This window comes from Sphingomonas sp. Leaf30 (assembly GCF_001422525.1).
GTDB lineage: Bacteria > Pseudomonadota > Alphaproteobacteria > Sphingomonadales > Sphingomonadaceae > Sphingomonas > Sphingomonas aerolata.
The window spans coordinates 237,271-293,553 of record NZ_LMKZ01000001.1 but is presented as its reverse complement, the minus strand read 5'-3'; the positions used below and the strand labels follow the sequence as shown (position 1 = coordinate 293,553).

The 56,283-nt window shown below is 68.1% G+C and carries 54 protein-coding genes (2 of these 54 cut by a window edge); 25 read left to right on the top strand and 29 right to left on the bottom strand.

The window, feature by feature from the left end; genetic code table 11:
- On the bottom strand, window positions 1–145 hold the start of the coding sequence (locus ASE89_RS01390) for a metalloregulator ArsR/SmtB family transcription factor (protein ID WP_056673357.1). It extends 167 nt beyond the left edge of the window; 145 of the gene's 312 nt are visible here — the first part of the coding sequence; the start codon lies at window positions 143–145; its stop codon lies beyond the left edge, outside the window.
- A gap of 243 nt (window positions 146–388) precedes the next feature.
- Between ASE89_RS01390 and recQ the strand changes: the two genes are divergently transcribed.
- From recQ to ASE89_RS01375, 3 genes are read left to right on the top strand one after another with little or no spacing between them, the layout of a single operon-like run.
- Window positions 389–2,158 carry a DNA helicase RecQ gene (gene recQ, locus ASE89_RS01385; RefSeq protein WP_056673354.1) on the top strand — a complete coding sequence of 590 codons (1,770 nt, stop codon included), beginning with the start codon at window positions 389–391 and terminating at the stop codon, window positions 2,156–2,158.
- Window positions 2,155–2,583, top strand: coding sequence for a TIGR01244 family sulfur transferase (locus tag ASE89_RS01380; protein ID WP_031394698.1), 429 nt, complete (start codon window positions 2,155–2,157; stop codon window positions 2,581–2,583). Before recQ ends, ASE89_RS01380 begins: the two co-directional genes overlap by 4 nt.
- Window positions 2,580–2,993 carry a hypothetical protein gene (locus ASE89_RS01375; RefSeq protein WP_056406723.1) on the top strand — a complete coding sequence of 138 codons (414 nt, stop codon included), beginning with the start codon at window positions 2,580–2,582 and terminating at the stop codon, window positions 2,991–2,993. The genes ASE89_RS01380 and ASE89_RS01375 overlap by 4 nt, the downstream gene beginning before the upstream one ends.
- Before the next feature lie 126 nt (window positions 2,994–3,119).
- Here ASE89_RS01375 and ASE89_RS01370 read toward each other — a convergent pair whose 3' ends face one another.
- From ASE89_RS01370 to ASE89_RS01355, 4 genes are all read right to left on the bottom strand, one after another.
- Window positions 3,120–4,472 carry an ammonium transporter gene (locus tag ASE89_RS01370; RefSeq protein WP_031394700.1) on the bottom strand — a complete coding sequence of 451 codons (1,353 nt, stop codon included), beginning with the start codon at window positions 4,470–4,472 and terminating at the stop codon, window positions 3,120–3,122.
- 27 nt (window positions 4,473–4,499) lie between these two features.
- Entirely contained in the window at window positions 4,500–4,838 is a 339-nt protein-coding gene (locus ASE89_RS01365; RefSeq protein ID WP_031439291.1) for a P-II family nitrogen regulator, read from the bottom strand.
- A 171-nt stretch (window positions 4,839–5,009) separates the two neighbouring features.
- Window positions 5,010–5,210: a putative signal transducing protein gene (locus ASE89_RS01360; RefSeq protein ID WP_031439290.1), complete on the bottom strand. Its 201-nt coding sequence runs from the start codon at window positions 5,208–5,210 to the stop codon at window positions 5,010–5,012.
- On the bottom strand, window positions 5,207–5,773 hold the full coding sequence (locus ASE89_RS01355; RefSeq protein ID WP_056673351.1) for a pyridoxamine 5'-phosphate oxidase family protein: 567 nt from the start codon (window positions 5,771–5,773) through the stop codon (window positions 5,207–5,209). Before ASE89_RS01355 ends, ASE89_RS01360 begins: the two co-directional genes overlap by 4 nt.
- A 141-nt stretch (window positions 5,774–5,914) precedes the next feature.
- Here ASE89_RS01355 and ASE89_RS01350 point away from each other — a divergent pair, with 141 nt between their 5' ends.
- From ASE89_RS01350 to ASE89_RS01340, 3 genes are all read left to right on the top strand, one after another.
- Window positions 5,915–8,140 (top strand): TonB-dependent siderophore receptor, encoded by a 2,226-nt coding sequence (locus tag ASE89_RS01350; RefSeq protein WP_056673348.1) that lies wholly within the window; start codon window positions 5,915–5,917, stop codon window positions 8,138–8,140.
- A gap of 119 nt (window positions 8,141–8,259) precedes the next feature.
- Entirely contained in the window at window positions 8,260–8,532 is a 273-nt protein-coding gene (locus ASE89_RS01345; RefSeq protein WP_031396253.1) for a CsbD family protein, read from the top strand.
- A gap of 73 nt (window positions 8,533–8,605) precedes the next feature.
- A complete protein-coding gene (locus ASE89_RS01340) occupies window positions 8,606–9,628 on the top strand; it encodes a lactonase family protein (RefSeq protein ID WP_056673345.1) in 1,023 nt (340 codons plus the stop codon).
- A 15-nt stretch (window positions 9,629–9,643) separates the two neighbouring features.
- Here ASE89_RS01340 and ASE89_RS01335 read toward each other — a convergent pair whose 3' ends face one another.
- Window positions 9,644–11,056, bottom strand: a complete 1,413-nt coding sequence (locus tag ASE89_RS01335; RefSeq protein WP_056673340.1) for a hypothetical protein — start codon at window positions 11,054–11,056, stop codon at window positions 9,644–9,646.
- A 211-nt stretch (window positions 11,057–11,267) separates the two neighbouring features.
- Between ASE89_RS01335 and ASE89_RS01330 the strand changes: the two genes are divergently transcribed.
- Window positions 11,268–12,194, top strand: a complete 927-nt coding sequence (locus tag ASE89_RS01330) for a crotonase/enoyl-CoA hydratase family protein (protein ID WP_056673337.1) — start codon at window positions 11,268–11,270, stop codon at window positions 12,192–12,194.
- A 19-nt stretch (window positions 12,195–12,213) separates the two neighbouring features.
- Here the strand turns inward: ASE89_RS01330 and ASE89_RS01325 are convergent, their stop codons facing one another.
- The gene (locus tag ASE89_RS01325; protein WP_056673334.1) at window positions 12,214–14,223 is read right to left on the bottom strand and encodes a putative bifunctional diguanylate cyclase/phosphodiesterase; all 2,010 of its coding nucleotides are present in this window, start codon (window positions 14,221–14,223) and stop codon (window positions 12,214–12,216) included.
- Window positions 14,224–14,343: 120 nt separating this feature from the next.
- On the opposite strand from ASE89_RS01325, the gene ASE89_RS01320 reads away from it, so the two are divergent.
- A complete protein-coding gene (locus tag ASE89_RS01320; RefSeq protein ID WP_082451178.1) occupies window positions 14,344–14,931 on the top strand; it encodes a septal ring lytic transglycosylase RlpA family protein in 588 nt (195 codons plus the stop codon).
- Here ASE89_RS01320 and ASE89_RS01315 read toward each other — a convergent pair.
- The gene (locus ASE89_RS01315) at window positions 14,910–15,524 is read right to left on the bottom strand and encodes a class I SAM-dependent methyltransferase (protein ID WP_031394390.1); all 615 of its coding nucleotides are present in this window, start codon (window positions 15,522–15,524) and stop codon (window positions 14,910–14,912) included. The genes ASE89_RS01320 and ASE89_RS01315 overlap by 22 nt on opposite strands.
- Window positions 15,525–15,705: 181 nt before the next feature.
- Between ASE89_RS01315 and ASE89_RS01310 the strand changes: the two genes are divergently transcribed.
- Both ASE89_RS01310 and ASE89_RS01305 read left to right on the top strand, forming a co-directional pair.
- On the top strand, window positions 15,706–16,029 hold the full coding sequence (locus ASE89_RS01310; RefSeq protein ID WP_056673331.1) for an antibiotic biosynthesis monooxygenase: 324 nt from the start codon (window positions 15,706–15,708) through the stop codon (window positions 16,027–16,029).
- Complete coding sequence (locus ASE89_RS01305) at window positions 16,026–17,348, top strand: MFS transporter (RefSeq protein ID WP_056673327.1); 1,323 nt, start codon at window positions 16,026–16,028, stop codon at window positions 17,346–17,348. Before ASE89_RS01310 ends, ASE89_RS01305 begins: the two co-directional genes overlap by 4 nt.
- 51 nt (window positions 17,349–17,399) lie before the next feature.
- Here the strand turns inward: ASE89_RS01305 and ASE89_RS01300 are convergent, their stop codons facing one another.
- Window positions 17,400–19,670, bottom strand: coding sequence for a CDC48 family AAA ATPase (locus ASE89_RS01300; RefSeq protein ID WP_056673324.1), 2,271 nt, complete (start codon window positions 19,668–19,670; stop codon window positions 17,400–17,402).
- A 277-nt stretch (window positions 19,671–19,947) separates the two neighbouring features.
- Between ASE89_RS01300 and ASE89_RS01295 the strand changes: the two genes are divergently transcribed.
- The gene (locus tag ASE89_RS01295) at window positions 19,948–20,832 is read left to right on the top strand and encodes a LysR substrate-binding domain-containing protein (RefSeq protein ID WP_037530034.1); all 885 of its coding nucleotides are present in this window, start codon (window positions 19,948–19,950) and stop codon (window positions 20,830–20,832) included.
- A gap of 182 nt (window positions 20,833–21,014) precedes the next feature.
- On the opposite strand, the gene ASE89_RS01290 is transcribed toward ASE89_RS01295, so the two are convergent.
- Window positions 21,015–21,470 carry a peptidylprolyl isomerase gene (locus ASE89_RS01290; RefSeq protein WP_031440995.1) on the bottom strand — a complete coding sequence of 152 codons (456 nt, stop codon included), beginning with the start codon at window positions 21,468–21,470 and terminating at the stop codon, window positions 21,015–21,017.
- A gap of 108 nt (window positions 21,471–21,578) precedes the next feature.
- On the opposite strand from ASE89_RS01290, the gene mgtE reads away from it, so the two are divergent.
- Complete coding sequence (gene mgtE / locus ASE89_RS01285) at window positions 21,579–22,988, top strand: magnesium transporter (RefSeq protein WP_031440994.1); 1,410 nt, start codon at window positions 21,579–21,581, stop codon at window positions 22,986–22,988.
- Window positions 22,989–23,031: 43 nt separating this feature from the next.
- A complete protein-coding gene (locus ASE89_RS01280; RefSeq protein ID WP_037530035.1) occupies window positions 23,032–23,448 on the top strand; it encodes a DUF1489 family protein in 417 nt (138 codons plus the stop codon).
- A 9-nt stretch (window positions 23,449–23,457) separates the two neighbouring features.
- Here ASE89_RS01280 and ASE89_RS01275 read toward each other — a convergent pair whose 3' ends face one another.
- From ASE89_RS01275 to ASE89_RS01250, 6 genes are all read right to left on the bottom strand, one after another.
- The gene (locus ASE89_RS01275) at window positions 23,458–24,150 is read right to left on the bottom strand and encodes a GIN domain-containing protein (RefSeq protein ID WP_056673320.1); all 693 of its coding nucleotides are present in this window, start codon (window positions 24,148–24,150) and stop codon (window positions 23,458–23,460) included.
- 52 nt (window positions 24,151–24,202) lie between these two features.
- On the bottom strand, window positions 24,203–24,934 hold the full coding sequence (locus tag ASE89_RS01270) for a head GIN domain-containing protein (RefSeq protein ID WP_056673317.1): 732 nt from the start codon (window positions 24,932–24,934) through the stop codon (window positions 24,203–24,205).
- Window positions 24,935–25,081: 147 nt separating this feature from the next.
- Window positions 25,082–25,615: a CarD family transcriptional regulator gene (locus tag ASE89_RS01265; protein WP_031393647.1), complete on the bottom strand. Its 534-nt coding sequence runs from the start codon at window positions 25,613–25,615 to the stop codon at window positions 25,082–25,084.
- Window positions 25,616–25,833: 218 nt separating this feature from the next.
- A complete protein-coding gene (gene fdxA, locus ASE89_RS01260) occupies window positions 25,834–26,175 on the bottom strand; it encodes a ferredoxin FdxA (RefSeq protein WP_031393648.1) in 342 nt (113 codons plus the stop codon).
- A 101-nt stretch (window positions 26,176–26,276) separates the two neighbouring features.
- A complete protein-coding gene (locus tag ASE89_RS01255; RefSeq protein WP_082451266.1) occupies window positions 26,277–26,597 on the bottom strand; it encodes an RNA-binding S4 domain-containing protein in 321 nt (106 codons plus the stop codon).
- 7 nt (window positions 26,598–26,604) lie between these two features.
- Complete coding sequence (locus ASE89_RS01250) at window positions 26,605–29,097, bottom strand: helicase-related protein (protein ID WP_056673310.1); 2,493 nt, start codon at window positions 29,095–29,097, stop codon at window positions 26,605–26,607.
- A gap of 242 nt (window positions 29,098–29,339) precedes the next feature.
- Between ASE89_RS01250 and ASE89_RS01245 the strand changes: the two genes are divergently transcribed.
- Both ASE89_RS01245 and ASE89_RS01240 read left to right on the top strand, forming a co-directional pair.
- A complete protein-coding gene (locus ASE89_RS01245) occupies window positions 29,340–30,869 on the top strand; it encodes a M23 family metallopeptidase (RefSeq protein WP_056675112.1) in 1,530 nt (509 codons plus the stop codon).
- 207 nt (window positions 30,870–31,076) lie between these two features.
- On the top strand, window positions 31,077–31,721 hold the full coding sequence (locus ASE89_RS01240; protein WP_056673307.1) for a BLUF domain-containing protein: 645 nt from the start codon (window positions 31,077–31,079) through the stop codon (window positions 31,719–31,721).
- 43 nt (window positions 31,722–31,764) lie between these two features.
- On the opposite strand, the gene ASE89_RS01235 is transcribed toward ASE89_RS01240, so the two are convergent.
- The 5 genes from ASE89_RS01235 to ASE89_RS01215 form a co-directional block, all read right to left on the bottom strand.
- A complete protein-coding gene (locus tag ASE89_RS01235) occupies window positions 31,765–33,456 on the bottom strand; it encodes an ATP-binding protein (protein WP_056673304.1) in 1,692 nt (563 codons plus the stop codon).
- Window positions 33,457–33,552: 96 nt separating this feature from the next.
- On the bottom strand, window positions 33,553–34,272 hold the full coding sequence (locus tag ASE89_RS01230; RefSeq protein ID WP_052149151.1) for a TIGR02186 family protein: 720 nt from the start codon (window positions 34,270–34,272) through the stop codon (window positions 33,553–33,555).
- Window positions 34,273–34,310: 38 nt separating this feature from the next.
- The gene (locus ASE89_RS01225) at window positions 34,311–35,225 is read right to left on the bottom strand and encodes a sulfite exporter TauE/SafE family protein (RefSeq protein ID WP_037529957.1); all 915 of its coding nucleotides are present in this window, start codon (window positions 35,223–35,225) and stop codon (window positions 34,311–34,313) included.
- A 43-nt stretch (window positions 35,226–35,268) separates the two neighbouring features.
- Window positions 35,269–36,489 carry a hypothetical protein gene (locus ASE89_RS21065; RefSeq protein WP_236701579.1) on the bottom strand — a complete coding sequence of 407 codons (1,221 nt, stop codon included), beginning with the start codon at window positions 36,487–36,489 and terminating at the stop codon, window positions 35,269–35,271.
- Window positions 36,455–37,834, bottom strand: coding sequence for a glycosyl transferase family protein (locus ASE89_RS01215; RefSeq protein WP_082451175.1), 1,380 nt, complete (start codon window positions 37,832–37,834; stop codon window positions 36,455–36,457). Before ASE89_RS01215 ends, ASE89_RS21065 begins: the two co-directional genes overlap by 35 nt.
- A gap of 306 nt (window positions 37,835–38,140) precedes the next feature.
- On the opposite strand from ASE89_RS01215, the gene ASE89_RS01210 reads away from it, so the two are divergent.
- The gene (locus ASE89_RS01210) at window positions 38,141–40,870 is read left to right on the top strand and encodes an ATP-dependent DNA helicase (RefSeq protein ID WP_056673302.1); all 2,730 of its coding nucleotides are present in this window, start codon (window positions 38,141–38,143) and stop codon (window positions 40,868–40,870) included.
- A gap of 10 nt (window positions 40,871–40,880) precedes the next feature.
- The gene (locus ASE89_RS01205) at window positions 40,881–41,420 is read left to right on the top strand and encodes a SixA phosphatase family protein (protein WP_031396398.1); all 540 of its coding nucleotides are present in this window, start codon (window positions 40,881–40,883) and stop codon (window positions 41,418–41,420) included.
- Between the two features lie 18 nt (window positions 41,421–41,438).
- Here ASE89_RS01205 and ASE89_RS01200 read toward each other — a convergent pair whose 3' ends face one another.
- Entirely contained in the window at window positions 41,439–41,963 is a 525-nt protein-coding gene (locus ASE89_RS01200; protein ID WP_056673299.1) for a YceD family protein, read from the bottom strand.
- On the bottom strand, window positions 41,960–42,466 hold the full coding sequence (locus tag ASE89_RS01195; protein WP_056673295.1) for a ubiquinol-cytochrome C chaperone family protein: 507 nt from the start codon (window positions 42,464–42,466) through the stop codon (window positions 41,960–41,962). Before ASE89_RS01195 ends, ASE89_RS01200 begins: the two co-directional genes overlap by 4 nt.
- A gap of 129 nt (window positions 42,467–42,595) precedes the next feature.
- Between ASE89_RS01195 and ASE89_RS01190 the strand changes: the two genes are divergently transcribed.
- The 4 genes from ASE89_RS01190 to ASE89_RS01175 all read left to right on the top strand — a co-directional run bounded on the left by ASE89_RS01190 (window position 42,596) and on the right by ASE89_RS01175 (window position 47,037).
- Window positions 42,596–43,105 carry an outer membrane protein assembly factor BamE gene (locus ASE89_RS01190; RefSeq protein ID WP_031396395.1) on the top strand — a complete coding sequence of 170 codons (510 nt, stop codon included), beginning with the start codon at window positions 42,596–42,598 and terminating at the stop codon, window positions 43,103–43,105.
- An 83-nt stretch (window positions 43,106–43,188) separates the two neighbouring features.
- Window positions 43,189–44,763, top strand: coding sequence for a lysine--tRNA ligase (locus tag ASE89_RS01185; protein WP_056673292.1), 1,575 nt, complete (start codon window positions 43,189–43,191; stop codon window positions 44,761–44,763).
- Between the two features lie 23 nt (window positions 44,764–44,786).
- A complete protein-coding gene (locus ASE89_RS01180; RefSeq protein WP_056673289.1) occupies window positions 44,787–45,791 on the top strand; it encodes a histone deacetylase family protein in 1,005 nt (334 codons plus the stop codon).
- Complete coding sequence (locus tag ASE89_RS01175; protein WP_056675102.1) at window positions 45,763–47,037, top strand: MFS transporter; 1,275 nt, start codon at window positions 45,763–45,765, stop codon at window positions 47,035–47,037. Before ASE89_RS01180 ends, ASE89_RS01175 begins: the two co-directional genes overlap by 29 nt.
- Window positions 47,038–47,040: 3 nt before the next feature.
- Here ASE89_RS01175 and ASE89_RS01170 read toward each other — a convergent pair whose 3' ends face one another.
- The 5 genes from ASE89_RS01170 to sucC form a co-directional block, all read right to left on the bottom strand.
- The gene (locus tag ASE89_RS01170; protein ID WP_056673285.1) at window positions 47,041–48,279 is read right to left on the bottom strand and encodes a dipeptidase; all 1,239 of its coding nucleotides are present in this window, start codon (window positions 48,277–48,279) and stop codon (window positions 47,041–47,043) included.
- 42 nt (window positions 48,280–48,321) lie between these two features.
- On the bottom strand, window positions 48,322–49,077 hold the full coding sequence (locus tag ASE89_RS01165) for an energy transducer TonB (RefSeq protein WP_056673283.1): 756 nt from the start codon (window positions 49,075–49,077) through the stop codon (window positions 48,322–48,324).
- Between the two features lie 165 nt (window positions 49,078–49,242).
- Window positions 49,243–50,172: an electron transfer flavoprotein subunit alpha/FixB family protein gene (locus tag ASE89_RS01160; protein WP_031440307.1), complete on the bottom strand. Its 930-nt coding sequence runs from the start codon at window positions 50,170–50,172 to the stop codon at window positions 49,243–49,245.
- Complete coding sequence (locus ASE89_RS01155) at window positions 50,169–50,915, bottom strand: electron transfer flavoprotein subunit beta/FixA family protein (RefSeq protein WP_031393439.1); 747 nt, start codon at window positions 50,913–50,915, stop codon at window positions 50,169–50,171. The genes ASE89_RS01160 and ASE89_RS01155 overlap by 4 nt, the downstream gene beginning before the upstream one ends.
- 231 nt (window positions 50,916–51,146) lie before the next feature.
- A complete protein-coding gene (sucC, locus tag ASE89_RS01150) occupies window positions 51,147–52,349 on the bottom strand; it encodes an ADP-forming succinate--CoA ligase subunit beta (RefSeq protein ID WP_031440309.1) in 1,203 nt (400 codons plus the stop codon).
- 230 nt (window positions 52,350–52,579) lie between these two features.
- On the opposite strand from sucC, the gene ASE89_RS01145 reads away from it, so the two are divergent.
- Complete coding sequence (locus ASE89_RS01145) at window positions 52,580–52,921, top strand: PilZ domain-containing protein (RefSeq protein ID WP_042466950.1); 342 nt, start codon at window positions 52,580–52,582, stop codon at window positions 52,919–52,921.
- Window positions 52,922–52,957: 36 nt separating this feature from the next.
- Here the strand turns inward: ASE89_RS01145 and ASE89_RS01140 are convergent, their stop codons facing one another.
- Window positions 52,958–53,896: a ribose-phosphate pyrophosphokinase gene (locus ASE89_RS01140; protein WP_056673279.1), complete on the bottom strand. Its 939-nt coding sequence runs from the start codon at window positions 53,894–53,896 to the stop codon at window positions 52,958–52,960.
- A 106-nt stretch (window positions 53,897–54,002) separates the two neighbouring features.
- Between ASE89_RS01140 and ASE89_RS01135 the strand changes: the two genes are divergently transcribed.
- The 3 genes from ASE89_RS01135 to ASE89_RS01125 form a co-directional block, all read left to right on the top strand.
- Window positions 54,003–55,346 carry a glutamate--tRNA ligase gene (locus ASE89_RS01135; RefSeq protein ID WP_056673277.1) on the top strand — a complete coding sequence of 448 codons (1,344 nt, stop codon included), beginning with the start codon at window positions 54,003–54,005 and terminating at the stop codon, window positions 55,344–55,346.
- A gap of 160 nt (window positions 55,347–55,506) precedes the next feature.
- Window positions 55,507–56,172, top strand: a complete 666-nt coding sequence (locus tag ASE89_RS01130) for an energy transducer TonB (protein ID WP_056673274.1) — start codon at window positions 55,507–55,509, stop codon at window positions 56,170–56,172.
- Between the two features lie 103 nt (window positions 56,173–56,275).
- On the top strand, window positions 56,276–56,283 hold the 5' end (the start) of the coding sequence (locus ASE89_RS01125; RefSeq protein WP_056673271.1) for a hypothetical protein. It continues 340 nt past the right edge of the window; the window shows 8 of its 348 coding nt (coding positions 1–8); it begins with the start codon at window positions 56,276–56,278; its stop codon lies beyond the right edge, outside the window.

Sequence of the window (56,283 nt, the reverse complement as noted above, 5' to 3'; positions counted from 1 at the left end):
TCAGCTTGGCGAAGTGATTGGACATGGTCGGTTTCGACACCGCGAACGCGTCGGCCAGCGCCCCTGCGGTCATCGCGCCGCCCTTCAGCAGCTCGAGGATGCGGCGGCGGGTCGGGTGTGCAAGGGCGTCGAAGACCGAGTCCATGCGCTTTGTTTATTCGTAAAGTCGCTAATTAGCAAGATGGCTAAACTTTAGCGATGGCTCGACGGGGTTTGCGCCTCCCCGGCGCAGGCCGGGGTCCAGTTGGGTAGCGTTGCTCATTGCGGGCATTCCGTCGTTGCGACCGGCTTTCCAACTGGACCCCGGCCTGCGCCGGGGTGGTGTACATCAAGCGATAAGACCCGCGCTATCCTCGACATCCCCCCGAGGATCGCTACCTAGACGGCGATGGCACTCGACCCCCTTCCCGATCTCCAGCGCATCTTCGGCTTTCCTGATTTTCGTGGCGTGCAGCGCGATGTCGTCGACCGCGTGCTTGCGGGGCAGCGGACGCTGGCGGTGATGCCGACCGGGGCTGGCAAGTCGCTGTGCTACCAGTTGCCGGCAACGATGCTCGAGGGGACGTGCGTGGTCGTGTCGCCGCTGATCGCGCTGATGCACGACCAGTTGCGCGCCGCGACCGCGGTCGGGATCAAGGCGGCGACGCTGACGAGCGTGGATACCAATCGCGAGGAGACGATCGCGCGGTTCCGCGCGGGCGATCTCGACCTGCTGTACGTGGCGCCCGAGCGGGCCTCGAACGAGAGCTTCCGCAACCTTTTGTCTCAGGCGAAGCTCTCGCTTTTCGCGATTGACGAGGCGCACTGCGTCAGCGAATGGGGGCACGATTTCCGCCCCGACTATCGCCTGTTGCGGCCGCTGCTCGACAGCTTTCCCGACGTGCCGCGGCTGGCGCTGACCGCGACCGCGGACGCGCATACGCGCGCGGACATCCTCGAGCAGCTGGGGATCTCGCGTGAGGGGCTGATCGTGTCGGGGTTCGACCGGCCGAACATCCGCTATGCGATTTCGGCGCGCGACAACGTCAACCGGCAGATCGCCGACATCCTCGAGAAGATCCCGGGGCCGGGGATCGTCTATGCGCAGACGCGCGCGGCAACCGAGAAGCTCGCCGAGGCGCTGGGGCGCAGCGGGCGGCCGACGCGCGCCTATCATGCCGGGCTCGATCCGCAGGTGCGCGCGAAGAACCAGGCGGATTTCGTCGCGAGCGAGGACATGGTGATCTGCGCCACCGTCGCGTTCGGGATGGGGATCGACAAGCCCGACGTGCGGTTCGTCGCGCATGCCGGGCTGCCGAAATCGATCGAGGCCTATTATCAGGAGACGGGGCGCGCGGGGCGCGACGGCGATCCGGCGATCGCGCATCTGTTCTGGGGCGCGGAGGATTTCGCGCGCGCCCGCCAGCGGATCGGTGAGGTCGAACCCGAGCGGCAGGCCGGCGAACGCCAGCGGCTGACCGCGATGGGCGGGCTGGTCGAGACCGCGGGGTGCCGGCGCCGCATCCTGCTCAAGCATTTCGGCGAGGACAGACAAGAGGATTGCGGCAATTGCGACAATTGCCTTGGCAATGTCGATGCGGTCGACGCGACCGAGACCGCGCGGAAATTCCTGTCAGCGGTGTTCCGGACCGGGCAGATGTTCGGCGTCGGCTATATCGAGGGGATCCTGACCGGGGTGTCGAGCGAGCGCAGCCTGATGAACGGGCATGAGGCGCTGTCGGTCTACGGGATCGTCGAGGGCGACGAGGTGGCGCTGTTGAAACCCGTATCGCGCGCGCTGATGCTGAAGGATGCGCTGCGGACGAACCCGCACGGCGGCCTCGAATTCGGGCCGGCGGCGAAGGCGATCCTGAAGGGCGAGGCGGCGCTGTCGGTGATCGTGCCGCCCAAGCGCGAGCGACGGCGCAAGGCTGCACCGGGCGCGGTGCCGAACCCGGTCGACGATCCGCTGTTCGAGGCGCTGCGCGTATGCCGCCGCGATCTGGCGAAGGACGCGGGCGTTCCACCCTATGTGATCTTCCACGATTCGGTCCTGCGTGACATGGCGGCGCAGCGACCCGCATCGCGCGCGGCGCTCGCGGTGCTATCGGGCATTGGCGCGCGCAAGCTCGACGCCTATGGGGATGCCTTTCTGGCAGTTATCCGCGAGTCCGCATGATCCGGCACATCAACGAAAGCATTTCGGTCGCGCCGCAGATCGCGGTCGAGCACGTCGCGGACATTGCCGCGGCGGGCTTCAAGACGATCGTCAACAACCGCCCCGACGACGAGGATGCGGGCCAGCCTTCGGGCGACGCGATCCGTGCGGCGGCGGAAGCGGCCGGCCTGAACTATGTCGCGATCCCGGTGACGCATGCGGGTTTTTCGCATCCACAGATCGACGCGATGACCCAGGCGCTGACCGAGGCCAAAGGCCCCGTCCTCGCCTATTGCCGGTCGGGCACACGGAGCTGCAATCTGTGGGCGCTGGCCGCGGCAAAGGCGGGGCGTAATCCCAACCTGTTGCTCGCGCAGGCCGAGGACGCGGGCTATGACCTGCGCGGGATCCGCCCGATGCTGGACGCGCTCGCAGGGCCGCGATGATCCCGATCGCGCTCGGCCCCGCGGTGATCGGGGCCGCGGTCGCGGCATTGGTGGCGTCGGTCGGCGGTATCGGCTGGGCAACGGCCCGGAAACGGCGCGTGATACGGATCGAGACCGCCGAGGAGGCCGCCGAGGCGGCGCAGGCGCAACTACCGGGCTTTGCCGTGTCGGGCGCGGTGGTCGGCGCCGATGGGCGCGGCGCGCTCGCGGTCGCGGATGATGGCCGTGTCGCCGCGGTCAAGCGTGTCGGCAAGCGGATCGCAGTGCGCGAGGTCACCTGGCGGACGGTGCGCGCGACGCAGGAAGGAATCCTCGTCGAGACCGGCGACCGGACGCTCGGCGCGGTGATGCTCTCGCGGGTCGACGTGCTCGATATCCGGCGGCTGGCTCCCAGGAACATCGGCGTCTAGCGGCCACCCTGCCGGCACTACGATCAACACGCAAAAAAAGACCCGGTGCGTTGTGCGCACCGGGCCAGGTTGTCCGCAGGAGGAACATCGTGGGTGCGGGCTCGGGCGGCCCGCTACCGAACTGGATCAGTTATAGGCACGCTCGCCATGCTCGCCGATGTCGAGACCCTCGACCTCGACTTCGGGCGAGACGCGCAGGCCGGTGACCGCCTTGGCGATCAGGATTGCGATCACGGTGCCGACCGAGGCCCAGATGATCGTGACGAGAACCGCCTGGATCTGCACCAGCAGCTTGGCACCGATCGCATAGTCGGCGGCACCCGGGCCACCGAGCGACGGCGCATAGACCACCGCAGTGCCGATCGCGCCGACCATGCCGCCGATGCCGTGGATGCCGAACGCGTCGAGCGAGTCGTCATAGCCGAGCAGCGGCTTGATCTTCGACACCGCCATGAAGCAGATCAGCGAGGCGATCGCGCCCAGCACGATCGCGCCGAACGGGCCCGAATTGCCCGCCGCCGGCGTCACCGCGACCAGCCCCGCGACGATGCCCGAGCAGAAGCCGAGCGCCGACCCCTTGTGACCCGACAGCCGCTCGGCGAGCATCCAGAACAGTGCTGCCGACGCGGTCGCGACGAAGGTGTTGATCATCGCCAGTGCAGCCGACCCGTTCGCCTCGAGCGCGGAGCCGGCGTTGAAGCCGAACCAGCCCACCCAGAGCAGCCCGGTGCCGATCCCGGTCATCACCAGCGAATGCGGCGCCATCGGCTCCTTGGGATAGCCGATCCGCTTGCCGAGCATCAGTGCGGCGACCAGCGCGGAAACGCCCGCGTTGATGTGGACGACGGTCCCGCCGGCAAAATCGAGCGCGCCAGCCTTGAAGAAATAGCCCGACGCGGCCCAGACCATGTGCGCGATCGGGAAATAGACGATCGTCAGCCAGACCAGGCCGAACACCATCACCGCGGAGAATTTCATCCGCTCGACGACCGAGCCCAGCACCAGTGCGATCGTGATCGCGGCGAAGGTCATCTGGAAACAGACGAAGACATATTCGGGAATTTCGACGCCCGCGGTGAAGGTCGCCGCCTGCGAGGCCGGGGTGATCCCCTTGAGGAATGCCTTGTCGAGGCTGCCGATGAAGTTGCTGAGCAGCGGATTGGTCACGTCGGGACCGAAGGCCAGCGTATAGCCCCACATCACCCAGATGAGCATCGCGAGTGCTGCGACCGCGCCGATCTGCGTCATCGTCGAGAGCATGTTCTTCGACCGGGTAAGACCGCCGTAGAACAGTGCGAGACCTGGCAGGATCATCATCAGGACGAGGATCGTCGAGGTCATCATCCAGGCGGTATCGCCCTTGTTGACGGTGGCGACGACGGGCGCGGCCGCGGGTGCGACGACCGTCTGCGCAAAGGCGGGCGCGGCGGCGACCAGCGCGGCACCGAACCCCAGAACCGCCGCGGCGGCTGTCTTCATGTCATGCTTCATCGTGTCCCCCTCCCCTCAGAGCGCCGAATCGTCGGTTTCGCCGGTGCGGATGCGCACCGCCTGGCTGACGTCGACCACAAAGATCTTGCCATCGCCGATCGCGCCGGTGTTGGCGGATGCCTGGATCGCCTCGACCACGCGGTCCACCAGGCTCGTCGCGCACACGACCTCGACCTTGATCTTGGGCACCATGTTGGTCGTGTATTCGGCCCCGCGATAAATCTCGGTCTGACCCTTTTGCCGGCCGAACCCCTTGACCTCGGTGACCGTCATGCCCGCCACGCCGAGCGTGGTGAGCGCTTCGCGCACCTCGTCGAGCTTGAACGGCTTGATGATGGCAATGACGAGTTTCATCGCGCCCCTTCCCCTTGTTACGGCGAACACCATGCAACGACCGTGCCAGTTTACCGGCAAGGTGCGGGACGGGGCGGGAACGGGGTGCCGGATGCGCCGGGCCGCTAGAAACTGTGCAACGCGGGACAATTGCCTGAAAAACGGGCAGCGCGCCGTCGGGCAGTTTTCCGGTCAGCGGTCGGGGATGATCGCGCGCGCCTCGGCGAAATCGTCGGCGTCGACCATCACGCGGACCGGGATCAGCAGATCGCTGCCGTCGCCGATCGCCATGTCGCCGTCGAACACGATCGCGGCAATGCCCTCGCTTTCGAGCCGACCGGCGATGATCAGCGCCTCGTTGCGGCTGTAGCGGCCAAGCTCGGCGAGACTCATCGGGCTGCACCGGGCGCGGCGGGTGCGATGGTCGGTACGCGCGTCGGTAGGCCGTCGATGCTGCGCGGGTGTTCGGCCCATTCGGCGAGCCGTTCGGCATCGCTCTGCCCGGCATGATATTTGGAAAGGGTCTGGCGTTCGCGATCGAGCGTCATGACGGGCACGCCCCAACCGCAGCTCGTCTGCACCTGATCGACCGCGATCTCGAAGATCTGCCGCGTACCCGGCAACGGCGTGAACTGCGCATAGAGCGCGTCCCAGCGATCGTCCTGCGGCAGCACCGCGGTGCCGTGCCCATAGATGCGGAAGATGAGCGCGGGGCGGTCGAACGCGCAGAACATGATCGTGATGCGTCCGTCGGCAGTGAGATGCGCATTGGTCTCGTTCCCCGAGCCACCGACGTCGAGATAGGCGACGGTGTTAGCGTCGAGCACGCGGAAGCTGTCCATGCCCTTCGGGCTGAGGTTGATCCGCGCACCCTCGGCCGCGGTCGCGACGAAGAACACGGGCTGGCGTTCGACGAACGCGCGGTGCGCGTCGGTAAGGGCGGGGAAGAAGTCCATGGCAACACCCTATCAGGACCACCGCTCAGACGCGAACGGTGAACCGCTTTTCCAAGCCACTGAAAACGCGATTTGCGAATCGGTCGCAACGCTATTGCAAATCAGTCGCGACAACAGTAGCGAGCCGGAAAGGGGTTTTTCATGTCCGAACGTCGCTTCGCCCGCCTGCTGCTAGCCGGCACCATTCTCACGGCCGCGCTGTCCGCAACACCGGCCTGGGCCGGGTCCGTGTCGGAGGACACGACCCCCAACGCGTCTGTGGCAGCCGCAACAAGCACCGACGAGTCTGACGCGTCCGACGCGTCCGAGCCGCAGGATCACGGCGTGATCGTCGTGACCGGCGAGAAGGCAACGACGATCGCGTCGTCGGGGACGAAGAGCGCAACGCCGATCGTCGAGACGCCGCAGTCGATCAGCGTGATCAGCGCCGCCGATATCGCCGGTCTGGGGCTGCAGAACCTCAATCAGGCGCTGCGCTTCGTCGCGGGCGTGACACCCGAGACGCGCGGTGCATCCGCCGAGGTATACGACCAGTTCAAGCTGCGCGGGTTCGACGCACCGGTCTATCTCGACGGGCTGCGCCAGTTCGGCAGCGCGACCGGCTATGCGGTGCCGCAGGTCGACGTGTCGCGGCTCGATCGGGTCGAGATCATCAAGGGCCCGGCGTCGGTGCTCTATGGCCAGTCGAGCCCGGGCGGTCTGGTCGCGGAGGTCAGCAAGCTGCCGCTTGATCGCGCAACCTATGGTGCGGTCAGCGGCACCTATGGCACCTACGACCTATACCGCGTCGACGCCGATATCGGCGGGCGCGCAGGGGACGGCGTGCTGTGGCGCATCTATGGCAGCGCGAATGGCGCCGACGATCAGCAAACGCAGGGTCAGGGCAAGCGCGAACGCCAGACGATCTCCGCCGCGGTGACCGCCGGCGCGGGCAGCAGCACCAGCTTCACGCTGCTCGGCGCCTATTCGCACGATCCGTTCAATGGCAATTACGGGGTGTTCCCGACGCTCGGGACGCTGATCGACAACCCGGCAGGCAAGATCTCGACCAAATTCTATGGTGGCGAGCCCGGGGACTTCTTCCGTCGCGAACAGGCCGCGCTGACCTATATCTTCAATCACGATTTCGGTAGCGGCTGGGCGCTGCGCTCGTCGGGGCGCTATCAATATGTGAAGAGCCGGATGGGGCTGGTATATACCAGCGGACCCGCGGTCGATCCGCTCGCGGTAGCGCCGACGCTGTATGCCCGGTCCTCCTATTCGACGCGGGAGCAACTCAACAACTGGACGTTCGACAATCAGCTGACGGGCAAGGTCGTCACTGGCCCCGTCACGCACAACCTGTTGTTCGGGGTCGACCGTCAGGTCGCGCATTCGGCGGGGCTCTCGGCCTTTGGCGGCGGGACGCCGATCGACGTTTTCAACCCGGTCTATGGGACGATGCCCACGCCGCAGACGCCAGCCGATGTCCAAGCGTCCTTCGGCATCGGTTCCGCCAATGTCCGTCAGCGTCAGCAGGGGATCTATGCGCAGGACCAGATTGCGGTCGGCGGGCTGCGCGTGACGCTAAGCGGGCGCCAGGACTGGGCCCGCCAGGCGCGCGACGGGCTGGCACAGGAGGACGACAAATTCACCTGGCGCGCGGGCGCGCTGTACCTGCTGCCGTTCGGGCTTGCGCCCTATGCGAGCTACTCGACCTCGTTCGAGCCGCAGAATGCGCGCCTGCGCGACGGCAGCCTCGCCCAGCCCTCGCTCGGCAAGCAGATCGAGGCGGGGGCGAAATTCCAGCCGACCGGTACCGCGATCCTGGTCACCGCGGCCTGGTTCCGGATCGAGCAGACCAATGTCGTCGTCAACTATCCCGACTTCACCGCGGACCAAGTCGGCAAGGTCCGGTCGCAGGGTGTCGAGGTCGAGGCGAGCGCGCCGCTGCCCTACGGGTTCAACGCCAAGCTCGCCTATAGCCGCCAGCGCGTGAAGAAGGTCGAGGACGTCGTTGCCGCCAATATCGGCCTGCCGCTCGCGACGGTCGGGCGCGGCGGGATTTCGGCGAACCTCGAATGGGCACCGACCGAGGGGCCGGCGTCGGGCTTCGCGATCGGCGGCGCGGTGCGGCACGTCGACAAGACCTATGCCGATTTCTATTCGGACGGCGTCGCGCGCTATTCACCCGCCTATACGGTATTCGACGCGCTGCTGCGCTACGATCTGGGCAAGCTCAGCCCGCGGCTCGCCAATGTCGATCTCGGCGTCAACGCGCCCAACCTGTTCGACAAGAAGTATCTGACGAGCTGCTTCGCCAACTATGCCTGGTGCTGGTACGGCAACCGCCGCACGGTGCAGGCAACGATCGGGTATCGCTGGTAACGGGCCGCTCGACCCTGCGCGGGCGGTTTATGCGCAGGTCGATGGCACATCTTGGCGTGTCGGCCGTTCAGCGGTCCGAGCGCATTCGTTCCGGATGCCGTCCAGCATAGGAGTTTAGCATGAACACGACGACCTTGAAGGGTGAAGGCCAGGATCTGCTCGGTTCGGTGAAGCAGGCAGCAGGCAATGCAACGGGCGACAGCTCGCTCCAGGCCGGCGGCGTCGCCGACCAGATCGCAGGCACCGCGAACAAGGCGATCGGCACCGCGACCGACACCGTCGCACCGCTCGCCGACAAGGCGCGTGCGTTTGCCAAGGATCGTCCGTTCGCCACCGCGGCGCTGGTCGGCGTCGTCGGCATCGCGCTGCTCAACACGCTGCGCGGCAAGTGATCAACCGGGGCCGCGTCCGCGCGGCCCCGCTGGTCGGAGGATCCCGGCGGTGTCGGCATGGGGTGACCGCCTCGTGAGTCGACCCGCCGGCCTCTGGATCGGTACCAATCGCGGCGGGCTGCACCCACTGCGACACGGCGATGGCTGGTCGACCGGCGCGCCCTATCCTGACGCGATAAACGTGTCCTTCGGCGTGCATTCGCCGCGCCATGACCTCCATTATCTCGTCGACGAGCGCGATGACGGCGCGATCGGCTTGTATCGCGCGACCGCCGACGGCTGGCGACAGATCGTCCGCGTGGCGGTCAATGGGGACGCGCCTTGTCATCTCGCGCTGAGCCACAACCACAACCTGCTCGCCGTCGCCAATTATGCGAGTGGGAGCGTGTCGGTCCTAGATCTCGACGCCGACGGCCTGCCGAACGCGCCAGCCCATGTCTTTGCCCATAAAGGATCGGGTCCGAACCGCGAGCGTCAGACGAGCCCGCATGCACACTGGGTCGGGTTCGACGCCGAGGATCGCTGGCTTTATGCAACCGATCTGGGGACGGACGAGATCCGCGCCTTCGCGGTGGCGCCGGCGCCGGGCGGCAACCGTGTCCGGGCGGCCGGAACAGCCTTTCACGCACCAGCGGGATCGGGGCCACGCCATCTGCTGCTGCATCCGCATGTCCAGCGCGTGGCGTATCTTGCCAGCGAACTGACGAACACGCTGACCGTTTTGGTCGGCGGCGAGGGTCGGTTCTCGGCGACCAGGACCGTGTCGACGCTGCCCGAAGAGTATGAGGGTCCGAGCATCGTCGCGCATCTGGCGATCAACACGGCGGGGGACCGCCTCTATGTCTCCAACCGTGGGCATGACAGCATCGCGGTCTTCGCGCTCGACGCGAAAGGCGACCCGCGGCTGATCCAGCATGCGCCAGCGGGGGCGGCCTATCCGCGACACTTCGTGCTGTTGGAGGACGAGGGCCTGATGGTCGTCGCGAACGAGAAGGACGAATGCGTGACGCTGCTGCCGATCGACGCGGACGGGCTACTCAGGCCGCATGTCGCCCGGGTCGCGGTTCCGGGGGCGGCGTTCGTCCTGCCCCTCTAGGCTGCGCGTCTGCGCTCAGCGATAGGCGAGCGTCCAGCCGGGCGGCAGATAGTCGGTCGACATGTAATAATAGAAGAGGCAGCTGCCATCGGCGCGGTAGGTGCCGCCCTTGACGAGGCCGAGCGCGACCTGGCCTATGAAGACCGGCGCGCCGCTGTCGCCTGACTTGCACGTCGGCCCTTCGACCGCGACCCAGGTCGGCAGGCATGCGCCGCCGCACAGATCACCGGCGGGGGCGAAATCGACCATCGCGACCGGCGCGCAGCTATAGCCGGTCCGCTCGCCGCGGTGACAGACGAAGTCGCCCGCGCGCGTGCTGGTCCGGTTGCGCCATGTCGCGACGGTCCTGAGCCGGGTCTTGGCGGTATCGGCAAAGAAGGCGGGCAGCCGTGGCGCAGTCGCCGGCAGCGCGGGCGCGCGGTTGATCTGGACGTCCTGATACCCCCAGCCCCATTGGCCGACATAGGGCAGCGCGATCGCCCGCCGCTCCGCGCCCGCCGGCGGCCGCCCGACATAATCGAGCGTGTCGGGACAATGCGCGGCGGTGGCGATCGCATCCGCGACGCCATCGGTGACGACGAATCCCGTCGTGCAGACATAGCGCCGCCCGTCGACCGTCCCGACCACCCGCCCCCCGCCCGCGACGTCCGGCATCACGGTCACGACGTCGGCAGGCGGGATCGTCGCCACAGGGATCCCGGGCGCTGTGGCGCCCGGCGTGGCTGTTATGCTCGTCTGAAGCGCCATCGGCAGCATCGGGCGATCGCTGGCTTCGATCCGCACGGGAACGCCGGTCATATCGGCGAACTTGGCGGTGAGCGCGCCGTCCCGGTCGAGTGCGAGGTCCGCGGTCGCGACCATCACGACAAGCATACCCGTCCGCTGATCCGCACCGATGCCGGGGGGGTGCGGAAGCGCGGCGCGGATCGCCGCCTGGAAGGTGCGGATCTGGCCGAGGATCCGGTCGAGTGTCGCCGCCGCGCCGGTCCGGAACACCAGCGGGACGCTCATCCCCCCTGCCTCGACGGCGCGGTCCGCGACCGGATCGGTGCCGGTCAGCAGCACCACGATCCGGTAGGCCGGGTCATGCTCGACCGCGATGCCGGCAAGGCGATCGGCGAATTCGAGGCGCAGCGCGTCGGTGACGGGAATCGTCGCCGCCTGCGCCCGCATCCGGTGGAGCGCGACATCGAGCGGCACGCCGAAACGCCGCGCATATTCCGCCGCGTCCTGCATCGCCGCATCGACGGGGAGCTGAAGTTGCAGGGCATCGACCGGCGCGATCGGTGACGGGGCGGGCGGTGACGGGACGATTGGCGACGGGGCGGACGGTGCGACACTGGTTTGCGCCGCGCCGGATGGTGCCGGGAGCCACAATCCCGCAACCAGCGCTCCGGCCAGCCCAGCCTCTATCCATTTCGCTGTCATGATCGGCAAACGTCCAGTTTCGGGGGCCAGCACCGGGTCGCGGACCGTGCGCCACGACCGCCCCTGACCCCGACCCCGCCTAGCGCACCGGCGCGGTGTCGCGCGAGACGGATTTTAACGCGCGTCGCGCGCACGCCCCCGCGGGATCGCCGCCATTGTGCCCTAGGTTCGGCGGTGCAGCACTGCGCTGCGATTACAAAGGAATGCCACAGTGACTCTTGCTTTACCCGCCCGACATTTCTCGCCGGCCCCGCGACCCGCAACCGCGACCACAGCCGGGATCGCGGCCCCCGCCCCCACCCCACCGCTATTCGCGCTCGACCAGCTCGAGGTGACGTTCGACCCGCAGGCCGACACGCTGTGGACCTATATGCGGCCAAGGACGCGGCCGAGTTTCAACCCTGCGCTGCTCGCGGACTTTGGTCAGTGGCAGGCTGATATCCACAGCGCCCACACCTCCGGGGCGATGCCGATTCGCTATCTCGTGCTCGGCTCGCGATTCCCCGGCGTCTTCTCGCTCGGCGGTGATCTCGACCTGTTCGCACAGCATATCCGTGCCGGTCACCGCGAGGCGCTGGTCCAATATGGCCGCGCCTGCGTACAGATCCTGCACCGCAACCTGCGCGGCCTCGACCTGCCGATCGTGACGATCGGTCTGGTCGAGGGCGATGCGCTGGGCGGCGGGTTCGAGGCGCTGCTGTCGTTCAACGTCGTCGTCGCCGAACGCGGCGCGAGCTTCGGGCTTCCCGAGACCGTGTTCGGGCTGTTCCCCGGCATGGGGGCGCACTGCTTCCTGTCGCGGCGTCTCGGCGCGGCGCGGGCCGAGCAGATGATCCTCAGCGGGCGCAACTACAGCGCGGAGGAGCTCTATGATCTGGGTATCGTCCACGCACTCGCCGACCCCGGCCAGGGCCGCCGGGTGGTCGAGGACTATATCCGCCAGAACCGGCGTCGCCACAGCGGGCATTGCGCGATCTACGAAGCGTCGCGCGCGGTCAATCCGCTGGCGCTCGACGAGCTCGAGGCGGTGGTCGACCTGTGGGCGGACGCCGCGTTGCGCCTCAGCGAGGGGGATCTCAAGCTGATGCGGCGGCTCGTCGCGGCGCAGACCCGTCTGCTCGACAAGCCGAAAGGCTGACGGACATCGCCCCCGGCCCTCAGGACAGCGCACGCATCCTGGGGGTTTCGTCGGCAAGCAGGTTCGCCACCTGGCTTGCCGACATCGGGCGCGCGAGCAGGAAACCCTGCACCGCGGTGCAGCGGGTGCGACGCAGCTGCGTGAGCTGGGTCTGCGTCTCGATACCCTCGGCGACGGTCTGCATGCCAAGCGTCGCGGCAAGATCGACCACCGTCTGGATGATCGCCATCGACGCGGGATTGTCGTCGAGCGCGGTGATGAACGACCGGTCGATCTTGAGCGTCTGGAACGGAAATTTGGTGAGATAGCCGAGCGACGAATAGCCGGTGCCGAAATCGTCGAGCGTGGTGCCGACCGCCATCCGGTTGATCGCCGACAGCGCCGCCAGCGATGCGTCGATATCGTCGAGCAACACCGATTCGGTCACTTCGAGATCGAGCCGCCCCGGCGCGAGCCCGCTGGCGTCGAGCGCGTCCTTCAGCACCTTGGCGAGCCCGGGCGACAGGAGCTGGATCGGCGACAGGTTGACCGCGACACGCACCGTGTCCGGCCAGTCCAGCGCGTGACGGCAGGCCTCGCGCAGCACCCAGGCACCGATCTCGACGATCAGCCCGCTCTGCTCGGCGATCGGGATGAATTCGGCAGGCGACACGCTGCCGTGGCACGGGCTGTCCCAGCGCAGCAGCGTCTCGCACGACAGGATGCGATGCGTCGCCAGATCGAAGATCGGCTGGAAGGCGAGCCACAGCTCGCCGCGCGCGATCGCGCCGTGCAGGTCGCTGGTCAGCGCGCGCGTCCGTTCGATCTTCTCGTCCATCACCGGTTCGTAGAAGCAGAAGGCCCCCCGGCCGCTTTCCTTGGCGCGGTAGAGTGCGAGGTCGGCATGTTTGAGCAGCGTGTCCGCGTCGCCCCCGTCGATCGGTGCGATCGCCACGCCGAGCGAGGCGCCGACCGTCAGCCGGCGTCCGGCATAGGCCACGGGCTGTGCGACGAGGTCAAGGATATGATCGGCGATCGTGCGGGCATCGTCGCGCGCGCCGATCGCGCAGACGACCGCGAACTCGTCGCCGCCCAGCCGCGCGACGATCGCGTCACCGGCCACCCCGATGGTGCCGCCATCGGTGACGAACGCGGTCTGGAGCCGCTGCGCAACCTCGGTCAGCAGCACGTTGCCCGCCAGGTGACCGAGCGAATCGTTGATCTCCTTGAACCGGTCGAGATCGATCCAGTGGATCGACAGGAGCTCGCCGGTCGATTCCAGCCGGTGCAGCCGCCGCTCGAACCATTCGCGAAACGCGGTGCGGTTGGCGACCCCGGTGAGGTCGTCGCGTCGCGCGAATGCGGCGTGATGTTCGGCGAGCGCGGTCTTTTCACTCGCCGCGATGGTTGCGCCGAGGATGGCCTCATAGGTCTGCAGCGTGATGTCGATCATCGCCAGCACGAACAGGATGATGACGATCGCAAGCACGGCGTTGAGCGGCTCACCCGACAGCAAAAGCCCCGCCGCGAGCGGCAGCGACGCGAGGCAAAGCTGCGCGAGCGCGATCGTCGGCCGACCCGCATTGCGTCCGGCAATCCCCGCCGCATAGCCGATCGCCGTCGTCACCGAGAGGAGATGAAGCACGCCGTCCGCGGTCCGGGTCAGCGTCAGCAGCCCGAACATGCCGAGCAGCGCGGAAAAGGCGAAGGCGCCGATGCGGTAGTAAAACTCCCACTGTCCTGCCCGGGGGCGCTCGGCGGCACCCCGATCGACAGCAAATACGTCAGCGGCCTGTTGATCGGGCACGCGCTGGACGATGCCGATGATCCGCAGTGCGGCAACCAGCCCGATCAGCACCGCGAAGCCGGCAAGCCAGCGATCGCCACTGGTGACAGCCACGACCGTGGCGATACCCGTGCTCGTCAACGCACCGATCACCAGCGACTTGGGTGAGGCATAGAGCGAGGTGACCAGAGTCGCCCGGACGTCCGCGGCAACCGCGTGATCCGAGTGGCGAAGCTGCCTCAACCGGGTAATGAAATGCGTCATGGCACCTTCGAACAGACTGTAACCGTAGGGTAAAGCGGTTAAGCAAACGCTACGATCCCGCGCGCGGGCGGTTCGCCGCAATGGGGTTCAGCTTCGACCGGGTGTCCGCTAGCAGGGATAATGATCCCAATCGCACCGCGTTCCGATACGCCCGGCCTGCTGGCCGCCCTTGCACTGTGCGCCATGCTCGCCGGCTGCGGCACGACGCGCTACCGCCCGGTCAGCGACTATCCGGTCAAGATCGGCCGCCCTTACAGCGTGCGCGGCACGACCTACCGGCCCGCCGATCTGCCGGGCTATGACGCGGTCGGCATGGCGAGTTGGTATGGCCGGGAATCGGGCAACCAGACTGCGAACGGCGAACGGTTTCGTGTGAAGGGCATTTCTGCCGCGCATACCGTCCTGCCGCTGCCAAGTTATGTCGAGGTCACTGCGCTCGACACCGGCCGGACGATCCTGCTGCGGATCAACGACCGCGGGCCGTTCACGCCCTCGCGGCTGATCGACCTGTCACGCGGCGCCGCCCGGCTGCTCGGGATCGAGCGCCTCGGCCGGGCCGCAGTCCGCGTCCGCCGCGTCGAGCCCGATGCAAAAGACCGGGCGCGGCTACGGGCCGGCAAGCCAGCATCAGCGAGACCCGATGCCCCGCCCGACGAACTCGCCGCGCTGCGCGCGCGGCTGACGGATCAGTCCTTCCAGGCCCAGTAGAGCTGCGCCGGGGGCACGTTCCACCATTCCATGTCGTGATCGATCGATTCGAAATGCGGGGTGAGGAAGTCCTTCACCTTCGGGCTGAACTGATAGACCAGGAACGCACCGCCGCTGCGCAGCACCGAATGCGTGCCGGCCGCGATCGCCGGACCGACGCCGGGGGGCAGCGTCGAAAAGGGCAGGCCCGAAAGGACATAGTCGGCCGATTCGAAGCCGTGATCGGCGACGATCTTTTCGACATCGGCGGCCGAGCCGAGCACCGCCGAAAACCGCGGATCGGTGATCGTGTGGCGCAGATAGCGGATGAAATCGGGGTTGGTGTCGATCACGATCAGCGTCGCGTCGGGCGCCATCCGGTCGAGAATCGGGCGGCAGAAGGTGCCGACGCCGGGTCCGTATTCGACGAACACCTTGGTGTTGTCCCAGTCGACCCGGCCGAGCATCTTGCGGATCAGCTTGTCCGAGGACGGCACGATCGAGCCGACCATGACAGGGTGTTTCAGGAATTCGGTGAAGAACATCTGCCACGGGGAGGGCACGCCGGCGGGGCGGGTGCGCGCGCGCCGGGCGGCTGTGGTCGGACTGGGCATCGTGTTCCTTACGATCAGGGATCCCGCGCGCACGCGAGGCTTTAAGCCCCCCGTCGCACGGATTCCAAACGTGTTTCAAGGCCTGCGGGTTGCATCACGCGACGAACCGCACCGAACGCGACCAGTGCCCGGTGCCGCAACCCGCGCTTGCCAACCCCCGGGCTTGGCTTAAGCATTGGGCATGCACGACGATCGGACGGGCCAGACGGCGGTCATTTTCATGTCGAACCGTAACGGCACCGACCCCGCCGGCTATGCCGCGGCCGCCGCCGCAATGGAGGCGCTCGCCGCGACGCAACCCGGCTATCGCGGGATCGACAGCGTGCGCGACCAGGCCGGGCTGGGGATCACGATCAGCTATTGGGCGGACGACGCCGCGGCGATCGCGTGGCGCGACGATCCCGACCATGCCGCGATTCGCGACCGCGGGCGCGCGCTCTGGTATGACCGCTACCGCGTCACCGTCGCACGGGTCGAGCGCGACTATGACTGGGCGCGGCCATGACCGGTACTGGTCGCGAGGATGCGCGGATCGATCGTCGCTTCGCGCTGATGTTCCTTGTCATGCTGACGATCGCCGCGGGCAATACCGCGCTGCAATCGGTGCTGCCCGCGCTCGGCCGGTCGCTGGGCGTCGCCGACAGCGCGGTGGCAGGCGCGTTTTCGGTGTCCGCGCTGCTCTGGGTGATCGCCGCGCCGTTCTGGGCGAACCGGTCCGACCGGCATGGGCGCCGCGCAATGATCCTGCTCGGCATCGGCGGGTTCAGCGTGTCGCTGACGCTGTGCGGGCTGTTCCTGATGGCCGGGATCAACCACTGGATCGGCGGGACCGCGGCGTTCGGCTGCTTCATCGCCGGGCGGCTGATCTATGGCGCATTCGGTGCCGCCGCCCCGCCCGCGGTGCAGGCGCTGGTCGCGGGCGAGACCACGCGCGCGGAGCGGACGCGTGCGCTGACCCTGCTCGCCTCCGCCTTCGGGCTCGGCACGATCCTGGGGCCGGCGATCGCGCCCTATCTGATTCTCGGGTCGGTCGGTGGACTCGAGGTAGGGCTGGCGGGCCCCGCCTTCCTGTTCGCGCTGTTCGGCGTGGCGGTGTGGATCACGGTGCGGCGGATGCTGCCCGACGACCGGATCGTCGCGCCACATGAAGATACGCACGGCGCAAGCGCGTCCTATCCCTCGATCGGCGGCGCGCCGAGCGGGGCTTCGGTCACCGCCGCGACCCAGTCGCATGTCGAACAGGTCGGCTATACCGATCCGCGCATCCGCGCCTGGATGATCGCCGGTCTGGTCATGGGGCATGCACAGGCGATGACCGGGCAGGCGATCGGGTTCCTGGTGATCGACAGGCTCAACCTTGCGCCCGCACTCGCGCTCGAGCCCACGGGGATCGTGCTGATGATGGGCGCAGGTGCAGCGCTGCTCGCGCAATGGGGAATCATTCCGCGGCTCAACCTGACCCCGCGCCAGCTCGTGCTGACCGGGCTGGTGCTGGCGGCGGTGGGCACCGCGCTGACGGGGATCGCGACCTCGCTCTACACGATCGCGACCGCCTATGCGCTGGCGAGTCTCGGTTTCGGCTTCACGCGGCCGGGCTTCACCGCGGGCGCCTCGCTCGCGGTCGGCGCGAATGCGCAAGGGTCGGTGGCGGGCAAGGTGACCAGCATCAACGGCGCGAGCTTCGTGCTCGGCCCGTCGATCGGGGTCGGACTGTACGAGGCGCAGCATTCGCTGCCCTATCTGGTCGCGGGCGCGGCTTGCGTGGTGTTGATCGGCTATGCCTGGGCGACGTTGCGCGAATCGCCGGGCGTCACGCCGGCCTGACCGGACCGGCGGCCGTCGCCACCCCGGACCGGGTCCGGGGTGGCGGGATGCTCAGTCCTTCTTGCCGGGGAAGGCGAAGCCGATCGGCTGGATGGCGGTCGCGTCCTGTTTCAGGCGGGCGGCCATCTGCTCATACTCACGCTCGGTCTCGGGCGTGACGCTTGCGCGCGATTCCTTAAGCGCATTGTCGAAATCGGCCATCGTCACGTCGGTCGAATCGATCGAGCGACGCAGCGCGACCAGGCCTGCGCGGCGGACGACGTCCTCCAGGTCCGCACCCGAGAACCGGTCGGTGCGGTCCGCGAGACGATCGAGATCGACGTCGGACGCGAGCGGCATCTTTTGCGTCTGGATGCCGAGGATCCGGCGGCGCCCCGCTTTGTCGGGCACGCCGACATAGACAAGCTCGTCGAACCGCCCCGGGCGAAGCAGCGCCGGGTCGATCAGATTGGGGCGGTTGGTCGCGCCGATCACGACGACCGACTGGAGCTCCTCCAGACCGTCCATCTCGGCGAGGATCGTGTTCACCACACGTTCGGTCACCTGCGGCTCGCCCGCCCCGCTGCCGCGGGCGGGCACCAGCGAATCGAGCTCGTCGATGAAGATCACGCAGGGTGCGACCTGACGCGCGCGCTGGAACAGCCGGGTGATCTGCTGCTCGCTCTCGCCATACCATTTGCTGAGCAGGTCTGACGATTTGGTGGCGATGAAATTGGCCTCCGCCTCGCGCGCGACCGCCTTGGCGAGCAGCGTCTTGCCGGTGCCGGGAGGGCCATAGAGCAGGAAGCCCTTGGCCGGGCGGATGCCAAGCCGCCGGAACGCGTCGGGATTCTTGAGCGGAAGCTCGACGCCCTCCTTCAGCCGCATCTGCGCGTCGTCGAGCCCGCCGACATCGGCCCAGCGCACGGTCGGCGCCTGGACCATGACTTCGCGCATCGCCGATGGCTGGACGCGCTTCAATGCGCCGAGGAAATCCTCGCGCGTGACCGACAGGTCGTCGAGCACCTCGGGCGGGATCGTGCGTTCCTCGAGGTTGAGCTTGGGCATGATCCGCCGCACTGCCTCGATCGCCGCCTCTCGCGCCAGCGCGGCGAGATCGGCACCGACAAAGCCGTAGGTCGTGCGCGCCAGCTCGTCGAGATCGACCCGGTCGCCCAAGGGCATGCCGCGCGCATGGATGCCGAGAATCTCGCGGCGGCCGCGCTCGTCGGGAACGCCGACGACGATCTCGCGGTCAAACCGGCCGGGACGCCGCAGCGCCTCGTCGATCGCCTCGGGACGATTGGTCGCGGCGATCACGACGAGATTGGCGCGTGCCTCCAGCCCGTCCATCAGCGTCAGCAACTGCGCGACGAGACGCTTTTCCGCCTCGCCCGACACCTGCCCGCGCTTGGGTGCGATCGAATCGATCTCGTCGATGAAGACGATCGACGGCGCGGCCTTGGCGGCTTCCTCGAACACCTGGCGCAGCTTGCCTTCCGACTCGCCATAGGCCGAACCCATGATCTCGGGACCGTTGATCAGGAAGAACTGCGCATCGGATTCGTTGGCGACCGCGCGTGCGAGCCGCGTCTTGCCGGTGCCGGGGGGGCCGTGCAGCAGCACGCCCTTGGGCGGATCGACGCCCAAGCGCTGGAACAACTCGGGATAGCGCAGCGGCAGCTCGACCATCTCGCGCAATTGGTCGATCGTCTGCGCCATGCCACCAATATCGTCATAGGTGACGTCGGCGCGGCGTGCGTCCTGCGGCTCCTCATATTCGGGGCGCAGCTCGATCTCGGTATTCTCGTCGATATGGACGACGCCCTTGGGGCTGGCGGCGATCACCGCGAGGCGGATCTCCTGCAGCGCATAGGCAGGCGCGTTCATGAACTGCTGGACGCCCGCGGGCATGTTGCCGACGCGCTGATGCCCCGCGGTCGCGACGATGTCGCCCTGGCAGATCGGCCGGCCGAGGAATGTGCGCTTCAACGCGTTGGTCGAGCCCTGGAGCCTGAGATTCTGCTGTGCGGGTGCGAAGACGACGCGCGTCGCGGGCTTCGATTCGGCCTTGCGCACCTCGACGAAATCGCCCGAGCCCACACCCGCATTCGCGCGCTGGAGCCCGTCGATGCGCAGGATGTCGAGCCCCTCGTCCTCCGGATACGGCCCGACGGCACGCGCGGGCGTGTTCTGCTTGCCGAGGATCTCGATCACGTCGCCCTCGCCGATGCCGAGCGTCGCCATCAGCGCGCGCGGCAGATGCGCCAGGCCGCGGCCGCTGTCCTCGGGACGCGCGTTCGCCACCTGGATTTTCCGCGTCGGGGTTTCGCTATCGGGCATCTCGACTCCTTCAAACTCGAAGCGTGTCAGATGGGGGGCCGCCGCCGGGCTTGCGAGGACTTGAAAAGACAAAAAAAAGGGCCGGCCAATAAAGGCCAGCCCATGAAAGTTTTTAGGAGAGGATGCCTGAAAGGCGAGGTCTTTTTGCGTCGAGGCGGTTCATGTTGCAAGTGCGAATGGATCCGCTACGATTGCGCTAACTGCAATCGTAGGCTTCAATGCGGCCAATGATGCGGATCACATGCATCGAGTCGGGTAAGGGAGTCGGGGAGGAATCATGCGGAGGCTGCCGCCACTCGGGGCTATCGAGGCGTTCGTCCAGGTCGCGCGGCTGGGCTCGATCAAGGCCGCCGCGGAGGATCTGGCGCTGTCCGCGCCCGCGCTCAGCCGGCGCGTGCAGAGCCTCGAACGGTTCATCGCCAAGCCGCTGTTCGCACGCCGGCATCAGGCGATGGTGCTGAACGCCGACGGCGAACGCCTGCTCGCGCAGATCGCGCCGGTGCTCGATTCGCTGTCGGATGCGGTCGAATCGATGACCAGCACGACCGAGGTGCTGCGGCTGCGGCTGGGCATCCTGCCGCTCTATGCGTCGCAGAAGCTGTTCCCGCGGCTCGGCGAACTCCGCGCGTCGCATCCCGAACTGCATCTCGACATCGATACCGCGGCGCATCTGGTATCGCGGCTGGGTGACGGGCTGGACGCGGTGATCGCGCTGTCGCGCGAGATCGATCCGGCCTTCTATGCGCGGCGGCTCGATCGCAATTCGGTCTATGTTATCGGTGCGCGCACCCTGCTCGACCGCGCCGATCCGATCACCCGACCCGAACAGCTCTCGACGCTGACCGCGCTGGTCCACCGCGACATGACGGATACGTTCACCGCGTGGCGGACGGCGGCTGGGCTCGACGATATCGAGCCGCTGGCGATCGATCATTTTGATTCGGGGGCGCTGATGCTCGAAGCGGCGGCGCAGGGGCTGGGCGTCGCGTTCATGCATGCCAGCCATTTCGAGGATGCGAACGATCCGCGGCTCGTGCGGCTGTTCGAAATCGAGGTGGAGAGCCCGTACAGCTATTGGTTCGTCTGCCGCCCGCGCGCGCTGCAGGCCAAGCCGGTCAAGCTGTTCCATGACTGGCTGATCAAGACGCTAGCGGAAGTTTAGCGAGGCACAGCCTCCGCTCGGATACCGGATGTACGGTTGAGAGAGGGTCAGGGCAGCAACCGCGACGCGCTTCTGACTTCAAGCGCGTCGCGGCTAAGCCGCGCCGTCGGACGGAGCTTTGCTCCGCCGGCCGGCTTCGACTGTCTCCGACGCAGCTTCGCTGCGCCGGTGCAGTCTTCAGCTCAGGCTGCGCGTGCCTTCACGATCTTGCCGGGCTGGCGCGGCGGCTCGCCCTTGGGGAGCGCGTCGATCAGCTCCATGCCGTTGGTGACTTCACCCCAGACGGTGTACTGCTTGTCGAGGAAGCGCGCGTCGTCGAACACGATGAAGAACTGCGAGTTCGCCGTGTCGGGCTGGTTGGTGCGCGCCATCGAGCACACGCCGCGGACATGCGGCTCGGCCGAGAATTCCGCCTTGAGGTTCGGCTTGTCCGACCCCGACATGCCGGTGCCGGTGGGATCGCCGCCCTGCGCCATGAAGCCGGGGATCACGCGGTGGAACACGACGCCGTCGTAGAAGCCGTCATTGGCCAGCTCGACGATGCGCTCGACATGCTTCGGGGCCAGATCGGGGCGCAGCTTGATCGTCACGTCACCGCCGTCGAGGGTCAGCGTCAGCGTTTCGGGGGTATCGGCCATTGGGTCTTCTCCTGAATTGATGCGCGGCAGATAGGGATCCACCCCGCGACTGGCAAATGCATGCGCAGCGCGTTAGGGCCCAAGCGCACGCTTTTAAGGGAGGCAGCCATGAGCGAACTCGAGCTTCCCGAGGTCGAAACCGAGACCCAGCCCGAAACCCAGCTCGATCGTGACGACCGGTTGCGGCCCGAGTTCGTCCGCGCCGTGCTCGACGCGGTCGAGGACGGTGACAATGCGGCAGCACGCGCGCTGGTCGAGCCGCTGCACCCCGCCGACATCGCCGATCTGTTCGAGCTGACGCCGCAGGAGGATCGCGCGGCGCTGGCGCGCGCGGTCACCGATCTGCTCGACGGCGACGTGTTCGCCGAGATGAACGATTATGTCCGCGAGGATCTGATCGACGCACTCGAGCCGCACCAGGTCGCCGACCTTGCCTCCGAACTCGATACCGATGACGCGGTCGCGATCATCGAGGACATGGACGAGGACGAGCAGCGCGCGGTGCTGCGCGCGCTCGATCCCGATGATCGCGCCGCGATCGAGGAGGCGCTGAGCTACCCCGAGGAATCCGCGGGCCGCCTGATGCAGCGCGAGCTGATCGCGGTGCCCGAGCACTGGACCGTCGGTGACGCGATCGATTATCTGCGCGGTCACGAGGAGCTGACGACCGATTTCTGGGAAATCTTCGTCGTCGACCCCGCGCACAAGCCGATCGGCACGTGCCAGCTGTCGTGGATGCTGCGCACGCCGCGCGGGATTGCGATGGCCGATGTGATGAAGCGCGAACAGACGCTGATCCCGGTCGACATGGACCAGGAAGAGGTTGCGCTGCGCTTCCAGAAATATGCGCTGATCTCCGCCGCGGTGGTCGATCATGGCGGCCGGCTGGTCGGCATGATCACCGTCGACGACATCGTCCACATTATTTCCGAAGAGGCGGGCGAGGATACGCTGCGTCTGGCAGGGGCTGGCGACGGCGACATCAACGAACCGATCCGGCTGACGGTGCGGACGCGCTTCACCTGGCTGGTGGTCAATCTGGGCACCGCGATGGTCGCGTCGTCGGTCGTCGGGCTGTTCCAGGGGACGATCGCGAGCTTCGCATTGCTCGCGGTGCTGATGCCGATCGTATCGGGGATGGGCGGCAATGCCGGGACGCAGACGCTCGCGGTCGTGGTCCGCGCGCTCGCGACCAACCAGCTGACGAGTTCGAACACCAAGCGGATGATCGTCCGCGAATTCCGGATCGCCACGGCCAATGGCGTGATGCTGGGCACGCTGATCGGGCTTGGCACCTATGTGATCTTCCGCAACACCGACCTGTCGATCGTGATCGCGGCGGCGATGCTCACCAACAACATCACCGCAGGGCTTTCCGGCGTGCTGGTCCCGATCACGCTCGACAAGTTCCGGATCGATCCCGCGGTCTCGTCGGCGGTGTTCGTGACGACGATGACCGACACGATGGGGTTCTTCTCGTTCCTCGGCCTTGCCAGCCTGTGGGGGCTGCACGGTTGACGCTCCGGTTGACTGGCGCGGATTAGCGCCCATTTTCAGACGGATGCCGCTTCACCTCACCAAAGTCGCGTTCGGCGCGGACAGCGTCGACCATCTGGCGGAGCGCCTGCGGCTGCGCGGTGAAGAGGGCCCCGTGTTCCTCACCACCCGCTACCTGCCCAAGCGGCACGAGGAGGTGGCGGGGCCGGTCGGCGAAGGCGGCTCGATGTACTGGATCCTGAAGCACCAGCTGATCGCGCGGTCGCCGATCCTGGGCTTTGGCGAGGCGGAGGGCGGACGAGTCGCGATCCATATCGATCCCAAACTGGTGCTCGTTCAGGCACGGCCGAAGCGCGCACATCAGGGGTGGCGGTATCTGGAGGGCGCCGATGCGCCGCTCGATCTCGGCGGCGACGCAACCGGGCTCGACATCATGCCGCCCGCGCTGATGACCAAGCTCGCCGAACTCGCGCTGATCTAGCCTGCGCGCTTAGCGGCCGCAGATCACGGGGCCGGTGGCGGCGGCGCGGACCGTGCAGGCGGCGGTGCCCGCGACCGTGACCGATCCGGCCCCGCTGTTCGTCACCTGCGCGGTGCGGCGCGCCGAGGCGCGGGTTTCGCCGACGCCGTCCTGCATGACGACGAGATCATCGACGGCGAAAGCGGTCGCGTCGATCAGCCCCGGACCACTGACGGTCAGACGCGCGCGCGCACTGCGCCCTGCCAGCGTCATCCGCCCGGTGCCGATGACGGTGGCATTCAGCTGGTCCGCCTGCGCATCGTTCACCGCAAGACTGCCCGCACCGCTGACCGCGAGGTCCAGCCGCATCCCCTTCATGCGATCGATCGTCAGCCGCCCCCCCGCCACGACGCTGGCAAAGGCGAGTCGCGGGGTGGACAGCGTCACGATGACCGGGCGCTGCGCCCCCGTCTCGGGTCGCTCGCCCCAGCGGCTCGTGCTCCGCCGGACCGACAGCGTCGCACCGTCGACGCGGATCTCGACCGCCTCGGTCGCGTGCGGATCCCCCGAAACCTTCGCGCCGGGCGATCCCGTGACGAGGCGCACGTCGAACGGACCGTCGATCCGGACCCGCTCGAAGCTGCCCACCGATACGCTACGATCGGCCGCGGCCGCGGCGACGGGACAGGCAAACAGGAGCGGCAGGACAAGAAAACGGATCATCGCCCGATCGTTGCCGCTTCGACGCACCGACGCAAGCCGCGCGCGCAGCGGATCACGGTGCGCAGCGGACCGAGCCGGAGCCCATCTTGGACACGGTGCACCGTGCCGCGCTGCCCAGGTCGACATCGCCCGACCCCATCATGTCGACGGTGGCGGGGCCACCGACCACCGCGCGGACGCTGCCCGAACCGGCAATCTCGACCCGCGCGGAGCGGGCCTTGAGCCCGGCTGCGTCGACATCACCCGAGCCGGCGATCTCGACCGCCAGCGCCCGCGCGGATCCCACCGCCGAGACGCTGCCCGACCCCGCGATCGAGACCGCGAGATCGTCGACCTTCACTGCCGCGACCCCCAGACTGCCGGAGCCCGCGATATCAGCCGCGAATCGCGTTCCCTCGACCCGGTCAACGGTCATGTCCCCCGATCCCGATATCGTCGCCCCCGCCAGCCGCGGCAGCGTGACGAAGACCTTGACCTTGCCCGATCGGCCCCAGCCAAGATCCACATTCTTGCGCCGCCCGATCTCGAGCGTGTCGCCTTCCCGCTCGATCTTCAGCCGGTCGAGCAGCTCGACCGGTCCCTGGGCGCGCACCGAAAAGCCCGTGCCCACGCGGACATCGACGTCACTCGCACCGCGCAGGTCGATCGTGCTGAAATCGCTGACCATATAGGTGCGGGTCGTGCCGGTGCCGCTCGGCGATGCCCCCGCCCCGTCATCGTCCCCCGACCAGCTGAACGAGCAGGCGGCAAGCGGCATCATCAGACCGAGCGCAAGATACTTCATGGCATCCTCCTGTGTATTGCCCAAACAATACACCCGATCGGCGAGAGGCGGAAGCGGAATCCTTGGTGGTCATCGGCCGGCGGGCCAGAAACGCAAAAGGGCGGCCCCGCGGGACCGCCCTTGCGTCATCGAACGGAGCGCCAGCGGTCAGGCGGGCAGCTTGTCCTTGTTGTAGATCGCGGCGGCGGCGCGGAGGATGTCGAGGATCTTCTCCTGCGCCTTGGGCTCGTCAATCTCTTCCATCGCGGCGAGTTCGCGGGCGAGACGGCTGGTCGCACCTTCGAAGATCTGACGCTCGGAATAGCTCTGCTCGGGCTGGTCGTCGGCGCGGAACAGGTCGCGGACCACTTCGGCGATCGACACGAGGTCGCCCGAATTGATCTTCGCCTCATATTCCTGCGCGCGGCGCGACCACATGGTGCGCTTGACCTTGGGCTTGCCCTTGAGCGTGTCCATCGCCTCGCGCATGGTCTTGTCCGAGGACAATTTGCGCATGCCGACGCTTTCGGCCTTGTTGGTCGGAACGCGGAGCGTCATGCGTTCCTTCTCGAAACGGAGGACGTAAAGTTCGAGCGTCATGCCGGCGATTTCCGAGCGTTGCAGCTCGATCACACGGCCGACTCCGTGCTTTGGGTAAACGACGAAATCACCGACGTCGAAGGACAGTGCCTTGGCAGCCATTGGGGGCCTTTCCGGATCAATGCCTCCACGCGGTGCCACAGCGACGCGTTCGCCGGATTGCACCGTGGAGGAATAGGGTTCGAACATACTCCAGGCGGACGACTTGACATATCGCGCCCGTCACGGACCCAATTACCATCTTTGCAACAAAATTACCAGCCGATCGTGACAGCCCTCGTGCCCCAATCCGCCATAAAGACACGAATTTCGCGCGATTTTCAGTCGCCGGCGCCGGGCTCGGGCGAGAAATACTTGTCGAACTTGCCCTCAACGCCCTTCATCGCGTCCGCGTCGGGCGGCGTCTGGTTGTCGTTGCGAGTGACGTTGGGCCACTGCGCGGAGAAGGTCGTGTTGAGTTCGAGCCACTGCTCCAGCCCGCTTTCGGTGTCGGGCAGGATCGCCTCGGCGGGGCATTCGGGTTCGCACACGCCGCAGTCGATGCACTCGCTGGGATTGATCACCAGCATGTTCTCGCCCTCGTAGAAGCAATCGACCGGGCACACTTCCACGCAATCCATGTACTTGCAGCGGATGCAGGCATCGGTGACGACGTAGGTCATTGCAGAACTCCTGGGCCGGATTCCTTCCCGGCGACGAACGGCCTGCGACTATGCGCGCAGGCCCGTCGCGTCAATCATAGCAAGCCTTCTGCGAGACGTTATCAGGCTTTGCCGCTGGCTAATCCTTCCCCGCCAGGGGGAGGATTCGGTTGGTCGAGGGCGGGGGTCTGGCCGGCGATCAGGTCTTGATAGCACGCCTGCGCTTCGGGGGCGGGACCGCGGCGTGTCGGCAGTGCCTCGATGCGGATCACGCGGACGCGGTCGTTGGCGGCGAAGGTGAGGACGTTGCCGATCCGGACGGGACAGTGTGCGCGATCGATCGCGCGGCCGTCGATTCGCAGATGCCCCTTCTCGGCGATCGCCTGGGCCGCGCTGCGCGTCTTGGCGAGCCGGACGAACCACAGGAACCGATCGATCCGCATCGCGCCTTCACCCATGGCGGACCAGTGCGGCAAGCCCGGCAAACGCGTTCTGCCGCGACGGGTCGATCGGCGTCGCAGGGACGGCGCGCGCGGGCGGGCGGCCGCGCCAGACCCAGCGCGGCGTGTCGCCTGCCAGCGGCTTGAAGCCGAGCTCGGCCATCAGCCGCTCGATCGAGGCCGGTTCGAGCCCAATCGAGGTCGCGAGCGTCGGGTCGGGCGCGAACGGTGCGCGGCCGGTGCGCGAATCATGCGCGGCGCGGGCGATACGCTCGATCAGGTCGACGCGCACCGCCTGGAGCCCCAGCGGGCGGAACCCGGCCTCGATCGTCGCGCCGTCGCTGCCGCGTGCGAGCACGGTCGCCCCGTCGCGCGGCGCGGTGATCACCGTCCCGCGGATGCCGGCGAGGATACGGCGCCAGCGCGCCGGCTCGGGCTTGAGCAGGCGGATGTCGAACAGGTCGAGCGCGCCGATCATGATGCCGATCTTGCGCAACCGCTTGCGCTCGTCGGGATCGACCGCCTCGAGCGCGAGCCGCATCGGCAGGCGGGGCAGGATCCCGCCCGCTTCCTCGATCGCGCTGGCGACTGCGCGCAGCGCCGGGGTCGCGTCCGCGTCGCGGCTGAGCACGGCAAGATCGACGAGCACCGCGAGCCGCCGCTTCAGCATCCCCGCGAGCCAGCGCGACAGGCGCGTCTCGATCCGCTCGCGCGCCGCCTTGTCGAGACAGTCGAGCGCGCGATCGAGGATCAGTTTCGGGCGGGCGAAGGACGGGCCGGCGCCGAGACGGGCGACCGGATGCCCCGCCCACACGATCTGCGCCGACTCGTCGAGCGCGATGTCCGCATCCGGCGCATCGACGAGCGACTGGCCGCGGCGCGTGCGTTCGCCCGCCAGCCGCTTTTCGGCGGCGGCGAGCAGCAGGCGCTTGTCGCTGGCGCGCGCGTCGGCGGCGACGGTGAAGCGGAAGCCGTCGAGCCGGCCGATCGGATGATCCTCGACCATCACCTCGCCCTCCGGACCGATCACGACGGGGAGCGACGCGGCGTCCGCACCGATCTGGCGCATCAGCGCGGTCGTGCGCTTGTCGACGAAGCGCTGCGTCAGGCTGGCATGGAGCGCGTCGGACAGGCGCTCCTCGAGCGCGGCGGTGCGCGCGGCCCAGTGCGCGGGCTCGGCGAGCCAGTCGGCCCGCTGCGCGATATAGGCCCAGATCCGCGTCGCCGCGATCCGGCCCGCGATCACCGGCACGTCGCCCGCGACGGTGTCGAGCCGCGCGATCTCGTCGGCGAACCATTGGTGCGGGATATGCCCCCGCCCCTCGCTGAAATGCCCGAACACGCGCGAGACGAAGCGCGCATGCGGGTCGAGCCCGACCTTGCGGAAATCGGGGATGCCGCATGCCGCCCAGAGCCGCGCGACCATCTTCGGGTGCCGCGTGCGTTCACGCACCCAGCCCTCCTCGGCGAGCCGCTTGAGCACGCCGAGGTCGAGCGCCTGGGGTGCGGCGCGCAGGACGCCGGCGGGCGGACGCGCCTCGAGGCTCGCGACCAGCGCGTCGATGCTGGCGAAATCGGGTTCGCCCTGCCGCCAGTAGAGGTTTTCGAGTCGGGGAAAGCGGTGTTCCTCGATCGCGAGCACCTCTTCGGGAAGGAAGGCGCCCGGCCCGTCATCGGACAGCGCGCCGAACGTGCCGTCGCGCTGGTGTCGCCCGGCGCGGCCCGCGATCTGCGCCATCTCGGCGACGGTCAGGCGACGCTGGCGCTTGCCGTCGAACTTGTTGAGGCTCGCGAACGCGACATGCGCGACGTCCATGTTGAGGCCCATACCGATCGCGTCGGTGGCGACGAGATAATCGACCTCGCCCGCCTGGAACATCGCGACCTGCGCGTTGCGGGTCCGGGGTGACAGCGCGCCCATCACCACCGCGGCGCCACCGCGCAGCCGGCGCAGCATCTCGGCGACCGCATAGACCTCCTCGGCCGAGAAGGCGACGATCGCGGACCGCTTGGGCAGGCGGCTGATCTTCTTGGCGCCCGCATAGGTGAGCGTCGAAAAGCGCGGGCGGTTGACGATCTCCGCGCCGGGAACCAGCGCCTTGATCATCGGTCGCAGCGCCTCGGAGCCTAGGATCATCGTCTCCTCGCGTCCGCGGGCACGCAGCAGCCGGTCGGTGAACACATGCCCGCGCTCGGGATCGGCGCCCAGCTGAGCCTCGTCCAGCCCGACGAACGCGACGTCGCGGTCCGGCATCGATTCGGCGGTGCAGAGCAGCCAGCGCGCATCGGGCGGCATGATCTTTTCCTCGCCGGTGACCAGCGCGACGCGGTTCGCACCCTTGATCGCGACCACCCGGTCATAGACCTCGCGCGCGAGCAGGCGCAGCGGGAAGCCGATCATGCCGCTCGAATGCGCGCACATCCGCTCGATCGCGAGGTGCGTCTTGCCTGTGTTGGTCGGCCCCAGGACCGCGGTCACGCCGCCGGACACATCGTCACTCATAGCCCAGAACATCGGGCGTAAGGTCGCGCGGCGCAATGACCGGCAGGACAAGTTCGCCGTATTCCGCGCACGGGCTTCCGTCCGCCCCCGCCGCACCACGCCTCGTCGTCGTGCGTGGCTGGCGTGCGGCGGGTTAATTTGACTTTAGGACCCTTGCTGCACAGGACTCCGACCCGCGCCGGGGGGAACGGCGAGCCTGGCCGGAAATGTGCGCCAGGAATTTGGGCCACGAGGTGCGCGACGTGTATCTAGGGACGGAGCAGGAACTGGGGCTGGCCGGCGGCATCGACGCCCGAGGTTTCGGGCGCGCCGCCACCACCGGTTCCGACGCAATTCCCCGGGGCGTCACGCGGTTGCACGACGCCGCGACGCGGATCGACTGGGTGCCCGATCTGGGCAGCGCGATCGGTAGTGCGACGTGGTGGCGCGGCCTCGCAACCTGCACCGCGCTGTGCGCTGCGACCGTCATGCTCGCCCCCGGCTTTCGCCCGCTGACCGGCCACGTCCCTGCGCCGCTGGCCGGTTCGGTCCGCGAACAGGCACGCGCACTGGCGATCGCGCCGCTCGGCCAGGGCGCGGATACGGGGCGGCGGATGGCGGCGAACGACCTTGTCGTGCCGCTCGCGCAGGCCCCCGAACGGCCCAGCGTCGATCTTGCCGCGACACTGGGTCAGGGCGATGCCTTCGACCGGGTCCTGATCCGCGCGGGCGTCAGCCGGCGTGACGCCAGTGCTGCATCGGCGCTGATCGCGCAGACGGTCGATCCCGGCGCGATCCCGGCGGGCACGCGGATCGCGCTGACGCTGGGCCGGCGCGCGGATCGCACGGTAGCCCGCCCACTCGAATCGCTCGCGGTGCGCGCACGGTTCGACCTCGACGTATCACTGCACCGCACCGCAGCGGGTCTGGCGATGACGCGCACGGCGATCGCGGTCGATCGCACTCCGCTACGGATCCAGGGGCTCGCCGGATCCAGCCTCTACCGGTCGATGCGCGCCGCCGGTGTGCCCGCCAAGGCGGTCGAGACCTATATCAAGGCGATCGCGACACGGCTGTCGATCGGGCGCGACGTCAGCGCGACGGACCGTTTCGACCTGATCGTTGCCCGCGAACGCGCCGCGACCGGCGAAACGCGGATCGGCGCGCTGCTGTTCGCCGGGATCAACCAGGGACGGCGCACGCTGCAACTCGTCCGCTTCGCACCGGCCGCTGCGACCAACAACCAGTCGGATCTCGACACTGCAGAGGGCGAAGACGCCGGCCGCGGCGGCTGGTTCGATGCCAATGGCCAGACCGAACGCCGCGCCGTGTCGGGCATGCCGGTGATCGGCCGCATCACGTCCGGTTTCGGCCTGCGCGTGCATCCGCTGCTCGGTTTCACGCGGATGCACAAGGGACTCGACATCGGGGCGCCGCAGGGCGCGCCGATCCATGCGATGACCGACGGGGTGGTGAGCTTCGCGGGCCGGACCGGCGGCTATGGCAATTTCGTCAAGCTCGTCCACGGCGGCGGTCTGGCGAGCGGTTATGGCCATATGAGCCGGATCGCGGTCGCATCGGGCACGCGCGTACGCCAGGGTCAGGTCATCGGCTATGTCGGCTCGACCGGTATGTCGACGGGGCCGCATCTCCACTGGGAAGTGTGGAGGAATGGCGGCGCGATCAATCCGCGATCGGTATCGCTGGCGAGCGCGGCACAGCTGTCCGGCCCGGCATTGCGCGCGTTCAAGGCGCGGGTCTCCCGCCTGCTCGCGGTCCGCACCGGCAACTAGCGACGCGCGCCGCGCCGTACGAATCTGCATCCGCCGCCGAGTCCCCGCAGATGCCCGTGTCGACCGCGTGCACTATTGATCGATCATCTTGCCGAATTCGCACAGACTAACGCGCTGTCGGTCCCAATCACGGACGCAGATCCCATACTAAAGTGCGGTTCGTAGTTATACGATATTACAGGACCGTCATGCACCATGCTAGGCGGGATGCACCATCGCTTTACCGGATATGTGACGATCATGCAGACAGGGCTCTCCTCGACCGCGACCGGACGGCTCATTTCGATCCAGGGCTATGTTCCGGGACGCGCGATGCGCCGCGAGCAGGACTGGGCCCTGCGCGGTGCCAGCCGGCCGCAACCGCGCCCAATACCGGTCACCGCGATCCGGCCCGCCCGTGCGCCCACCGCGTCGACCCTGCGGACGGTATTGTATCTGAGCAAGATCAAGCCCGATATCGCGATGGATCAGCGCGCGCTGATGGACATCGTCAACGACTCCCGCGCGCGCAACGCGCAGGCCGGCATCACCGGTGCGCTGATCATCACCGATCTGCACTTCGTCCAGCTGGTCGAGGGACCGGATCCGGCGATCTCCAATCTGCTCGCGCGGCTGAGCGCCGACCGGCGCCATAGCGACGTGACGATCATCACGGACATGATCGGCCTGGACCGGGGGTTCCGGCGCTTTTCGCTGGCCTATTCGGGTCCCGACACGTTCGTCGACCAGCAGCTCATCCCGATGCTCGCCACCCCGAACGGGCCCGGCAAGTCGGAGATCGCATGCCGCCTGATCAACCGGCTGCGGCTGATGGCGGACAACGAGATCACCGAAACCGACTACGCCGCCTAGGCGCCGCCGCGAGTAGCACCCGCCACGACGACCGGCAGCCGGCTCACTTGCCCTGCGCGCGCCATTTCAGAATCGTCCGGTCGATGATCTGCTCCTCGCCGCCGACATCGCGCCACAGCGTCGAGAAGAGCGGATCGCTCGAGGCGGGGCGGCGCGCGTCCTCGAGATCGTCGAACGCGACGCGGATCGGGATCGTCACGCCCTCCCCGCAAATAATGGCCTCGCGATTGCGCAGCGCAGGGATGGATTCGAGAAAGCCGCGTGCGCCCTCGGGCATCGCCGCGCGGACAAAGGCCTGATCGCGTTCGTTGTTGAGCCGCATCGCGACGATCGTCCCGCACTGCGACAGGACGCCTTCCGCCAGATCGGACGGGCGCTGCGTGATCAACCCGAGCGAAACGCCGTATTTGCGACCCTCCTTGGCGATCCGTCCGAGGATCCGCCCGACCGAGCTTTCCGCCTGACGGTCGTTCGGGATGTAGCGATGCGCCTCCTCGCAGACGAGCAGGATCGGTCGCTGCGGCTCGTTGCGCGACCAGATCGCGAAATCGAACGTCATCCGTGCGAGCATCGCGACGACGACGGCGGTGATGTCCGACGGCACGCCCGATACGTCGATGATCGAGATCGGCCGGCCGTCGCCGGGCAGGCGGAAGATGCGCTGGAGAAACGCCGCCATCGTATCCGCGACGAGCATCCCCGAGAACATGAAGCCATAGCGCGGATCCGCCTTGATCTCGTCGATCTTGCCCTTGAGCCGCAAATAGGGGCTGGTGTCGCCCGCGCGGTCCATCTTGCCCATTTCGAGGCTGATGATGCCGGTCAGGTCGCTGAGCAGATAGGGAATCGGCGCGTCGACCGTCAGCTTGGCGATCGCCTGGCCGAGCCGGCTCTTCGCACGGGCAGCAAGCAGGCATTTGGCGAGGATGTCCGCATCGAACTGGCGCTGTTCCCCGGTGCTGGTCAGGAAGACCTCGCAATGCTCTTCGAAATTCATCAGCCAATAGGGCATTTGCAGGTTCGACACGTCGTGGATTGCGCCGTTCGTGCCAAAGGCCGCGGCATATTCGCCATGCGGGTCGATCATCACGATATGCCCCTGCGGCGCGAGGTCGCAGATCCGGTGCAGGATCAGCGCGGCAGCGGTCGACTTGCCCGTGCCGGTCGAGCCGACGAGCGCGAAATGCTTGCCCAGCATCGCATCGACATACAGCGCGGCGGGAACGTCGGCGGTCGGATAGACGGTACCAATCGCGATATTCGCGCGGTCCTCGGCGGCATAGACCTCGCGCAGGTCGCGCGTCGTGACCGCGAACACCTCGCAGCCCGGCATGGGATAGCGCGTCACGCCGCGGCGGAATCCGTACAACGCGCCGGTCGCCCGGTCCTCGTCCCCCTCGCCAAGGAAATCGATCTCGCCCGCGATGACGCTGCCCATCGCCGCCTCGAGTGCGAGCGAGCGGACATTGGCGATGATCCATGACGTGCCGACCCGGATCTTGACCTGGCTGCCGACCTGGCCGGCGGCGGCGAGCACCGCATCGGGGTGCGCGAGCAGCGGCGCGATCGCGGCCCGGTCGAGCAGGACCCGGCTGCTGGCACCGGCAATCGCGGATATGACGCCGATCGGGGCGTCAGCCTGTCCCCCCGGTGATGCGTCCGGCCCCGCGCCGTCCACGATCGCCGCGGCGGCAATCGCCCGCTGGAACACATGGGCGGCGGGCATGTCGGTCATAGGCGGTCGGTCCTCGATCCTCCGGCTTTTGCCAGATGTCCGCATCCATGCCGCGCACGGGTAAAGAATGCGTGAGCGCCCGCGCGCGTGCTGGCCTCAGACCCGGCGTGCGATCCAGCCGGCCGCCCAGCCGAGAAAGATCGAGAGAAAGACCGCGACCAGGCCATAGGCGATCGCCGACCGGTCGGCCGCTCGCGCGACGAAGCGTTCGAACCCCGATTTGCGGATGTCGATGTCGCGCACCGCCGCGGCCAGCACGCGGCCGTCGCGGATCAGGAAGGTTTCCGCGGTGAAGCGCCCAACCGGTACGCGCGCGGGCACCGAAACCCGCGCGCGGTACAGCACGTCATCGGTGATCTCGACCGCCCCCGGCGCCTCGTAATACAGCCCGGCACGCCGTTTCAGGTCGACCAGGCCGCGCTGGAACCGGTCCTGCGTCGGAATCGGCGCGCTCGAGGCGGGCGACAATTGCAGGCTGTCGAGGCCGAGTTCGTAGATCGCCCGGGTGCGGTCGTCGACCAGCCGCCCGATCGGCTTGGATGAGGCGATCGCATAGAAACTGGGCGCGGACCGATAGCGCAGCCGCGACGTGTTGACCCAGATGCCGGCGACCTTCTCCTTCTCGCGCATCACGATCGACTGGGTCGGCCCCTTGACGACGACGACGATGTCGGTGGGACTCTCGCCGCTCGGCAGGCGCCCGCCGGGATAGAGGATCGCGCCGAACAGCAGCAGTTCGGCGCCGGTGAAGCTGTAGGCGATCTCGATATTGCGCTGCGACACGTCGGGGACGAGCACCGGCTTGGCCTGCGCCATCAGCAGCGGCGCGAGCAGGAGGAGCGGCGCGCCCGGCTTCACGACAGCGTGACCGAGAAGATCTCCTCGGGCCGCCAGACCAGCCCGAGCACGATCCGCGCGCCGACAAGCAGGACCATCACGGCGAGCCCGAGACGGAGATATTCGGGGCGGAATTTGGTCGCGAACCGCGCACCGATCTGCGCACCGACGACCGATCCGATCAGCAGCAGCCCGGCCAGCACGATGTCGACCGCCTTGGTCGTCGTCGCATGCACCATCGTCGCCACCGCGGTGACGAACAGCGTCTGGAACAGCGAGGTCCCGACCACCACCGACGTCGCCATGCCGAGCAGGTAGATCATCGCCGGTACCAGGATGAACCCGCCGCCGATCCCCAGCAACATGGTCAGGATCCCGGTCGAAAAGCCGAGCAGCAGCGGCGCCAGCGGCGAGATATACAGGCCCGAGGCGTAGAAGCGGGTCCGCAGCGGCAGCGCGGCGACCAGCGGGTGATGGCGTCGCTTGCGCGGCTTGGCGGGGCGGCCGGTCCGGGCGCGGCGGATCGTCCCGATCGATTCGCTCGCCATCATGCCGCCGATCGAGCCGAGCATCACGACATAGACGATCGCGATCACGGTATCGATCTGGCCGCTCTGCTGGAGCAGCCGGAACAGCCAGGCGCCGAAGAACGCGCCCAATATGCCGCCTGCGACGAGGACGCCGCCCATCTTCACATCGACGCCGTTGCGGCGGAAATGCGCGAACACGCCCGACACGCTCGCCCCCGTGACCTGGCTGGCAGACGAGGCGGCGGCGACGGTCGGCGGGATGCCATAGACGATCAGCAGCGGCGTCGTCAGAAAGCCGCCGCCGACCCCGAACATCCCCGACAGGAGCCCGACACCGCCGCCGAGCAGGATGATGACGAGCGCATTGACCGACAGGTTTGCGATGGGAAGATACAGGTCCACGCGCGTCGTTATACGCAAACCGGCCGCGGGGGCTAGCGGCCGGCTAGAAGTCGCTGCCGACCGAGAGTGCGGGACCCGAGCCGGGGCGGGCGGTGCCGGCGATACGCTGGCGCCAGTCGAGCGCGAGACGGACCGATCGTCGGCCGAGCGGCGCTGCTAGGCCGAGCGACGGACCGATATCTCCCCGTGTCGCCCCCCGCTGAGCGCTCACCCATGCGCCGACCCCCGCGTCGAGGCGGAGCCTGCCGCGTTCCGCGACGCCGTGCGTCAGGCGCGCAGCGGCGTCGACGAACCCTTCGACGCCGTCGCGCATGATCGCCCCTGCCTGACCATAGGTCTCGATGCGCGCACCAGGTGCGATCTCGGCGGGGCCGTAGCCCGCGATCACGCCGACCGTCGGGCCGCCGCGGCCCCCGTCGAGGACGAAGCGCTGTTCGGCGATCAGGCGGACGGGCCAGCGGGTCGGCCGCCATTCGATGCCGAGGGCCGCCTCGCGTCCGCGCCCCTCGAGCGGCGCCGCGAGCCGCGCGGTCAGCCCGAGCCGCCGCGATGGGTCGATTCCGTAGACGGCCCGCACCCCCGCCTGCGATGCGCCCAATTGCCCCCCCGATACCGTACCCGACGCGCCACCGCGCGCGAGCAGCCAGCCGCTGACGCTCAGCGGCGCGTGCGAAGTTGCACGGGTCGCGCCGATCGCGGCCGGACCGAGCGGCGGGAGCATCGCGATCCGGCCCTGCCGGTCGGGCGCAAGGTCGGGCTGGACGTCCATAGTGAATTCGACGTCACGATCTGCGGCGTGCCTCGCGCGAACGTCAGCGGGGCGAGCACGCGCGTTCAGGATGACCGCGGCGAGCACCGGCGCGGCGCGGGCATGGCTGCGCGACGCTTGGGCACCATGCCCGATGGTCCAGTAGGGCGGTCGCGACGGCGTGACACGCCGGTCGGGCCGGTCGGCCGCGGCAGCAGTGATGTTCGCATCGTCGGTGGCGCGACGATGGTCGGTAGTGGCGATACCCACGGCGCGGGCTGCGGGCGAAGCTTGCCGATCGTGCCGCCTCCCCGCCGCGACAGGGGGACGCTGCAGGCTGCCAGATTCGCCGGGCGTCAGCACGCCCGCCGCATAGGGCGACAGCACCACGATCCGCATCACGACCCATGCGCCGAGCGCGGCGGCGAGAAAACGGAGCGGCCGCCCGCCCTTCACCCGTGGCGCAGCGTGCGCGTCCCGCTCACCCTCCCGACGATCGGAGATCGGGAAATTCATGGCGGGTCTTGTCCCAGACCAGCGCCGCGCCGCGGAGCATCGCAATATAGCGGACCACGGCGCGCGGCGCGGCGATCAGGCTGATGACATTGCCGACGACGAAGCGGGGCAGCGACCAGAATGCCTCGGCCAAGCCGTAGATGCGCGCGGTGAAGGCCATCCGCATGCCGAGCCGCCACACGAGAAGCCCGATATTCGCCCCCGCCAGCCAGACGACCGGCATCGCCGGCCAGCCCTGCACGGCCGGGACCACCGCATGAACCAGGAACGTCAGGACCCAGGCGGTCAGCCCGACATAGGCGGCGGCCAGCACGACCATGCTGAGCGGCGCCCGCCGATCGCGCATCCGCATCCAGTGATCGGCCAGTGCCTGCGGACGAGCCCAGCCGGTCCGGTCCCAGCCCGCCAGCGCGATCCCGGTCATCCAGCGCGCCTTTTGCCGGACGGCGGCGTCGAAGGTCGCCGGGAAGAACGCCCGCACCGCGATCAGCGCGCCCGCATCGTCGACGATCCGCGCAAACCGTCCGGCCCCACCGAGCTGGGCGATCCGCAGCCCGAGCTCATAATCCTCGGTCAGGCTGGACGCGTCGAACGGATCGCCGTCGCGGGTCGCCGCCACGGTTTCGAGAATCGCGGTGGACATCGCACACCCCGTCCCCGCCAGCGGCATCCCCGCACCAAGCGCGGTACGGATGACCAGCTGCTTCATATGCGCTTCGGCGAACTCATCGGCATAATGCCCCGACACGAGCCGCGAGCCGCGCTTGACGAGCGGCAGGACGGGCAATTGCACGACGGCATAATGGTCGATCAGCGAATCGAACACGCGCAGTTCGAGCGGGTGCACGACGTCTTCCGCATCGTGCAACACGACCGCCTTGGTCCGTCGCCCGTCGCGATCGTCGGCGCGGCGCAGCGCATGCCAGAGCGTGTTGAGGCAGTCCGCCTTTGTCGTCGGCCCATCGCGCTGGCCGATGACCAGGCGGATCCGCGGATCGCGGGCCGCCACGCGCGCCGCGGCGTCGATCGTCGCGCGGTCGTTCGGATAGAGTCCGACGAAGATGCGGTAATCGTCATGGTCGAACCGCGCCACCGCCGCCGACAGCATCGCGCCGATCACCGCCACCTCGTCCCAGGCCGGCACGAACACCGCGAGCCGGCCGGGCTCCGACGGCGTGGGCAGCGCGTCCATGCCCGGCAAGGTCGACGGTCCGCGCCAGATTTTCCAGACAAAGAATGCGATGTCGACCAGGAGGTCATCGATGCCGCCGATCAGCAAGCCGACCGCAGCAAATGCCACCGCCTCGCGCACGATGATATCGATGATCCCCAGCGACTCGCTCATCGGCCCTCTCCCCGGCCAAGACTATCCGCTGTCCCCGCCGTAACGGACCAAACATGATCCGTTTCGGACAGGTGTCGGCTGACCGATCGTCAGAATATTGGAATGACTTGGCTCGTCCGCCGACCGATGCTGAAATTTGGATCGAATGAACATCGCCTGCCACGCTGCCCGGTGCGCGACTCAGCGTCTGTTAGGCAGGGCGGGGACGGCTCCTCATCCCCGACAAGACCCACGTACAAGCCGGTACTTGCGCTTTTCGGCACAGCGAGGTTGCCAATTCGTTCCGCATCGCGCACGGTCGGCAACGTGCTTGCCTACCCCGCCCTTCACGCCAGCCATGGCGGCATCTGGGTCGCACAGGGTGGCGAGACGCGCGGGATCGGGCGTGGCGAAGCGATCCGGATCGCTGCCGACACGCCCGTCATCCTGCTCAACGCCGCGCTGATCGGCCAGCGTCTGGGCTATGCCGATCTGTCGGGGCTCGACCTGCTCGAACTTTATGCGTTCCTGCGCCCGGCGCAGTTCGCGGTGCCGACGCCGAAGGGCATCGCCCGCGTCACCGGTCTCGACCTGCCGACCGACGATGCCGAGGTCGCGCCGTTCCTGTTGCGCGCGGCCGAAGCGATGCTGGCGCTGACCGACGCGGCCGACTGGCCCGAGCGCGAGGGGGCCTGGACCGCGGCGCAGTCGCTCTACCGGTTGCGCTGGCCCTGGGCGCCCGTGGTCGCCGAACGGCTGGCCAAGCCCGCGGTCAACGAACGCTGGCTGTTTTCGAAACTGCCCGAATGGGAGGAGCAGGCCCCGCGCCCCGCGCCGCGGACGATCGCGATCGAGCCGGGTGATGCCGAGGCGCGGCTCGACGACCTGACCGGGCATGGCGCGGAGGAACGGCCGGGGCAGCGCGCCTATGCCGCCGCGGCGACGGCCGCGTTCGCGCCGCGGGCGGTGCGCGATTCGCCCAATCTGGTGCTGGCGGAGGCGGGGACCGGGATCGGCAAGACGCTCGGCTATCTCGCCCCCGCCTCGATCTGGGCGGAAAAGGCGGGCGGCGCGGTCTGGATCTCGACCTACACCAAGGCGCTGCAGCGCCAGCTGGGACGCGAGACAGAACGGCTCTTTCCCGATCCCGCGGTCCGCCGGACCAAGGTCGTCACGCGCAAGGGCCGCGAGAATTATCTCTGCCTGCTGAACCTCGAAGACGCGTTGCAAGGCGGCTTTGCGGGGCGGGCGGCGGTGCTCGCGCAGCTCGTCGCGCGCTGGGCCGCGTATAGCGCGGACGGCGACATGGTCGGCGGCGACCTGCCCGGCTGGCTGCCGACACTGTTCCGGCGCAACGGATCGACCGCGCTGACCGACCGGCGCGGCGAGTGCGTCTATGCCGGCTGCCCGCATTACCGCAAATGCTTCATCGAACGTGCGGCACGCGCCTCGACCGATGCCGACATCGTCATCGCCAACCATGCGCTGGTCATGGTCAACGCAGCACGCGGACGCGAACTCGCGACGCGGCCGACGCGTTATGTCTTCGACGAGGGTCATCACATCTTCGACGCCGCCGATTCGATGTTCGCGACCGCGCTGACCGGCGGCGAGACGATCGAGCTGCGCCGCTGGATCATCGGTCCCGAGGGCAGCAGCCGGGGGCGGCGGCGCGGACTGGCCGCACGGCTGTCCGATCTCGCCAGCTATGACGAGGCAGGCAATCGCGCGATCGGCGAGGCGGTGGCCGCGGCCGGCGCGCTGGCGAGCGAGGGCTGGCTGCAGCGGATCGGCGAGGGTGCGCCGTTTGGACCGATCGAGGAGCTGCTCGCCGCGGTGCGCGGGCTGACCTATGCGCGCGCCGAACAGCCGGGCGATGCCGGCTATGGGCTGGAGACCGAACTCGCCGAACCCGATCCGACGCTGATCGAAGCCGCCGCACCCGCCGCCGCCGCACTCGACGCGCTGGTGCGCCCGTTGGTCACGCTCGGCCGGCGGCTCGAGGCGGTGCTGAGCGAGGCGCCCGACTGGCTCGACGGGCCGGCGCGCGCACGCGTCGAGGGCGCGATCGCGTCAATCGGTTGGCGCGCCGAGACGGTGGCGGCATGGCTTTCGCTGCTGACGCGCGTCGGCGGGCCCGCGGATGCCGATTTCGTCGACTGGCTCGCGGTCGACCGGGTCGAGGGACGCGAATTCGATATCGGGCTGCATCGCCGCTGGCTCGACCCGACCCGCCCGTTTGCGGAGGTCGTACTTAAACCTGCGCATGGCGCGCTGGTGACGTCGGCGACGCTGACCGGGGGCGGCAGCGCGGAGGAAGGCTGGCAGATCGCCGAGGCGCGCAGCGGCGCCCCGCATCTCACCCGCCCTGCCGCGCGATTCGCCGCGCTCAGCCCGTTCGACTATGCGACGCAGGCCGAGGTGCTGATCGTCACCGACGTCAAGCGCGGTGATGTGGGCGCGCTGGCCAACGCCTATGCCCGGCTGATCGTCGCCTCGCGCGGCGGGACGCTCGGACTGTTCACCGCGATCCGCCGGTTGCGCGGCGTGCATGGGCGGATCGCCGACCGGCTGGCGCGCGAAGGACTGCCGCTGCTCGCGCAGCATGTTGATCCGATCGATACGGGCACGCTGGTCGATATCTTCCGCGATGACCCGGGCGCGTCGCTGCTCGGCACCGATGCACTGCGCGACGGGGTCGACGTGCCGGGCGAATCGCTGCGGCTGGTGGTGATGGAGGGCGTGCCCTGGCCCAAGCCGACTGTGCTGCATGCCGCACGACGGCTTGCGGGTGGTGGCGCCGTGTATGACGACCGGCTGATCCGCGCGCGGCTGGCACAGGCGTTCGGCCGGCTGATCCGGCGTGCGGACGATTCGGGGGCATTCGTCATGCTGTCCGCGGCGATGCCGTCGCGGCTGCTCAGCGCGTTCCCGCCGGGTGTGCCGGTGACGCGCGTGACGCTCGACGAAGCGGTGACCCGAGTCGCGGCACGGCTTTCCTCGCGCGCCGCCTTGAGGCATGAGGCGGGCGAACCGGCCCGAGGACCCTTATCATGACGCCCGAGCCATGAAGACGCTGACGCTGCTGCGCCATGCCAAGTCGGGCTGGGACGACACGGTCTCGCGCGATTTCGACCGGCCGCTGAACGCCAAGGGCCGCCGCGCCGCGACGATCATCGGGCGGCAGATGCGCACGCTGTCGCTCGCGTTCGACCATGTCGTCGCCTCGCCCGCGGTCCGTGTCGTCGAGACGCTCGACGAGATCGTCGCGGGCTATGGACGCACGCTGGCACCCGACTGGGACCGGCGACTGTATCTGGCGTCGGCGGGGACGATTCTCGACCTCGTCCGCGATCTGCCGCGCGGCGTCGATCGCGCGTTGGTGATCGGGCATAATCCGGGGCTCGAGGATCTCGTCCTGCTGCTGACCCCCGACGTGACCCACCCGTTCCGCGACGCGGTCGAGGACAAATATCCGACCGCAAGTCTTGCCGAGCTGCAGTTCGACATCGACGACTGGGACGATCTGACGAGCGGATCGGCGCGGTTCACCCGCTTCGTGCGGCCGCGCGATCTCGATCCGACGCTGGGGCCCGACGCGGACTGACGCGTCGGGCCGGACTTGTCAGCCCTTGCCCTCGAGCTTGGCCTTCAGCCCCGAAAACGCGTTGACCGGCTGATATTCGTCCTCGCTGATCACCCCGGCAGCGCGCAGCGCGGCAGCGGCATTGGGACCGCGGGGAAAGGGATCGAGCGCAAGCGCGAGTGTCTCGGCCGCCGCTTCGCCCAGATCGACCGCACCGCCATCGATCGGCACGGTGTCGAGCGCATCGTCCGACAGTTCGATCTCGCCGTCGACCGCGCCGAAATTGTCAACGAAGCGCAGCGCGACGGGCTCGTCGATCGTCGCGGTGAGCGGTTCGTCCGTCACCGAACAGGCCTGCACCACCTTTGCCGTCACATGCCCGTTCGCGACGATCCCGGCGGTGTCGCGCCGGATCGTGAAGTGCGCCTCGAGCAGGTCGACGGACAGGATCGCAAACCGTGCGGCAAGCTTGCGGCGTTCCTCGGGCGTTGCGGCGAAGGTCACGCTGCGATCGCGCTCGCCGATCGTGTCGAGTCGCTCGGGGCGGCTGAATTCGGGGGTCATGGCAGCTCTCCGGCGAGTAGGGTTGATAGCGGAACGCCGGCGAGCGCGGCGTGGAAGTCGGTGAGCTCCGTGCGGACATGCGCGAGCGCGGCGGGCGCAGGCGGATCACCGCGATAGAGGTTGCGGACCAGCGGTGCGTCGAGATCACCCGCCGCGAGCCCGTCGCGATAGGCACCGAGTCGGCCGCCGAGCATGCTCATCATCCGGCCGATATGCTTGCCGACGATGATGTCACCGATCCCGAGTTCGCGCAGCTGCCCGTCCATGTCGTCGACGAAGCGTTCTGCGAGTCGCGCCGCGGGCTCACCACCCGATGGCTCCGATTCCATCCGCAGCATGACGAGCGCGAGGACTGCGGCGATCACGTCGAAGCGGCCGTCGACCGTATCGGGCACCTGCCCGTCGCGATACCAATGCTCCGCGCGCGCGCGCTGCACGACCGCGGTATAAAGTGGCAGCGCCTCGTCGTGCTTCTCGCCCAATAGCCTGCCGAACCAGCCCAAATCCTGTCGCCTTCCCGTCGCCAATGCGCGGCGGCTTGTTTGCCTGCGCAACCTCGCATATCGAGGCGATCCGCGGCCGATGCAATCGTGCTGCCGCCAGTATCGCGTGACCCCGCCCCGGGAGAGTATATGAGCGTCCTTTCATTCCGCCTGACACGCCGTACGGCCAGCGTCGCGGCGCTCGCGCTCGTCGGCCTGACGAGCGCAGGCTGCACGCAGCTTCGCTCGCATCAGGGCTATGTGGTCGATGTCGACCTCGTGAACTCGGTCCAGCCCGGCGTCGACAACCGTCAGTCGGTGCTCCAGACGCTCGGCAAGCCGACGCTCGCGGGGCAGTTCGACCAGGGTGACTGGTATTATCTGGCACGCGATAGCCGCAACCTGGCGTTCCGCAATCCACGTCCGAACGCGCAGATCACGCTGCAGATCAGCTTCGACCAGCAGGGCACCGTCACCGCGATCCGTCGCGGCGGGCTCGATCAGGTCGCCTCGATCAGCCCCGATGGCAAGACGACGCCGACGCTGGGTCGCCAGCGCGGCTTCTTCCAGGATCTGTTCGGCAATATCGGCTCGGTCGGTGCCCCCGGCACGGGCGGCGGCGGTGGCGCCAATACGGGTACGGGCCGCACGCGGCCGTAAACGCCTGGCGTAGAGTCGCGTCGTAGGATCACTAGGCCGGCGCGGACTTTGCAGACTCGTACCTTCGCGCTAGGGCGCGGGGCATGACCGACGAGCTCCGCACCGCCGCCCTGGAATCCAAAGCCTGGCCGTTTGAGGAGGCGCGCAAACTCCTCAAGCGCTATCCGCAGGGCAAGCAGGGCGCGCCGATCCTGTTCGAGACCGGCTATGGCCCGTCGGGCCTGCCGCATATCGGCACATTCAACGAAGTGCTGCGCACGACGATGGTGCGCAACGCCTTCCACGCACTGAGCGATACGCCGACGCGGCTGATCGCGTTTTCGGACGACATGGACGGCTTGCGCAAGGTGCCCGACAACGTCCCCAATGGCGACATGCTACGCGAGCATCTCGGCAAGCCGCTGACGCAGATCCCCGATCCGTTCGGCACGCATTCGAGCTTTGCCGCGCACAACAACGCGATTCTGCGCGAATTTCTCGACCGCTACGGCTTCGATTACGAGTTCGCGTCGTCGACCGAATATTATACCAGCGGTCGCTTCGACGAGGCGCTGAAGGGTGTGTTGCGGCATTTCCAGGGCATCCAGGACGTGATGCTGCCGACGCTGCGCGCCGAGCGCCGCGCGACCTATTCGCCGGTGCTGCCGATCTCGCCGACCAGCGGCATCGTGTTGCAGGTGCCGATCGAGGTGATCGATGCCGAGGCCGGGCTGATCGCGTTCGAGGATGAGGGGCAGCGGATCGAGCAGAGCGTGCTCGGTGGCAAGGCCAAGCTCCAGTGGAAGGTCGACTGGGCGATGCGCTGGGTCGCGCTCGGCGTCGATTACGAGATGGCGGGCAAGGACCTGATCGATTCGGTGACCCAGTCGTCGAAGATCGCGCGCGTGCTCGGCGGCCGCCCGCCCGAGGGCTTCAACTACGAGATGTTCCTCGACGAGAATGGCGAGAAGATCTCGAAGTCCAAGGGCAATGGCCTCAGCCTCGACCAGTGGCTGACCTATGGCCCGCAGGAGTCGCTGGCGTTCTACGCCTATCGCGAGCCCAAGAAGGCGAAGTCACTGCAAATGGGCGTGATCCCGCGCGCGGTGGACGAATATTGGCAGTTCCGCGGCAATTATGCAGGCCAGGACCTGAAGCAGAAGCTCGGCAACCCCGTGCATCACATCCATGACGGCAAGCTGCCCGAGGGCGAGTTGCCGGTGACGTTCGGGCTGCTGCTCAACCTCGTTGGCGTGATGGGCGATGCTAGCAAGGCGCAGGTCTGGGGCTATCTGGCGAACTATGTCCCCGATGCGTCGGCGGAGAGCTATCCCGAGCTCGACAAGCTGATCGACCATGCGCTGGCGTACGGCCGCGATTTCGTCGCGCCGACGCTCAAGCGGCGTGCACCCGAAGGCGTAGAGATCGCGGCGCTCGAGCGGCTCGATGCCGAACTTGCCGCGCTGCCCGCCGATGCGAGCGCGGAGGATGTGCAGAACATCGTCTACGAGATCGGCAAGACCGGCGGGTTCGAGACCCTGCGCGACTGGTTCAAGGCGCTGTACGAGACGCTGCTCGGCTCCGAACAGGGGCCGCGGATGGGGAGTTTCATCGCGCTGTACGGGATCGACAATTCGCGCAAACTGATCGCGGAGGCGCTCGCCCGCCCCGCTGCCTGACACTCCTTACGAGGGTATACCCGATGCGCATGTTCTTCGACGACCGGCAGCGGGCGCATGCGCCGACGCAGGAGCTGCACAATGGCGGCTTCACGACCTATGCGGAGATGCCCGCGCGGGTCGATGCGATCCTGGCCGCGCTGGGGCCGGTCGAAACGCCGGCGGACCGCGGCGAGGCGGCGATCCTCGCGGTGCATTCGCCGGCCTATGTCGCGTTCCTCAAGGACGCGGCGAGACTGTGGCGCGAGGCAGGGCGGACTGGCGATGCGATTCCCTATGCGTTTCCGATCCGCGGGCGGCGACCGCTCGACCTGACGCGGATCGATGCGCTGATCGGCGCGCACAGCTTTGATGCGACGACGCCGATTACGCCCGACAGCTGGGCCGCCTCCTATGGCAGCGCGCAGTCCGCGCTGGCGGCGACGCACGTGGTGCTGGAGGGCGACCGCGCGGCGTTCGCGCTGTGCCGGCCGCCCGGCCATCATGCGGGCGCGGATTATTGCGGCGGCTATTGCCATCTCAACACCGCGGCGATCGCGGCACAGGCGGCGCGCGACGCGGGTGTCGCACGCGTCGCGATCCTCGACATCGACTATCATCACGGCAACGGCACACAGGACATCTTCTACGATCGCGGCGATGTGTTCTACGCCTCGGTCCATGCCGATCCGCGGACCGACTATCCGTTCTTCTGGGGGCATGCGGACGAGACGGGGGACGGCGACGGTCGCGGTGCGACGCTGAACCTGCCTTTGCCGCACGGCACGACGATCGACGCGTTTCGCGCAGCGCAGACGACCGCGCTCGACGCGATCGCGGCGTTCGATCCCGGGCTGCTCGTCGTCAGCTTCGGCGCGGATACGTGGGCGGGGGATCCGATCTCGCATTTCGCGCTGACCACGCCCGATTTTGCGGTGCTGGCGCGCGATATCGCGGCGCGCGGCTGGCCGACCGCGATCGTGATGGAGGGCGGCTATGCGGTCGATGCGCTCGGCCACAATGTCGACAGCTTCCTGCGGGGATTCTGACATTTCAGGGACGGGTATCGCGGCGGGGACGCCGGCCTATCGCGGGCTGACGCTCGCGATGCTGTTCGCAGGCTTCTCGACCTTCTCGCTGCTCTATTCGGTGCAGCCGTTGCTGCCGTCGTTCGCCACGCAGTTCGCCCTGAGCGCGGAGGCGGCGTCGCTTGCGGTCTCGCTGGCGACGGGGCCGCTCGCGATCGGGATCCTGTTCGCAGGGGCCGTGTCCGACCGGCTCGGACGGCGGCCGCTGATGATCGCGGCGATGTTCGCGGCGGGTGCGCTGACGCTCGCGACCGCGCTGGTGCCGGGGTGGAGCGGATTGCTCGTGTTGCGGTTCCTCACCGGGGTGGCGCTCGCGGGGGTGCCGGCGGTGGCGATGGCCTATGTCGCGGAGGAGGTCGATTCGGCCTCGGTCGGCGGTGCGATGGGGCTGTATATCGCGGGCAGCGCGATCGGCGGGATGGGCGGGCGGCTGGTCGCGAGCCTGGTCGCCGATTTCGGCGGCTGGCGATTCGCGATCGCCGCGGTCGGCGTCGCGGGGCTAGCGATGGCGGAGGCGTTTCGCCGGCTCGCCCCGCCGTCGCGTAACTTCCGCCCCAGCGCGGGGCGGCCGGCGGCGCTCGTCCGCGATGCGCGCGCGCTGTTCGCGGACCGGGCGATGCCGCTGCTGTATCTCGAGGCGTTCCTGCTGATGGGGGTGTTCGTCACCGTCTATAATTATGCGGGATTCCGGCTGATGGGGCCGCCTTACGGGCTCAGCCAGTCGGCGGTCGGCGCGGTGTTCCTGCTTTATGTGCTGGGGTCGATCAGCTCGGCGCGGTTCGGGACGCTCGCCGGGCGGCTGGGGCGGCGGACGATCTTCTGGGTGCCGGTGGTCGTGCTGATCGCGGGCGTCGCGCTGACCGCGATGCAGCCGCTGGCGCTGGTGATCGCCGGGATCGCGGTGGTGACGATCGGCTTCTTCGGCGCGCATTCGATCGCGAGCGCGTGGGTCGGGCGGCGGGCACAGAGCGTCGCGGGCGGTGGCGCGCGCGGGCAGGCGGCGGCGTTCTACCTGTTCTTCTATTATATGGGGTCGAGCGTGCTGGGCTCGGCGGGCGGGTTCGCGTGGACGCATGCCGGCTGGCCCGGCGTGACGGGATTTTGCCTGGTCGTCGGCGGGGCGGCGCTGGCGATCGGGCTGAGGCTGCGCGCGGTGCCACCATTGGCGGTCGAGCCGGTGGCAACGCCGCGGATGCCGGTGCCCTGAACCTCAACGCGAGGCGATATCGATCGCGTCGCCCGGCGGCAGCGCGGACAGCGACCGCGCAACCGCGTCGGTGGCATCCATGACGCGCAGCATGTTGCCGCCGGCGAGCCTGGCCATGTCGGCATCGGTCCAGCCGCGGCGCGCGAGTTCGGCGAACAGCAGCGGATAGCCGTCGACGCCTGTCATCCCCTCGGGCCCGGTACCGTTGATGCCGTCATAATCGCCGCCGAGGCCAACATGATCGCGGCCAGCCACCCGCGCGATATGCTCGACATGATTCGCAACGGTCGCGGCGGTGACACGCGGTTCGGGATGGTCCCGGTCCCACGCGACCAGCGGCGCTGGCGAACGCGCGCCATAGACGTTGGCGGGCACGCCTGCAGTCTTGGCGAAGGCGGTCCGGTCGGCATCCCAGGCCCGCCACGCGGTCGAGACGAAGGCGGGATAGAAATTGACCATGACGATCCCGCCGTTCGCGCCGACTGCGGCGAGCAGGTCGTCGGGAATGTCGCGCGGTGCGTCGGTCAGCGCGCGGGCGCTGGAGTGCGAGGCCATCACCGGCGCCCTGGCGGCGGCGAGGACCGCGCGCATCGTCGCGTCGGAGACGTGGCTGACATCGACGATCATCCCGATCCGGTTCATCTCGGCGACGACCGCGCGGCCGAAATCGGTGAGCCCGTTCGCGCGCGGCACATCGGTCGAACTGTCCGCCCAGTTCAGGCTCTTGCCGTGCGTCAGCGTCATGTAGCCGACGCCGAGCGCGCGGTACTGGCGCAGCACGGAGAGGCGTCCGTCGATCTGGTGCCCGCCCTCAACACCGATCAGCGACGCGATCCGCCCCGCCTTCTCGATCCGACGGATATCGGCAGCGCTGGTCGCGCGTTCGAGCGCGGCAGGGTTCGCGGCGACGAACCGGTGGACGATATCGATCTGTTCGAGCGTCATCTCGACCGCGCGCGGGCCGGTCATATCTGCGGGGATCCACACCGACCAGAATTGCGCGCCGACGCGGCCCTTGCGCAGGCGGGGAATGTCCGTCTGGAGCGGGCGTGTGTCCGCAGCGAGATCGAGCGATTCGACCTTCGCGCAGTGCACGTCGCGGATTTCCCAGGCGAGGTCGTTATGGCCGTCGATGATCGGGGTCTTCCTAAGCACCCGGTCGACACTTGCCGCGACGCGGGGGTCGGGGGCGACGGGCGCCGCGCTTGCCTGCGCGGCGATCAGGAGCAGGGCGGTGATCATGCCGCAGCATCGTGCCCGCCGCGTCGCACGGCGGCAAGAGGATCAGTCGTCGTCCTCGGGGGCCCCGAGTTCGTTGACCCATTCCTGGTTGTGGACGACGGTCGAACGGACCGGGCGCCCCGCGGCGTCGAGCCAGGGCCGATAGCGATAGCGCAGCTCGATCAGCCGGCAGGTTGTCGCGTCGAGCACTGCATTGCCGCTCGACCGGGTGATGCTGCACCCGGTGACGCGGCCGGTCGTCTCGACGGTATAGCGGACGCCGACCACGCCACCCGCGCCGATGATCGCCTCCGCATTGGGGAAGTCCCTGTTCCGGAACCGCCCCTTCAACAGCCGCGGCGGGCTCTCGTCACCGCCATCGCCGTCGCCGTCGCCATAGCGGCCGCTGCCCGTACCGTCGCCCTCACCACCCGCGCCGGTGCCGGGCCCCGGGACCGGCGCGGCGCCGGTCGTCGCCGCACTGCCGACGCCGGGCTTGAGCGCGGCGACGATCGGCGGCGGGATGACGGGCGGGACGATCGGGATGGGCGCGACGAGTTCGGTCGCCTTCGACCGGAGATTGGCGGGTGATGCGGCGCCTTCGGGCCGGTGGCTCTTCGCCGGGCGGGGCACGACTTTTTCGAGTGGCGGCGGCGGGGGCGGCGGGCCGACCGCGAAGGTCTTGAGCGCGTCGGGGATCGCCGACGGGAGGCTGACGCCGAGGCCGAGGATCAGCGCATAGCCCAATGCTGCACACAGGGCAGCGGCGCCGGCGGCGGACAGGATCCGGTCGCGCGGATGGGGTTGGACGCCGTACATGACTGATATCTGGGGAGGATGGCGCGGGGCGGCAAGCGTTCGGGCCGCGGCGCTGTCCGGGGGGTTGGTGGGTGGGGAGGAGGACGGGCAATATGGGTCCGTCTATCCTCCCCCTCCGTCAGGCTATGCCTGCCACCTCCCCCTGGCGGGGGAGGAGGGGCGGCGTCAGAGCTTTTCGGTCAGTTCGGGGACGATCTTGAACAGATCGCCGACCAGGCCGATGTCCGCAACCTGAAAGATCGGCGCGTCCTCGTCCTTGTTGATCGCGATGATCGTCTTCGAATCCTTCATGCCCGCGAGATGCTGGATCGCGCCCGAGATGCCGACTGCGACATAGACTTCGGGGGCGACGATCTTGCCCGTCTGGCCGACCTGATAGTCGTTCGGGGCATAGCCCGCATCGACCGCGGCGCGGCTTGCACCGACGCCCGCGCCCAGCTTGTCCGCGAGCGGATCGATCAGCGCGTGGAACTGGTCGCTCGAGGCCAGCGCACGGCCGCCCGAAACGATGACCTTCGCGCTGGTCAGTTCGGGACGCTCGTTCTTGGCGATCTCCGCGCCGGCAAAGGTCGACAGACCCTTGTCGCCGGTCGAGGCGACCGCCTCGATCTCCCCCGAGCCGCCTTCGGTCGCGGCCTTCTCGAACGCGGTGCCACGGACGGTGATGACCTTCTTCGCGTCCGACGACTGGACGGTGGCGATCGCGTTGCCCGCATAGATCGGGCGCGTGAACGTGTCGTCGCTCTCGACCGAGAGGATGTCGCTGATCTGCATGACATCGAGCAGCGCGGCGACGCGCGGCGCGATATTCTTGCCGTGCGTGGTCGACGGCGCGACGAACGCGTCGTGATGTCCCATCAGCTCGACGATCAGCGGCGCGACGTTTTCGGCGAGCGCGTGCGCGAACGCTGCGTCATCGGCGACATGCACCTTGCCGACGCCGGCAATCTTCGCGGCGGCGGCGGCGACGGCGTCGACCCCCTGCCCGGCCACCAGCAAATGGACCTCGCCGAGCTTGCTCGCGGCAGTGACTGCGGAAAGCGTGGCGTCCTTGACGACCTGACCGTCATGTTCGACCCAAACGAGCGTCTTCACTTTGCGACTCCCATTGTCTTGAGTTTGCCGACGAGCTCGTCGACGTCAGCGACCTTGATCCCCGCCGAGCGCTTGGCGGGCTCGACGACCTTCAGCGTGGTCAGCCGCGGCGTCACGTCGACACCGAAATCGGCCGGTGCCTTGGTCGCCATCGGCTTCGACTTGGCCTTCATGATGTTCGGCAGCGACGCATAGCGCGGCTCGTTCAGGCGAAGATCGGTGGTGATGATCGCGGGCAGCTTGAGCGTGTCCGTCTCCGCACCGCCATCGACTTCGCGCGTCACATGGACCGAGCCGTCAGCGATCTCGACCTTCGACGCGAACGTGCCCTGGCCCCAGTTGAGGAGGCCGGCGAGCATCTGCCCGGTCTGGTTGTTGTCGTCGTCGATCGCCTGCTTGCCGAGGATGACGAGGTCGGGCTGTTCTTCCTCGACGATCTTGGCGAGGATCTTGGCGACGCCCAATGGCTCGACCTTGGTCTCGCTGAGGACGAGGATCGCGCGGTCGGCGCCCATGGCGAGCGCGGTGCGCAGCGTTTCCTGCGACTTCTGCTCGCCGATCGACACGACGACGATCTCGGTCACGCCCTTGTCCTTCAGGCGGATCGCTTCCTCGACCGCGATCTCGTCGAACGGGTTCATGCTCATCTTGACGTTCGCCAGATCGACGCCCGTTCCGTCCGCCTTCACGCGAGGCTTCACGTTGTAGTCAAGCACACGCTTGACCGGCACCAGCACCTTCATCAGGATTCCTTCCAAGGTGAATATGTTCGTTTCGCCCGCCGGTTACCGGCCGCGTTGGTGCGACAGATGGCGGTTTCGCGTCGTTTTCGCAAGTGCGGTACGGAAACATCGGATACCGTAGCGTCACGACGACCGCCCCGTCGGACCGGCTGCGATACCAACGAAAAAGGGCCCGGACGTTTCCGTCCGAGCCCCGTTTTTCGCGAAGTCAGTATGCGAGGCCGACAGCGGTTACGCCGCGACCTTCTGCACCTCTGCGACGATCTTCTTGGCGGCGTCGCCAAGGTCGTTCGCCGGGACGATCGCCAGGCCGGAGTTCGCGAGGATCTCCTTGCCCTTCTCGACATTCGTACCCTCGAGGCGGACAACGAGCGGGACCGACAGGTTCACTTCCTTCGCCGCCGCGACGATGCCGTCGGCGATGATGTCGCACTTCATGATGCCGCCGAAGATGTTGACGAGGATGCCCTTCACGTTCGGATCCGCGAGGATGATCTTGAATGCCGCCGTCACCTTCTCCTTGTTGGCGCCACCGCCGACGTCGAGGAAGTTGGCCGGGAACATGCCGTTGAGCTTGATGATGTCCATCGTCGCCATGGCGAGGCCGGCGCCGTTGACCATGCAGCCGATGTCGCCGTCGAGCTTGATATAGGCGAGGTCGTACTTCGACGCCTCGAGCTCGGCGGGATCTTCCTCGGTCTCGTCGCGCAGCTGCAGCAGGTCCTTGTGGCGGAACAGCGCGTTGCCGTCGAACGCGACCTTCGCGTCGAGCACCATCAGCTTGCCGTCGTTGGTGACTGCGAGCGGGTTGATCTCGATCTGCTCGGCATCGGTGCCCATGAACGCGTCATACAGCTTCGACGCGGTGTTCGCGGCCTGCTTGGCAAGATCGCCGGTCAGTTCAAGTGCTGCGGCAACGGCGCGGCCGTGATGCGGCATGAAGCCGGTCGCCTGGTCGATGTCGATCGACTGGATCTTCTCGGGCGTGTCGTGCGCGACCGCCTCGATGTCCATGCCGCCTTCGGTCGAGGCCACCATCATCACCCGGCCGGTGGTGCGGTTGAGCGTCAGCGCGAGGTAGAATTCCTTGTCGATGTCGACGCCGTCGGTGACGTACAGGCGGTTGACCTGCTTGCCCGCGTCACCCGTCTGGATGGTGACGAGCGTGTTGCCGAGCATGTCGGTCGCGGCCGCGCGAACCTCGTCCTCGGTCTTGGCGAGGCGGACGCCGCCCTTGGCGTCGGGGCCAAGCTCGACGAACTTGCCCTTGCCGCGGCCGCCGGCGTGGATCTGCGCCTTGACGACGTAGAGCGGTCCGGGGAGCTTCTTCGAGGCCTCGACGGCTTCCTCGACGGTCAGCGCCGCGAAACCGGCGGGGACGGGGACGCCGAACTTGGCCAGCAGTTCCTTGGCCTGGTATTCATGGATGTTCATCGGGAAGGCTCCACGCAATTTTTAGGAAACTCGGGAATTGCCAGCGCGTAAAGCACAGGGCGCGCTGCAAATCCACCCTTAAGGCATTTGCACTTGCGTCTTGTTCGCAATAGAGAGAGGTTATCGCTGATTTTTGGCCATTTTAGGGATACGCGCCGCGGCGGATCGAAACGCCTGCCGGATCACAAACATTTGCGGAAAAGTAACGCTTTCCGTGCCAGAGTTGAACCATGACAGACCCCGCCTACGACTCGCCCGAGACTCGGACCGGTGAAGAGCCCGGTGGAGAGTTGCGCCGGGCGTTGCGCAAATCCGTCAGGATGCGTGCGCATCTGCGCGACCGCGGCCAGACGCGGTTCGAGATCGAAGTGACCGACCTGTCGCTGTCGGGGTTCCGGGCCGAGACGAGCTTCACGCTCTGGCCGGGGACGGTCGTGTGGCTGACCTTGCCTGGCCTCGCCGCCCTCGAGGCGGTGGTCGCGTGGCGCGACAAGTTCAAATATGGCTGCGCCTTCGCCAAGCCGCTGCACCCTGCGGTGTTCGATCACATCGTGGCGCTGTCGCAGCGGTAACCCGGCGACCGCACCACGATCCGACAGCGGCGCGCCTCAGTCGAACAGGCTCGAGACGCTGGTTTCATCCGCGATCCGCTTGATCGCCTCGCCGAGCAGCGGTGCGATCTGCAGGTGGCGGATCTTGCCGTGCGCGCCCTTGATCACGTCGTGATTGCCGATCGAGTCGGTGATGACGAGCTCGCGCAGCTCTGAGCCCTCGACCCGCGCGACCGCGCCGCCCGACAGCACGCCGTGCGTGACATAGGCGACGACGCCCTCGGCGCCCGCCTCCATCAGCGCGGCCGCCGCATTGCACAGCGTGCCTGCCGAATCGACGATGTCGTCGACGAGAATGCAGAAGCGGCCCTCGACCTCGCCGATGATGTTCATCACCTCCGATTCGCCTGCGCGCTCGCGACGCTTGTCGACGATCGCGAGCGGCGCGTTGTTAAGGCGCTTGGCAAGCACGCGCGCACGCACGACGCCGCCGACGTCGGGGGAGACAACCATCAGGTTCTTGCCCTTGAACCGCGCAAGGATATCCGCGGACATGACCGGCGCCGCATAGAGATTGTCGGTCGGGATATCGAAGAAGCCCTGGATCTGCCCGGCATGGAGATCGACCGAGAGGACGCGGTTGGCGCCGGCGACGGTGATGAGGTTGGCGACGAGCTTGGCCGAGATCGGCGTGCGCGGGCCGGGTTTCCGGTCCTGGCGGGCATAACCCATATAGGGGATGACCGCGGTGATGCGGCGTGCCGACGCGCGCTTCAGCGCGTCGATCATGATGAGCAGTTCCATGAGGTTGTCGTTCGCTGGAAAGCCGGTCGACTGGATCACGAACACGTCCTCGCCGCGGACATTCTCGTTGATCTCGACGAACACTTCCTCGTCGGCAAAGCGGCGGACGCTGACATCGGTCAGCGGGATTTCGAGATAGGCGGCGATCTCCTGCGCCAGAGGCAGGTTGGAATTGCCGGTCATCAGTTTCATCAAAATCGCTCCACGCCCAGTCGCACGCCCCTTAGTCCCGGTGTTCCAATGGGGAAAGGGCCGAAGGGGTTTGCCGGGGCGCGCGCCGCTTCGTACAGCGCAGGGCATGACCGTCATAACCCGTTTCGCCCCCTCGCCCACCGGCCGGCTGCACGTCGGCAATATCCGCACGGCGCTCCACAACTGGATGTTCGCGCGCGCGCAGGGCGGACGCTTCCTGCTGCGGATCGACGACACCGATGCGGCACGTAGCGAGGAGCGGTTCGTCGACGCGATCCGTAGCGATCTCGACTGGTTGGGGATGACGCCCGATGGCGAGGAACGCCAGTCGGCGCGGTTCGCGCTGTACGAGGCGCGGTTCGCGGCGCTGGTCGAGAGCGGGCATATCTATCCGGCGTATGAGAGCGCGCAGGAGCTCGACCTGAAGCGCAAGATTCAGGCGGGGCGCGGATTGCCGCCGATCTATGATCGCGCGGCGCTGACGCTCACCGATGCGCAGCGCGCGGTGTTCGAGCGCGACGGGGTGTCGCCGCACTGGCGATTCAAGCTCGATCACGACACGCCGATCGCGTGGATCGACCTGATCCGCGGGCCACAGGCGTTTCATGCTGCGTCGATGAGCGATCCGGTGATCCGGCGCGCCGACGGATCCTGGCTGTACATGCTGCCCTCCGCGATCGACGATGCCGAGATGGGGGTCACGCACGTCGTACGCGGCGAGGATCATGTGTCGAACACCGCGCTCCAGCTTCAGATGTTCGCAGCGATGGACGCCCGCGCACCGCAATTCGCGCACGAGGCGCTCCTGACGGGCGCGGAGGGGAAATTGTCCAAGCGGCTGGGCTCGCTCGGCGCGGATCATTTCCGGGACGTCGGGATCGAGCCGCAGGCGGTGCGCGCGCTGCTCGCGCGGATCGGGACGAGCGATCCGGTCGAGCCGATCGCCGACGCCGCGCCGCTGATCGCGACGTTCGATTTCGCCCGGTTCGGCCGCGCGCCGGCGCGGTTCGACGAGGGGGAGCTGGCGCAGGTAAATGCGCGGATCCTGCATGCGCTGCCCTTTGCCGACGTCGCCGACCGCCTGCCCGAGGGCATGGGCGAGGCCGCATGGGAGGCGGTACGTCCGAACCTGGTGACGCTCGCCGATGCCGCCGACTGGTGGCAGGTGATCGAGGGGCCGGTCGCGGTCGAACCCGTCGGCGGGGACGAGGAGGCGACGTATCTCGACCAGGCGCTGGCGGCCGCTACGGCAATCGACTGGGCAAGTGACCCCTGGCACGCGCTGACGAGCCGGTTGAAGGCGGAGACGGGGCGCAAGGGGAAGGCGCTGTTCCTGCCGCTGCGCCGCGCGCTGACCGGACGCGATCACGGGCCCGACATGGCCGCACTGCTGCCGCTGATCGGGCGCGAGCGGGCACTGGCGCGCCTCGCGGCGGCACGCGCCGGCTGAGGCTTGAACGAGCGGGCTGAAACCCCGCTGACCGCCCCTGATCCGACGGCGTGCAAAACGGTTCCGATCGCGCTTGCGCGGCGCATGTAATGATGTACCATTTCACGTGGCGGTATCGATCGCGCCGCCATCCTCGAGGAGATGCGAAGGAGACGGACGGATGTACGCGGACAGAATGAGCCGGACGGGCGGATTGAACCCCGGAAGCCTGGGCGTCGCGCTGGCGATCAACGGCGTGGTGATCGGGGCGTTGTTCTTTGCAGCACCGGAACTGGTGCCGTTCACGCCGCCCGACCCGCCACTCACAATCTATATCCCGCACACCCCGCCGCCGCCCACGCCGGTGCCGCCCGCCGATCCGCTGGTCCGCCAGCAGCCGCGCCCAGCGCCGCGGCCCGATGCACCGGTCCGGCAGGTGCCGACGCCGGCCACCGAGGGGTTCGAGGTTGTGCCCGACCCGCTGCCCTTCAACCCGCCGATCGACGTCGTCGGCACGGGCACAGGCAGCGTGGCGGTCGATCCGCCCAAGCCGTCGCCCCTGTTCGTCCAGCCGGGCATCGACCCGCGCTATGCCGCGGATTTCCAGCCGGGTTATCCGTCCGAGGAACGCCGGGCCGGGCGCGAGGGGCGAGTCGTCCTGCGCGTGCTGATCGGCGCGGACGGGCGCGTGAAACAGGTCGAGCGGGTCACCGCCACCAGCGACGCCTTTTATCGCGCGACGCTGGACCGGGCGCTGACGAAGTGGCGGTTCAGGCCAGCGACGCGCGACGGGGTCGCGGTCGAAGCGTGGAAGACGATGAACCTGTCGTTCGTGCTGGAAAACTGAGCCGCGGGCGGCGACCCGCCGCAAGGATGGGCCTGCAGGTCGGCCCCCCGGGTCGTCGCCCAAGGTACTGGCCTTGGGGGGCCTGCATGCCTATCTTTGCGCGATGGGCTC

Coding starts and splice junctions, on each gene's coding strand:
- ASE89_RS01175 (WP_056675102.1), top strand. CDS start 45,763: ATGTCGACAGCTTCCTGCGGGGATTCTGACATTTCAGGGACGGGTATC.
- fdxA (WP_031393648.1), bottom strand. CDS start 26,175: ATGACCTACGTCGTCACCGATGCCTGCATCCGCTGCAAGTACATGGAT.
- ASE89_RS21065 (WP_236701579.1), bottom strand. CDS start 36,489: ATGAATTTCCCGATCTCCGATCGTCGGGAGGGTGAGCGGGACGCGCAC.
- ASE89_RS01375 (WP_056406723.1), top strand. CDS start 2,580: ATGATCCCGATCGCGCTCGGCCCCGCGGTGATCGGGGCCGCGGTCGCG.
- recQ (WP_056673354.1), top strand. CDS start 389: ATGGCACTCGACCCCCTTCCCGATCTCCAGCGCATCTTCGGCTTTCCT.
- ASE89_RS01290 (WP_031440995.1), bottom strand. CDS start 21,470: ATGGCCGATACCCCCGAAACGCTGACGCTGACCCTCGACGGCGGTGAC.
- ASE89_RS01130 (WP_056673274.1), top strand. CDS start 55,507: ATGTACGCGGACAGAATGAGCCGGACGGGCGGATTGAACCCCGGAAGC.
- ASE89_RS01145 (WP_042466950.1), top strand. CDS start 52,580: ATGACAGACCCCGCCTACGACTCGCCCGAGACTCGGACCGGTGAAGAG.
- ASE89_RS01305 (WP_056673327.1), top strand. CDS start 16,026: ATGACCGGTACTGGTCGCGAGGATGCGCGGATCGATCGTCGCTTCGCG.
- ASE89_RS01380 (WP_031394698.1), top strand. CDS start 2,155: ATGATCCGGCACATCAACGAAAGCATTTCGGTCGCGCCGCAGATCGCG.
- ASE89_RS01365 (WP_031439291.1), bottom strand. CDS start 4,838: ATGAAACTCGTCATTGCCATCATCAAGCCGTTCAAGCTCGACGAGGTG.
- ASE89_RS01230 (WP_052149151.1), bottom strand. CDS start 34,272: ATGGCGCAGGCCAAGCCGGTGCTCGTCCCCGACGTGTCGCAGCGCAAT.
- ASE89_RS01180 (WP_056673289.1), top strand. CDS start 44,787: ATGCGCATGTTCTTCGACGACCGGCAGCGGGCGCATGCGCCGACGCAG.
- ASE89_RS01140 (WP_056673279.1), bottom strand. CDS start 53,896: ATGAAACTGATGACCGGCAATTCCAACCTGCCTCTGGCGCAGGAGATC.
- ASE89_RS01240 (WP_056673307.1), top strand. CDS start 31,077: ATGCACCATCGCTTTACCGGATATGTGACGATCATGCAGACAGGGCTC.
- ASE89_RS01185 (WP_056673292.1), top strand. CDS start 43,189: ATGACCGACGAGCTCCGCACCGCCGCCCTGGAATCCAAAGCCTGGCCG.
- ASE89_RS01335 (WP_056673340.1), bottom strand. CDS start 11,056: ATGACAGCGAAATGGATAGAGGCTGGGCTGGCCGGAGCGCTGGTTGCG.
- ASE89_RS01295 (WP_037530034.1), top strand. CDS start 19,948: ATGCGGAGGCTGCCGCCACTCGGGGCTATCGAGGCGTTCGTCCAGGTC.
- ASE89_RS01300 (WP_056673324.1), bottom strand. CDS start 19,670: ATGCCCGATAGCGAAACCCCGACGCGGAAAATCCAGGTGGCGAACGCG.
- ASE89_RS01165 (WP_056673283.1), bottom strand. CDS start 49,077: ATGTACGGCGTCCAACCCCATCCGCGCGACCGGATCCTGTCCGCCGCC.
- ASE89_RS01250 (WP_056673310.1), bottom strand. CDS start 29,097: ATGAGTGACGATGTGTCCGGCGGCGTGACCGCGGTCCTGGGGCCGACC.
- ASE89_RS01315 (WP_031394390.1), bottom strand. CDS start 15,524: ATGCCCAGTCCGACCACAGCCGCCCGGCGCGCGCGCACCCGCCCCGCC.
- ASE89_RS01215 (WP_082451175.1), bottom strand. CDS start 37,834: ATGAGCGAGTCGCTGGGGATCATCGATATCATCGTGCGCGAGGCGGTG.
- ASE89_RS01345 (WP_031396253.1), top strand. CDS start 8,260: ATGAACACGACGACCTTGAAGGGTGAAGGCCAGGATCTGCTCGGTTCG.
- sucC (WP_031440309.1), bottom strand. CDS start 52,349: ATGAACATCCATGAATACCAGGCCAAGGAACTGCTGGCCAAGTTCGGC.
- ASE89_RS01135 (WP_056673277.1), top strand. CDS start 54,003: ATGACCGTCATAACCCGTTTCGCCCCCTCGCCCACCGGCCGGCTGCAC.
- ASE89_RS01360 (WP_031439290.1), bottom strand. CDS start 5,210: ATGAGTCTCGCCGAGCTTGGCCGCTACAGCCGCAACGAGGCGCTGATC.
- ASE89_RS01170 (WP_056673285.1), bottom strand. CDS start 48,279: ATGATCACCGCCCTGCTCCTGATCGCCGCGCAGGCAAGCGCGGCGCCC.
- ASE89_RS01325 (WP_056673334.1), bottom strand. CDS start 14,223: ATGACGCATTTCATTACCCGGTTGAGGCAGCTTCGCCACTCGGATCAC.
- ASE89_RS01320 (WP_082451178.1), top strand. CDS start 14,344: ATGATCCCAATCGCACCGCGTTCCGATACGCCCGGCCTGCTGGCCGCC.
- ASE89_RS01310 (WP_056673331.1), top strand. CDS start 15,706: ATGCACGACGATCGGACGGGCCAGACGGCGGTCATTTTCATGTCGAAC.
- ASE89_RS01355 (WP_056673351.1), bottom strand. CDS start 5,773: ATGGACTTCTTCCCCGCCCTTACCGACGCGCACCGCGCGTTCGTCGAA.
- ASE89_RS01205 (WP_031396398.1), top strand. CDS start 40,881: ATGAAGACGCTGACGCTGCTGCGCCATGCCAAGTCGGGCTGGGACGAC.
- ASE89_RS01270 (WP_056673317.1), bottom strand. CDS start 24,934: ATGAAGTATCTTGCGCTCGGTCTGATGATGCCGCTTGCCGCCTGCTCG.
- ASE89_RS01350 (WP_056673348.1), top strand. CDS start 5,915: ATGTCCGAACGTCGCTTCGCCCGCCTGCTGCTAGCCGGCACCATTCTC.
- ASE89_RS01280 (WP_037530035.1), top strand. CDS start 23,032: ATGCCGCTTCACCTCACCAAAGTCGCGTTCGGCGCGGACAGCGTCGAC.
- ASE89_RS01190 (WP_031396395.1), top strand. CDS start 42,596: ATGAGCGTCCTTTCATTCCGCCTGACACGCCGTACGGCCAGCGTCGCG.
- mgtE (WP_031440994.1), top strand. CDS start 21,579: ATGAGCGAACTCGAGCTTCCCGAGGTCGAAACCGAGACCCAGCCCGAA.
- ASE89_RS01275 (WP_056673320.1), bottom strand. CDS start 24,150: ATGATCCGTTTTCTTGTCCTGCCGCTCCTGTTTGCCTGTCCCGTCGCC.
- ASE89_RS01155 (WP_031393439.1), bottom strand. CDS start 50,915: ATGAAGGTGCTGGTGCCGGTCAAGCGTGTGCTTGACTACAACGTGAAG.
- ASE89_RS01235 (WP_056673304.1), bottom strand. CDS start 33,456: ATGACCGACATGCCCGCCGCCCATGTGTTCCAGCGGGCGATTGCCGCC.
- ASE89_RS01200 (WP_056673299.1), bottom strand. CDS start 41,963: ATGACCCCCGAATTCAGCCGCCCCGAGCGACTCGACACGATCGGCGAG.
- ASE89_RS01255 (WP_082451266.1), bottom strand. CDS start 26,597: ATGCGGATCGATCGGTTCCTGTGGTTCGTCCGGCTCGCCAAGACGCGC.
- ASE89_RS01265 (WP_031393647.1), bottom strand. CDS start 25,615: ATGGCTGCCAAGGCACTGTCCTTCGACGTCGGTGATTTCGTCGTTTAC.
- ASE89_RS01370 (WP_031394700.1), bottom strand. CDS start 4,472: ATGAAGACAGCCGCCGCGGCGGTTCTGGGGTTCGGTGCCGCGCTGGTC.